This is a genomic window from Caproicibacterium lactatifermentans (assembly GCF_013315815.1).
In the GTDB taxonomy this organism is placed as follows: Bacteria; Bacillota; Clostridia; order Oscillospirales; family Acutalibacteraceae; genus Caproicibacterium; species Caproicibacterium lactatifermentans.
Genome location: NZ_CP046051.1, coordinates 1,544,820 through 1,602,490, shown reverse-complemented (window position 1 = coordinate 1,602,490; position 57,671 = coordinate 1,544,820). Strand labels below are relative to the sequence as shown.

At 50.8% G+C, this 57,671-nt stretch carries 51 protein-coding genes and 4 tRNA genes (2 of these 55 cut by a window edge); 40 read left to right on the top strand and 15 right to left on the bottom strand.

Annotation, left to right across the window (positions count from 1 at the left end):
* On the bottom strand, positions 1–725 hold the 5' portion of the coding sequence (gene coaBC, locus GJQ69_RS07860; protein ID WP_086036807.1) for a bifunctional phosphopantothenoylcysteine decarboxylase/phosphopantothenate--cysteine ligase CoaBC. It extends 475 nt beyond the left edge of the window; the window shows 725 of its 1,200 coding nt (coding positions 1–725); the start codon lies at positions 723–725; the stop codon falls past the left edge of the window.
* Positions 726–963: 238 nt separating this feature from the next.
* Between coaBC and GJQ69_RS07855 the strand changes: the two genes are divergently transcribed.
* On the top strand, positions 964–1,635 hold the full coding sequence (locus GJQ69_RS07855; protein ID WP_086035278.1) for an ECF transporter S component: 672 nt from the start codon (positions 964–966) through the stop codon (positions 1,633–1,635).
* Positions 1,636–1,724: 89 nt separating this feature from the next.
* Positions 1,725–2,546 (top strand): type III pantothenate kinase, encoded by an 822-nt coding sequence (locus tag GJQ69_RS07850; protein ID WP_086036808.1) that lies wholly within the window; start codon positions 1,725–1,727, stop codon positions 2,544–2,546.
* Between the two features lie 71 nt (positions 2,547–2,617).
* Here GJQ69_RS07850 and GJQ69_RS07845 read toward each other — a convergent pair whose 3' ends face one another.
* From GJQ69_RS07845 to GJQ69_RS07830, 4 genes are all read right to left on the bottom strand, one after another.
* Positions 2,618–4,642 carry an FtsX-like permease family protein gene (locus GJQ69_RS07845; RefSeq protein WP_086035279.1) on the bottom strand — a complete coding sequence of 675 codons (2,025 nt, stop codon included), beginning with the start codon at positions 4,640–4,642 and terminating at the stop codon, positions 2,618–2,620.
* Entirely contained in the window at positions 4,635–5,402 is a 768-nt protein-coding gene (locus tag GJQ69_RS07840; RefSeq protein WP_086035280.1) for an ABC transporter ATP-binding protein, read from the bottom strand. Before GJQ69_RS07840 ends, GJQ69_RS07845 begins: the two co-directional genes overlap by 8 nt.
* A 133-nt stretch (positions 5,403–5,535) precedes the next feature.
* A complete protein-coding gene (locus tag GJQ69_RS07835; protein WP_086035281.1) occupies positions 5,536–6,525 on the bottom strand; it encodes a sensor histidine kinase in 990 nt (329 codons plus the stop codon).
* The gene (locus GJQ69_RS07830) at positions 6,522–7,196 is read right to left on the bottom strand and encodes a response regulator transcription factor (protein ID WP_086035282.1); all 675 of its coding nucleotides are present in this window, start codon (positions 7,194–7,196) and stop codon (positions 6,522–6,524) included. Before GJQ69_RS07830 ends, GJQ69_RS07835 begins: the two co-directional genes overlap by 4 nt.
* 176 nt (positions 7,197–7,372) lie before the next feature.
* Between GJQ69_RS07830 and proC the strand changes: the two genes are divergently transcribed.
* Complete coding sequence (gene proC, locus GJQ69_RS07825) at positions 7,373–8,167, top strand: pyrroline-5-carboxylate reductase (protein WP_086035283.1); 795 nt, start codon at positions 7,373–7,375, stop codon at positions 8,165–8,167.
* Between the two features lie 109 nt (positions 8,168–8,276).
* Here proC and GJQ69_RS07820 read toward each other — a convergent pair whose 3' ends face one another.
* The 5 genes from GJQ69_RS07820 to GJQ69_RS07800 form a co-directional block, all read right to left on the bottom strand.
* Positions 8,277–9,242 (bottom strand): ABC transporter ATP-binding protein, encoded by a 966-nt coding sequence (locus GJQ69_RS07820; RefSeq protein WP_086035284.1) that lies wholly within the window; start codon positions 9,240–9,242, stop codon positions 8,277–8,279.
* A complete protein-coding gene (locus tag GJQ69_RS07815; RefSeq protein ID WP_086035285.1) occupies positions 9,242–10,288 on the bottom strand; it encodes an ABC transporter ATP-binding protein in 1,047 nt (348 codons plus the stop codon). Before GJQ69_RS07815 ends, GJQ69_RS07820 begins: the two co-directional genes overlap by 1 nt.
* A gap of 4 nt (positions 10,289–10,292) precedes the next feature.
* Positions 10,293–11,285 (bottom strand): ABC transporter permease, encoded by a 993-nt coding sequence (locus GJQ69_RS07810; RefSeq protein ID WP_086035286.1) that lies wholly within the window; start codon positions 11,283–11,285, stop codon positions 10,293–10,295.
* Positions 11,286–11,295: 10 nt separating this feature from the next.
* Positions 11,296–12,249 (bottom strand): ABC transporter permease, encoded by a 954-nt coding sequence (locus GJQ69_RS07805; RefSeq protein ID WP_236849672.1) that lies wholly within the window; start codon positions 12,247–12,249, stop codon positions 11,296–11,298.
* A 717-nt stretch (positions 12,250–12,966) separates the two neighbouring features.
* Positions 12,967–14,703 (bottom strand): peptide ABC transporter substrate-binding protein, encoded by a 1,737-nt coding sequence (locus GJQ69_RS07800; RefSeq protein WP_174193438.1) that lies wholly within the window; start codon positions 14,701–14,703, stop codon positions 12,967–12,969.
* Positions 14,704–15,234: 531 nt separating this feature from the next.
* On the opposite strand from GJQ69_RS07800, the gene GJQ69_RS07795 reads away from it, so the two are divergent.
* The 13 genes from GJQ69_RS07795 to GJQ69_RS07735 all read left to right on the top strand — a co-directional run bounded on the left by GJQ69_RS07795 (position 15,235) and on the right by GJQ69_RS07735 (position 29,403).
* Positions 15,235–16,401, top strand: coding sequence for a phosphopentomutase (locus GJQ69_RS07795; protein WP_086035290.1), 1,167 nt, complete (start codon positions 15,235–15,237; stop codon positions 16,399–16,401).
* 110 nt (positions 16,402–16,511) lie between these two features.
* Entirely contained in the window at positions 16,512–17,612 is a 1,101-nt protein-coding gene (locus GJQ69_RS07790; protein WP_174193436.1) for a BMP family lipoprotein, read from the top strand.
* A gap of 111 nt (positions 17,613–17,723) precedes the next feature.
* Entirely contained in the window at positions 17,724–19,256 is a 1,533-nt protein-coding gene (locus GJQ69_RS07785; RefSeq protein WP_086035292.1) for an ABC transporter ATP-binding protein, read from the top strand.
* Positions 19,249–20,376, top strand: a complete 1,128-nt coding sequence (locus GJQ69_RS07780; RefSeq protein WP_174193434.1) for an ABC transporter permease — start codon at positions 19,249–19,251, stop codon at positions 20,374–20,376. The genes GJQ69_RS07785 and GJQ69_RS07780 overlap by 8 nt, the downstream gene beginning before the upstream one ends.
* Positions 20,366–21,286: an ABC transporter permease gene (locus GJQ69_RS07775; RefSeq protein ID WP_086035294.1), complete on the top strand. Its 921-nt coding sequence runs from the start codon at positions 20,366–20,368 to the stop codon at positions 21,284–21,286. The genes GJQ69_RS07780 and GJQ69_RS07775 overlap by 11 nt, the downstream gene beginning before the upstream one ends.
* 82 nt (positions 21,287–21,368) lie before the next feature.
* Complete coding sequence (gene deoC, locus GJQ69_RS07770; protein WP_086035295.1) at positions 21,369–22,031, top strand: deoxyribose-phosphate aldolase; 663 nt, start codon at positions 21,369–21,371, stop codon at positions 22,029–22,031.
* 30 nt (positions 22,032–22,061) lie between these two features.
* A complete protein-coding gene (locus GJQ69_RS07765) occupies positions 22,062–23,387 on the top strand; it encodes a pyrimidine-nucleoside phosphorylase (RefSeq protein WP_174193432.1) in 1,326 nt (441 codons plus the stop codon).
* Positions 23,388–23,604: 217 nt separating this feature from the next.
* Positions 23,605–25,122, top strand: a complete 1,518-nt coding sequence (locus tag GJQ69_RS07760) for a DEAD/DEAH box helicase (protein ID WP_086036811.1) — start codon at positions 23,605–23,607, stop codon at positions 25,120–25,122.
* A 46-nt stretch (positions 25,123–25,168) separates the two neighbouring features.
* Entirely contained in the window at positions 25,169–26,143 is a 975-nt protein-coding gene (locus GJQ69_RS07755) for an alpha/beta hydrolase (RefSeq protein WP_086035296.1), read from the top strand.
* A 54-nt stretch (positions 26,144–26,197) separates the two neighbouring features.
* On the top strand, positions 26,198–27,463 hold the full coding sequence (locus tag GJQ69_RS07750; protein WP_086035297.1) for a hypothetical protein: 1,266 nt from the start codon (positions 26,198–26,200) through the stop codon (positions 27,461–27,463).
* Positions 27,464–27,477: 14 nt separating this feature from the next.
* The gene (locus tag GJQ69_RS07745) at positions 27,478–28,137 is read left to right on the top strand and encodes a DUF6320 domain-containing protein (RefSeq protein WP_174193430.1); all 660 of its coding nucleotides are present in this window, start codon (positions 27,478–27,480) and stop codon (positions 28,135–28,137) included.
* A gap of 21 nt (positions 28,138–28,158) precedes the next feature.
* The gene (locus tag GJQ69_RS07740) at positions 28,159–28,923 is read left to right on the top strand and encodes a threonine/serine exporter family protein (RefSeq protein WP_086035299.1); all 765 of its coding nucleotides are present in this window, start codon (positions 28,159–28,161) and stop codon (positions 28,921–28,923) included.
* A 3-nt stretch (positions 28,924–28,926) separates the two neighbouring features.
* Complete coding sequence (locus GJQ69_RS07735; protein WP_086035300.1) at positions 28,927–29,403, top strand: threonine/serine exporter family protein; 477 nt, start codon at positions 28,927–28,929, stop codon at positions 29,401–29,403.
* Positions 29,404–29,485: 82 nt separating this feature from the next.
* On the opposite strand, the gene pap is transcribed toward GJQ69_RS07735, so the two are convergent.
* On the bottom strand, positions 29,486–31,000 hold the full coding sequence (gene pap / locus GJQ69_RS07730) for a polyphosphate:AMP phosphotransferase (protein ID WP_086035301.1): 1,515 nt from the start codon (positions 30,998–31,000) through the stop codon (positions 29,486–29,488).
* 255 nt (positions 31,001–31,255) lie between these two features.
* On the opposite strand from pap, the gene ruvC reads away from it, so the two are divergent.
* From ruvC to GJQ69_RS07665, 13 genes are all read left to right on the top strand, one after another.
* Positions 31,256–31,765: a crossover junction endodeoxyribonuclease RuvC gene (gene ruvC, locus GJQ69_RS07725; protein ID WP_086036812.1), complete on the top strand. Its 510-nt coding sequence runs from the start codon at positions 31,256–31,258 to the stop codon at positions 31,763–31,765.
* Positions 31,766–31,775: 10 nt separating this feature from the next.
* Positions 31,776–32,381: a Holliday junction branch migration protein RuvA gene (gene ruvA, locus GJQ69_RS07720; protein ID WP_086035302.1), complete on the top strand. Its 606-nt coding sequence runs from the start codon at positions 31,776–31,778 to the stop codon at positions 32,379–32,381.
* 85 nt (positions 32,382–32,466) lie between these two features.
* Positions 32,467–33,486, top strand: coding sequence for a Holliday junction branch migration DNA helicase RuvB (ruvB, locus tag GJQ69_RS07715; protein ID WP_174193698.1), 1,020 nt, complete (start codon positions 32,467–32,469; stop codon positions 33,484–33,486).
* A 73-nt stretch (positions 33,487–33,559) separates the two neighbouring features.
* A complete protein-coding gene (gene glmM / locus GJQ69_RS07710; RefSeq protein ID WP_086035304.1) occupies positions 33,560–34,909 on the top strand; it encodes a phosphoglucosamine mutase in 1,350 nt (449 codons plus the stop codon).
* 58 nt (positions 34,910–34,967) lie between these two features.
* The gene (locus tag GJQ69_RS07705; RefSeq protein ID WP_086035305.1) at positions 34,968–35,831 is read left to right on the top strand and encodes a class I SAM-dependent methyltransferase; all 864 of its coding nucleotides are present in this window, start codon (positions 34,968–34,970) and stop codon (positions 35,829–35,831) included.
* A 131-nt stretch (positions 35,832–35,962) separates the two neighbouring features.
* On the top strand, positions 35,963–36,835 hold the full coding sequence (locus GJQ69_RS07700) for an energy-coupling factor transporter ATPase (protein ID WP_174193428.1): 873 nt from the start codon (positions 35,963–35,965) through the stop codon (positions 36,833–36,835).
* Positions 36,832–37,701, top strand: a complete 870-nt coding sequence (locus GJQ69_RS07695; RefSeq protein ID WP_086035307.1) for an energy-coupling factor transporter ATPase — start codon at positions 36,832–36,834, stop codon at positions 37,699–37,701. The genes GJQ69_RS07700 and GJQ69_RS07695 overlap by 4 nt, the downstream gene beginning before the upstream one ends.
* Positions 37,698–38,513 (top strand): energy-coupling factor transporter transmembrane component T family protein, encoded by an 816-nt coding sequence (locus GJQ69_RS07690; protein ID WP_086035308.1) that lies wholly within the window; start codon positions 37,698–37,700, stop codon positions 38,511–38,513. The genes GJQ69_RS07695 and GJQ69_RS07690 overlap by 4 nt, the downstream gene beginning before the upstream one ends.
* A gap of 45 nt (positions 38,514–38,558) precedes the next feature.
* Positions 38,559–39,338 (top strand): tRNA pseudouridine(38-40) synthase TruA, encoded by a 780-nt coding sequence (gene truA / locus GJQ69_RS07685; RefSeq protein WP_174193426.1) that lies wholly within the window; start codon positions 38,559–38,561, stop codon positions 39,336–39,338.
* Positions 39,310–40,542 (top strand): DUF5711 family protein, encoded by a 1,233-nt coding sequence (locus GJQ69_RS07680; RefSeq protein WP_174193424.1) that lies wholly within the window; start codon positions 39,310–39,312, stop codon positions 40,540–40,542. The genes truA and GJQ69_RS07680 overlap by 29 nt, the downstream gene beginning before the upstream one ends.
* A 78-nt stretch (positions 40,543–40,620) precedes the next feature.
* Complete coding sequence (locus GJQ69_RS07675; protein WP_086035311.1) at positions 40,621–41,253, top strand: CvpA family protein; 633 nt, start codon at positions 40,621–40,623, stop codon at positions 41,251–41,253.
* Positions 41,243–41,869, top strand: a complete 627-nt coding sequence (locus tag GJQ69_RS07670) for a CDP-alcohol phosphatidyltransferase family protein (RefSeq protein WP_086035312.1) — start codon at positions 41,243–41,245, stop codon at positions 41,867–41,869. Before GJQ69_RS07675 ends, GJQ69_RS07670 begins: the two co-directional genes overlap by 11 nt.
* Before the next feature lie 171 nt (positions 41,870–42,040).
* Positions 42,041–44,341, top strand: a complete 2,301-nt coding sequence (locus GJQ69_RS07665; RefSeq protein ID WP_086035313.1) for an ATP-dependent Clp protease ATP-binding subunit — start codon at positions 42,041–42,043, stop codon at positions 44,339–44,341.
* 89 nt (positions 44,342–44,430) lie between these two features.
* On the opposite strand, the gene GJQ69_RS07660 is transcribed toward GJQ69_RS07665, so the two are convergent.
* Positions 44,431–45,324 (bottom strand): DegV family protein, encoded by an 894-nt coding sequence (locus tag GJQ69_RS07660; protein WP_086035314.1) that lies wholly within the window; start codon positions 45,322–45,324, stop codon positions 44,431–44,433.
* A 315-nt stretch (positions 45,325–45,639) separates the two neighbouring features.
* Between GJQ69_RS07660 and GJQ69_RS07655 the strand changes: the two genes are divergently transcribed.
* The 5 genes from GJQ69_RS07655 to GJQ69_RS07635 all read left to right on the top strand — a co-directional run bounded on the left by GJQ69_RS07655 (position 45,640) and on the right by GJQ69_RS07635 (position 47,176).
* Positions 45,640–46,695 (top strand): hypothetical protein, encoded by a 1,056-nt coding sequence (locus GJQ69_RS07655; protein ID WP_157658895.1) that lies wholly within the window; start codon positions 45,640–45,642, stop codon positions 46,693–46,695.
* A gap of 98 nt (positions 46,696–46,793) precedes the next feature.
* Positions 46,794–46,867 (top strand) — tRNA-Gly (locus GJQ69_RS07650).
* A 12-nt stretch (positions 46,868–46,879) separates the two neighbouring features.
* Positions 46,880–46,956 (top strand) — tRNA-Arg (locus GJQ69_RS07645).
* A 4-nt stretch (positions 46,957–46,960) separates the two neighbouring features.
* A tRNA-His gene (locus GJQ69_RS07640) sits at positions 46,961–47,037 on the top strand.
* 64 nt (positions 47,038–47,101) lie between these two features.
* Positions 47,102–47,176: transfer RNA gene (locus GJQ69_RS07635), tRNA-Gln, on the top strand.
* A 455-nt stretch (positions 47,177–47,631) separates the two neighbouring features.
* Here GJQ69_RS07635 and GJQ69_RS07630 read toward each other — a convergent pair.
* Together GJQ69_RS07630 and GJQ69_RS07625 are read right to left on the bottom strand one after the other, a co-directional pair.
* Entirely contained in the window at positions 47,632–49,128 is a 1,497-nt protein-coding gene (locus tag GJQ69_RS07630; RefSeq protein ID WP_174193422.1) for a radical SAM/SPASM domain-containing protein, read from the bottom strand.
* A gap of 261 nt (positions 49,129–49,389) precedes the next feature.
* Positions 49,390–50,226, bottom strand: a complete 837-nt coding sequence (locus GJQ69_RS07625) for an AraC family transcriptional regulator (protein WP_086035317.1) — start codon at positions 50,224–50,226, stop codon at positions 49,390–49,392.
* A 327-nt stretch (positions 50,227–50,553) separates the two neighbouring features.
* Here GJQ69_RS07625 and GJQ69_RS07620 point away from each other — a divergent pair, with 327 nt between their 5' ends.
* On the top strand, positions 50,554–52,938 hold the full coding sequence (locus tag GJQ69_RS07620; protein WP_086035319.1) for an ATP-dependent helicase: 2,385 nt from the start codon (positions 50,554–50,556) through the stop codon (positions 52,936–52,938).
* Between the two features lie 42 nt (positions 52,939–52,980).
* Here the strand turns inward: GJQ69_RS07620 and GJQ69_RS07615 are convergent, their stop codons facing one another.
* Entirely contained in the window at positions 52,981–53,787 is an 807-nt protein-coding gene (locus tag GJQ69_RS07615; protein ID WP_236849671.1) for a hypothetical protein, read from the bottom strand.
* A 185-nt stretch (positions 53,788–53,972) separates the two neighbouring features.
* Here GJQ69_RS07615 and thyX point away from each other — a divergent pair, with 185 nt between their 5' ends.
* The 5 genes in view from thyX to mltG are tightly spaced (at most 28 nt apart) and all read left to right on the top strand, a layout consistent with a single transcriptional unit that may run on beyond the window.
* Positions 53,973–54,752 carry an FAD-dependent thymidylate synthase gene (gene thyX / locus GJQ69_RS07610; RefSeq protein WP_086035320.1) on the top strand — a complete coding sequence of 260 codons (780 nt, stop codon included), beginning with the start codon at positions 53,973–53,975 and terminating at the stop codon, positions 54,750–54,752.
* Positions 54,745–55,413 (top strand): dTMP kinase, encoded by a 669-nt coding sequence (locus GJQ69_RS07605; RefSeq protein WP_086035321.1) that lies wholly within the window; start codon positions 54,745–54,747, stop codon positions 55,411–55,413. The genes thyX and GJQ69_RS07605 overlap by 8 nt, the downstream gene beginning before the upstream one ends.
* A gap of 28 nt (positions 55,414–55,441) precedes the next feature.
* Entirely contained in the window at positions 55,442–55,984 is a 543-nt protein-coding gene (locus GJQ69_RS07600) for a DJ-1 family glyoxalase III (protein WP_086035322.1), read from the top strand.
* The gene (locus tag GJQ69_RS07595) at positions 55,975–56,607 is read left to right on the top strand and encodes a 5-formyltetrahydrofolate cyclo-ligase (RefSeq protein WP_086035323.1); all 633 of its coding nucleotides are present in this window, start codon (positions 55,975–55,977) and stop codon (positions 56,605–56,607) included. The genes GJQ69_RS07600 and GJQ69_RS07595 overlap by 10 nt, the downstream gene beginning before the upstream one ends.
* Positions 56,600–57,671, top strand: the 5' portion of a protein-coding gene (gene mltG, locus GJQ69_RS07590) for an endolytic transglycosylase MltG (protein ID WP_086035324.1). The gene runs 209 nt beyond the window's last position; the window shows 1,072 of its 1,281 coding nt (coding positions 1–1,072); its start codon is at positions 56,600–56,602; its stop codon lies off the right edge, out of view. Before GJQ69_RS07595 ends, mltG begins: the two co-directional genes overlap by 8 nt.

Genomic DNA, 57,671 nt, shown 5'->3' with positions numbered 1-57,671 from the left:
GGCGGTGTCAGGTTTGTGGGACCCGTTACCAGTGTTACTTCGGCGCCGCGGCGGGAGGCATTCCGCGCCAGCTCGTATCCCATTTTTCCAGTGGAATGATTTGTCAGAAAACGGACAGGGTCCAGCGGCTCCTGTGTCGGGCCGGCGGTCACCAATACGCGCACACCTGCCATGTCCTTTTCTTCGGCTAGCACCTGCAGAACTTCCTCCAAAATGTCCGCCGGCTCCGGAAATTTCCCGGCGCCAGTGTCACCGCAGGCCAGCCGCCCGCAGGCGGGCTCTATGACAGTCCAGCCATAGTGGCGCAGATTTTGCAGGTTGTCCTGTGTCACAGGATTTTCATACATACCGGTATTCATGGCCGGTGCAATCATTTTAGGACAGCGGCAGGCCAGCACGGTTGTTGTCAGCATATCATCAGCAAGGCCGTTTGCCAGTTTGGCAATACTGTTTGCGGTGGCTGGAGCAATGAGGACCAAATCTGCCTGTTTTGCCAATGCCACGTGCTCTACACTATACTGAAAGGTGCGGTCGAAGGTGTCCACCACGCATTTTTGTCCGGTGACACCCTCAAAGGTGACCGGCGTGACGAACTGCGCGCCGTTTTTCGTCAGCAGTGTGTGTACACAGGCGCCCTGTTGTGTCAGGCGGCTGGCAAGGGCGGCGGCCTTGTAGGCTGCAATGCTGCCGGTTACGCCCAGCAGGATGGTTTTATTCTGTAACAGCATTTTTCAATGACTTCTTTCTTTACACAGAATGCGTTTGCAGCACGAAAAATCTTGTTTTGTCTGCTTCTGTTATTATACAGGAAGACCAGACAGAAATGCAACTGCATATTGTGATTTTTGTAACAAATATGCCGAAAACGCTTGATTTTAGCGGACTTTCTGGTATAATGTAACCTGTCTTAAAATATTGCACTGCATCTGAAAGAAGAGCGGTAGCAGGAGGTTTTTATTCAGAATGAAGAAAAATGCAAAGTACTACAAATTTGTGTTGGCGGCCCTTTTTGCGGCGATTACGCTGGTTATGGGCTTGACGCCGCTGGGATTTATCCCGCTGCCGTTTATTAAACTGACCATTATACACATCCCAGTCATATTGGGTTCTATCCTGTTAGGGCCGCGGTATGGCGCTTTTTTGGGTGCCCTTTTTGGTATGACCAGTTTAATCAATAATACCTTTATGCCAGCGATTACCTCCTTTACATTTTCACCGTTTATTCCGCTGCCGGGCACGACCCACGGCACACCAGTGGCACTGCTCATCTGCTTCTTGCCTCGTATTCTGGTTGGCATTTTCCCGTATTACGTGTACTGCGGCATGGAAAAGATGCTGAAAGGACGGGACAAGCATGTGGCGTCGCTGGCGGTCAGCGGCGTAGTTGGTGCACTGACCAATACCGTATTTGTTATGGGGCTTATTTATTTCCTGTTCCGTGACGCTTATGCGGCGGCAAAGGGCATTGCACCGGAAGCAGTTCCGGGCATTATTATGGGTGTTGTCAGTTTTAACGGCGTCATTGAAGCGATTGCCGCGGGCATTTTGGTAGCGGCACTGGGTAAAGTGCTGCTTCGGTTTACCCAGTCCTCTGGCAGGCACGGCAACACGCCAGCTGCTGGAAAGAATACTTGAATAGAAAAAATATCCAATAAAGGTAAAGAAGCGCACGGCGGGCAGGGTTTCTCGTGTGCGCTTTTTGCAAAAAGAAAGGCTGCATTTTCATGATTATTGCAATCGATGTAGGAAACACCAATATTGTATTAGGGTGTTTGGATAGCAAAAGAACCTATTTTACAGCTAGGCTTTCGACCGACGTAAAAAAGACCAGCGATGAATATGCACTGATGATTCGCAGCCTGTTTTCTCTGCATGGAGTGGACCGGCACGCGATTGAAGGTGCAATCATCTCCTCAGTAGTGCCGCCGCTTTCGCTGCCGCTGCAGCAGGCAATTTGTCTGGTAACCGGCAAAACGGCACTCATTGTTAGCTCCGGGCTGAAAACAGGACTTAATATCCTGATGGAAAATCCAGCCGCACTGGGTGCTGACTTGGTTGTGGACGCGGTGGCCGCAAGTGCAAAGTACCCCAAACCAATTTTTGTGTTTGATATGGGTACCGCCACAACGCTTTCGGTCATTGACAAAAAGGGCAACTACATCGGCGGCATGATTATTCCCGGACCGGTCATTTCCATGAATGCGCTGGCAAACCATGCGAGCCAGCTTTCCCATGTGGACTTGGAGGCACCGTCGAAACTTATCGGCAATAATACAAAGGACTGTATGCGTTCTGGTGCAGTGTATGGCCATGCAGCCATGGTTGACGGTCTGATTGACCGTGCCGAGGAGGAAATCGGCACGAAGGCAACCGTAGTGGCCACCGGCGGTGTGGCACCGATTATTATCGCAGAGTGTAAGCATAAGATTATTTTGGATGATACCCTTATGCTGCAGGGACTATTGCTGCTGTACCAGAAAAACAGCAGAAAACCGGAACCGCGGCGTGGTGCGGCGGAAAAGCGTGTGCCGCAAAAAAAAGGATAAAATGAAAGTCCCCTGCCAGAAATGACAGAGGACTTTTTTATATGGAGCAGTAGGAGAAAAAAGTTATAATCTTATTTTTGCCGCGGCGAAACGATTTTATAGTAAGTACGTGTGGTAATGGCATAGACCATAACATAAACGGCTGCAAAAACCGCAATGGTGCACAGCGTACATGTGGCAAACAGCGGCACGTTTTGCAGCTGCAGGCACGCCAACAGCTTTGTCATGTACTTGAAGGACGCAGCCATGTGAATGCATGCAATGAGAAGCGGCAGGAAGAAAACAATCAGGACCTGGCTGTGAATGGCTTTCTTTACTTCTGCGGTGCTCATTCCAACTTTGCGCATGATGCCGAAGCGTTCCACATCGTCATAGCCTTCGGAAATCTGTTTGTAGTAAATGATGAGAACAGTGGCCATTAGGAACAGCACACTCAGGAAGATACCGAGGAAAAGCAGTCCACCGCACATATCGCGGTAGGATATGGTCATATCCGCTCGGCTGTGTACAGAAATCCGCATGGAGCCGTTGCTGCTCGTCCGGATATTGCTTGGGATGCTGCCCGTCAGCTCATGGAGCAGCGCCAGTTGTTGCGCCTGTGTGCCGCCGGTGTCGAAGTTCAGCAGATACTGATATTCATAGGCATTGGGGCTGCCGCTCGGTTTTTTCTGTATATAGGCTTTGTACGCCTGATAAATCGTGTTCAGCACCTTTTCATCTTTTACAATGACAGTATGAGAATTCGCTATAAAAGCGGACATATCTTGGCCGAGGGAAGCGGTCTGCAGGCGGGTTTTTACACGGTACGTTTTCCCGTTCAGCTGGAAAGTGTCCGGTAGATTGCCGTAAAAGGTATGCACAGCCACTTCATCATCGGCAAGGTTCAGCTTTTTGCCGGATGAGGCGTCATAATCGGTTTCGGTTAGGAAAGTGAAGAAAGTGCTGGAGGATATATTGGTATCGTTAATTCTGGTAAAGCTAAAAATTCCGTTTGCGGTGCCCTTTGCCATGACGTTCAAACTGCGGCCGCTGCTTTGGTTTTTCACGGACAGCCCTTTTTCGGTGGCTATCTTTTTTACAAAGGCCGGCAGAGTATCTGCTGCGGTGTTGTTTGCATCTGATATGGAAAGACAGAAGTCCTGCGGGCACTGTGTTGCAATGCAGTTGTCAGCGCCGATATTCAGGGAAATGGTTGTGGAAACCATGACCATGACCATGGTCGCCAATACACAGATGCTGGCAAGGCCGGCTGCGTTCTGCTTCATCCGGTAAATTAGTCCAGAAACGGAAACAAAATGATTGGGCTTATAGTAAAAGTTTTTATTTTTCTTCAGCAGCTTCAGCAGGGCAACAATACCGGAAGTGAACAGGAAATAGGTGCCGATAATGACAAGAACGACCGCAACGAAGAACAAGCTAATCGCCGCAATCGGGCTTTCCGTTGTCAGGGCAATATAATAGCCGATGCCGGTTAAGACGAGACCGATAATTGCCAGCACCCAGTTTGCCTTTGGCTCTTTTTCGCCGACATTGCCGCCGCGCAGCAGTTCCACCGGATGCAGAATATGAATACGCAGACGATTGACAATTAAAATCACAAGGAAAACAGCACCGAAAAGCAGGGCAGTCAGCAGCATACTGTTTGGGTCAACATAAAACTCAATGGAACTGCTTAGGCTGGTCACTTTGCAGAGGATAAGCAGGAACAACTTACTTAACAGAATGCCGCCGCCGATGCCGCCGCCCATGGTGATCAGATACGCATATATGGTTTCCCAGCCAAGGATGCGGCCAATATGGCGCTTTTCCATACCCAGCACATTGTAAAGGCCCAGTTCTTTCTGCCGGCGCTTCATTAGGAAACTGTTGATATAAAATAGGATAATCACCGAAAAAATGCCGATGATGACGGTGCCAAACTGCAGCATCATAGTACATGTGCTATGAATTGTTGCAACGCCGCGGTTGTTAGCAAGGAAAGACATAATGTAGAACATCGCCGCGGTAAATGAACTGGCAACTAAGTACGGAATGTAGAATTTACTGTTTAGACGCAGATTCTGCGCACCGAGCTTCATGTAGAAATTCTTACCCATTTTTCTCACCGCCTGTTGCAATCAGCGTTGCAGTGTTGGAGATCAGGGAAAACATTTCCTCCGTGGTATGTTCACCACGGTACAGTTGGTGGAACACTTCGCCGTCACGGATGAAGAGAACACGCTGGGCATGGCTTGCGGCACGCACGCTGTGTGTTACCATCACAATCGTCTGGCCACTGGCGTTTAGGTGGTCAAAAATCTGCATCAGTGAATCGGCGGAGCGGGAGTCCAGTGCACCGGTCGGCTCGTCAGCTAGCAGCAGTTTTGGGTTGGTGATGATTGCGCGGGCTACTGCGGCACGCTGTTTCTGACCGCCGGAAACTTCATAGGGGAACTTCTGCAGCAGGTCAGAAATGCCCAGTTTCTTTGCAATGGGGTCCAGCCGCTTTTTCATTTCCGGATATTTTTTCCCTGCTAGGACGAGCGGCAGAAAAATATTGTCCTGCAGATTGAAGTTGTCCAGCAGGTTAAAGTCCTGGAACACAAAGCCGAGATTGTCACGGCGATAGGCGGAAAGTTCCCTTTCCCGCAGCTCGGCTGTGTTTTTGCCGTCCAGCACAACCTTGCCAGAAGTGGGTGTGTCCAGTGCTGCAAGGATATTCAGCAGCGTGGTTTTACCACTGCCGCTTTCACCCATTACTGCAACATACTCACCGCGTTCCACCGAAAAAGTGACGTCGCGTAGTGCCTGTACATGGGTGCCACCCAGGCGGGTTGTATATATTTTTTTCAGGTTGCTGACTTCTAAGAATGACATAATCAAAATTCCTCCTGCTCTGTTGATATACCAAGTATAACAGAACAGGAGGAACTGCTGCCATAGAAATAGCTTACACTTTGTGCCGCAACCTTACATTCCTGTAAGATTGCCTGTCATATCAGCGCAAGATTTATTCAATAGGAAGGTTTTTGCTTGCAAGGCCGATTTTTACGGTTGTGCCTTTCCCAACGGTTGATGTAATGGCAAACGTATGAGAGAGCTTTTTTAGGACACAGCGGCATAGGTACAGCCCAATGCCGGTCGATTTTTTATCCATGCGGCCGTTGCAGCCGGTAAAGCCTTTCTGCCCGATACGCGGCAGGTCTTCCGGTGCAATGCCGATGCCGGTGTCGGCGATGACCAGGGTAGCGGGCTGTTCCAGATAAATGCTGACCGAGCCTGCGTGTGTGTATTTCAGAGAATTGGACAAGACCTGTTCAATGACAAAGGAAAGCCATTTTTCATCGGTCAGTATCTGGCAGGAGATGGGCTGATAATGCAGGGCAATTTTCTGACGGATAAACAGCGGGGCGTATTTGTGCACAGCACTGCGGACAATGCGGTCCAAAGAACAGAATTTGATAACAAAGTCCGTACTGTCACTGCCCAAACGAATGTAGGATAGAATCATATTAACGTATTCTTCCATGTGAAACAGGCTGTCACACAGGGCGTCATGGTCTTCACTTTGGTCGGACTGCAGCAGAATGTGCATGGCAGAAATCGGTGTTTTAATCTGGTGTGCCCACAGCGTGCAGTAGTCCAGCATATCCCGGTGCTTCTGGTCATATGTGGTTGTCTGCATGGACATATAGGCAAACAGGGATTTCAGAAGGTCTTGATAATCTTTTTCCATCAAAGTGCGCGGTTCCGGCAGAATGTCCAGACCGAACATAACCTGTTTCTGTAACTTTTGCAGCCAAAAGTGCTTCTGGCGGAAATGCAGAAAATCAACCAGTGCAATCAGCGCACCAGCCACAGCGGACAGCAGACAAGCATAACCGACCGCCTGCAGCGGCAGGTTATACAAAAAGAACACAGCGATAAAAATAAGTGCCGCGGTTTCTACCAACAGCAGAGATTTGTGGTGCATTTGCAGATACGAAAAAAACAGTTTCATACGGTCACCATATACCCAAGGCCTTTCTTCGTCAGAATAAAGTTTTTAAGGCCTATTTTTTCCAGTTGCTTACGCAGACGGTTGATGTTGACCGTCAGCGTATTTTCGTCTACATAGCTGTCCGTTTCCCATAGGCGTGTCATCAGGTCATCACGGCGGACGACACGGCCTTTCTTTTCCATCAGTGCCTGCAGGATTTTCAGCTCATTTTTGGTTAGGGAAAGTTTTTGGTCCTGATAGGACAGCGTGCTGTCTGACAGATTCAGGATAGCGCCACCGTTTTCAATCAGGTCTGCCGGTGCACCAAAATCATATGTGCGACGCAGTACAGCCTGTATTTTGGCCGTCAGCACATTCAAGTCAAAAGGCTTTGCAATAAAATCATCTCCGCCCATATTCATGGCCATGACAATATTCATATTGTCAGAAGCGGAAGAGAGAAAGATAATCGGCACTTTGGAAATGCGCCGAATTTCCTGGCACCAGTGATAGCCGTTGTAAAAGGGCAGAGAAATATCCATCAGCACTAGCTGCGGAGCGGTCTTGACAAATGCCTCAGTCACGTGCTGAAAATCTTGTACAGTGGCGCACTGCAGATCCCATGTTTCCAGGTGCTTTGCAATAGCGGACGCAATAATTGCGTCGTCTTCTACAATGAAAATGCGATACAAATCAATTTTCCCTCCTGCGGTTTAATCATTTTTATTATAGCATACCGAAGGGAAAAATGCAGCCGGACACTTTTGGCGGAACTTGCTCTTTTTTCGCAATCCGTTTACAATAGAAACAGAATAGAATTGAGAAAATGCGGACGCGTTTACGCGGCGCGGGAAAAGGAGCAAGACATATGAAAATCGGGTTTATCGGCTGCGGCAATATGGCAAAGGCAATGATTGCCGGCATTCTGAAAAACGGCCTATGTGCACCGGCAGACATTACTGTCTCGGCAAAGACGGACGCCACACTGGAAAAAGCCAAAGCACAGTACGGCGTTTGCACACAGCAGAAAAATGCAGCAGTGGCACAGGTGGCGGACATTTTGGTACTGGCGGTTAAGCCGCAGTACTACGAGAAAATTATCCGGGAGATTCGCGGCTGTGTCGATTCCAGCAAGCTGATTATCACCATTGCGCCGGGCAAAACACTTTCATGGCTTGCGGAGCAGTTCAGCGGCCCAATCCCGATTGTCCGGACTATGCCGAATACACCTGCCATGGTGGGGGAGGGCATTACGGCAGCCAGCCCCAACGAATATGTGACACCGGAGCTTTTGGATACTGCACTGCAGGTTTTGCGCAGCTTTGGCAAGGCAGAAGTCATTCCGGAAAATCTGATGGATGCTGTGGTGGCTGTCAGTGGCAGTTCTCCCGCTTATGTGTTTCTGTTTATTGAGGCGATGGCGGACGCCGCGGTGGCGGACGGAATGCCGCGCAGTCAGGCGTATACATTTGCGGCACAGTCCGTTTTGGGCAGCGCAAAAATGGTGCTGGAAACCGGCAAGCATCCGGGCGAATTGAAGGACATGGTGTGCTCGCCGGCCGGAACGACCATAGCGGCCGTGCGTGTACTGGAGGAAAAAGGCCTGCGTGGCTGCGTTATGGACGCCATGAAGGCCTGCTCCGATAAAGCAAAGTCCGTATAAAAGTAGGCCAAGACAGCCGACCAATTTATATAAAAAGAGCAGCGAAAACCATTTTCATACGGCTTTCGCTGCTCTTTTTAATATTGGAACAGAAGATAAAAGAAATGACTTATTCAGGCTGTACCTTATGGCACGCGACAAAATGATTCGGGCGTATTTCCTGCAGCTTTGGAGATTTGCTGCGGCAGACATCATCTGCATAAGGACAGCGGCTTGCAAACGGGCAGCCCGGTTTTGGATTGATGGGGCTTGGGACTTCACCGCGCAGAATCTGTGTCTTTTTCTGCGCTTCCTTGTCCGGGTCCGGAATTGGAACAGCTGCCAGCAGAGCCTGGCTGTACGGATGCAGCGTATGCGCATAAATTTCATCACTGTCGGCCAGTTCCAGCAGATTGCCAAGATACATAACGGCGATTCGGTCGGAAATGTATTTGACAATGTTCAGGTCATGGGCGATGAACATATAAGTTAGGCCAAGCTTTTTCTGCAGGTCCTTCAGCAGGTTAATAATCTGGCTTTGAATAGAAACATCCAGTGCGGAAATCGGTTCGTCACAGACGATGAACTCCGGTTCAATGGCCAGCGCACGGGCAATGCCAATACGCTGCCGCTGGCCACCGCTGAATTCATGCGGAAAACGGTTGGCGTGTTCACGGTTCAGACCAACCGTTTCCAGAAGCTCATAGACACGCTCCTGGCGTTTTTGAGCGTCATACATATTGTGAATTTCCATGCCTTCGGAAATAATCGTGCCGACGGTCATACGGGGGTCCAGCGAAGCATACGGGTCCTGGAAAATAATCTGCGCTTTTTCCGAGTAGGCAAAGCGGTCCTTGGTACGCTTTAGGTCAACCGGCTTTCCACGATATTTGATGGTGCCTTTTGTTGGGTGATAAATGCCCATGACAACGCGGCCCAGAGTGGACTTGCCGCAGCCGGATTCACCGACGACACCCAGTGTTTCACCTTTGTAGATATCCATGGTGATGTCGTTGACAGCAACCAGTGTTTCTTTTTTGCTTATCTGGAAGTGTTTGGAGATATGGTCAAGCTCAATCAGCTTTTCTTTTGCCATTACTTGTCAGCCCCCTTCTTTGCGGCGGTATCCGCTGCCGGAGCAGCAGACGGTTCCGCTTTGTCGCCCGGGAAATCTGGGTGTAGACGCCAGCAGGAAGCGGTATGGTTTTCACCAACGGTAAATTCCGGCGGCTGCTGTTCACGGCAAATGTGCATACAATATTTGCAGCGGCTGGCAAATGCACAGCCCTTTGGCGGTGCAAACAAGTCCGGCGGTGTGCCGGGAATGCTGACCAATGCCTTGCTGCGGTCGGTGTCAACAGTTGGCAGACTGCGCAGCAGGGCAGAAGTGTAAGGGTGCTTATGATTGTAAAAGATATCCTTCGAAGAGCCGTTTTCTACAATCTTGCCGGCATACATAACGGAAACGCGGTCAGCCAAATTGGCAACAACGCCAAGGTCATGCGTAATCAAAATAATGGCGGTTCCGAGTTCCTCCCGGATTTTACCCATCAGCTGCATAATCTGTGCCTGAATGGTTACGTCCAAAGCCGTAGTGGGTTCGTCGGCAATCAGCAGTTTTGGATTGCAGGAGAGCGCCATAGCAATCATGGCACGCTGACGCATACCACCGGAGAATTCATGCGGATACTGCATAGCGCGTTCTTCTGCGTTTGGAATCTGCACCATTTTCAGAAGCTTAATAGCTTCTTCTTTACACTCCGCTTTAGAAAGATGCTTGTGTTTGCGCAGTGTTTCTGTCAGCTGCTTGCCCACACGCATGGTCGGGTTCATGCAGGTCATCGGGTCCTGGAAAATCATGCTGACCAGTGCGCCGCGGATATTCTGCATTTCCTTTTCGCTTGCTGCGACAATATCTTTGCCGCACAGGCTGATGCTGCCTTCCTTAATACGGGCCGGCGGCATAGGGTTCAGTTTCATAATGGTCTGTGCCGTTACACTTTTGCCGCAGCCGGATTCACCGACGATGGCAAGAATTTCACCGGCGTTGACGTGCAGGGTAACACCGCGCACGGCATGGACTTCACCAGCATAAGTATCAAAAGAAACATGTAAATTTTTAACATCCAGTATTTGTTCCATTTCCTTACCTCCTCAGCTTCGGGTCGAAGGCGTCACGCAGCTGGTCACCCAGCAGGTTGAACGAAAGCATTGTGACGCAGATGAAGAGGGCGGGAACGACCAGCTCAAACGGATACTGCTGGAATACAGCAATGCCGTCGTTGGCCAAAATGCCCCAGGAAGAGTTTGGCGGTGCAATGCCCAGACCCAGCATGGACAGGAACGCTTCTGTAAAGATGATGTTCGGGATATCCAGTGTAACGTTGACAATAATCACGCTTAAAATGTTTGGAACCAGGTGTTTGCCGATAATGCGGTTTGGCTTTGCGCCCATTGCCTTTGCGGCAATTAGAAATTCCTGTTCATTCAGGCTGATAACTTGTCCTCGTACCAGACGTGCCATACCGGTCCACCCGGTAATGGAGTAGGCAATGATAATGCTGCCAAGGCCACGGTCCATAACAATCATCAGAAGCATAACGATAATCAAATAAGGAATGCCGCTGATGATTTCGACAATACGCATCATCACGTTGTCGACAGCACCGCCAAAATATCCGGAAATGCCGCCGTATACGACACCTACCGCACAATCAATCAAAGCAACGGCGAAGGCAACAGTCAGCGAAACACGGGCACCAGCCCAGGTACGCACCCAAATATCACGGCCCAGTGCATCTGTGCCGAAGATATGCAGGTTATGGGTAACTGTATCAATTGACATGGGATGCTGGTTCGCAAAGGCCACATTCTGCTGAGATACACTAAAGGCGCTAAATACGGGCAGGAAAATAGCACCCAAAATCAATAATATCAAAATAATCATGCAAACCACGGCGGTTGGGCTGCGGCGCAGACGGTTAAAAGCATCTTTGCCAAAGCTGATAGAAGGCCGCGCGATTGCTTCCATATTAGTGGAATCCGTTCCAACCAGTTCAAATGCCTGCTCATCAATATGACCGGAAAGGTCATACTTTAAAGCGGCCGCAGGCTGTGGTGCAGTTTGTTTTTTAGCCATCGTGTCCTTCTCACTCCTTTCCGCCAGTCAGTTTGACGCGTGGGTCAATCAGGCAGTAAATAATATCAACAATTAGGTTTGCAAACACAAGGAATGCACCGTAGAACATGGTTGTGCCGGAAATCATGGTGTAGTCGTTAGTCTGTACGCAGGAAACAAAATATTTGCCCAGGCCGGGAATGGTGAAGATGTTTTCCACCACGAAGGCACCGGTCAGTACAGCAGCGACCAGCGGGCCCATAACGGTGACCACCGGCATAATCGCGTTGCGTACGGAATGCCGCCAAATAATCTGGCTGCGGGAAAGGCCTTTTGCTTTTGCTGTCTTAATGTAGTCCTGCCCAAGTACGTCCAGCATACTGGTACGCATCAATCGGCTGATGGTAGCCATAGAGCCAAACGCAAGGGCAAGAGCGGGTAGAATTTTAGCATTGACGGAGTCCCAGCCCATAATGGCGAATACACACATTCCAGTTGCCTCAAAGAGCTTAAGGCCGAGGAAATACTGCAAAAGAGCACCGATGATAAAGGACGGGACCGAAACACCAATCAGCGCCACCAGCATGGCAATGGTATCTCCGGCTTTGCCGCGGTGAACTGCCGCGACAATGCCCAGCAGCAGGCCGATAACAAAGGCAAAAATCAGGGAACGAATGCCAAGGTCCAGTGAAACAGGGAACGCCTGCCCAATAACATCGGCAACCGGGCGTTTGTCTGCCAGGGAAATGCCGAAATCACCGTGGAAAATGTTGGCAACGTATAAAATGAACTGTGTGAATAGCGGCTTGTCCAGGCCATATTTTGCGTTCATGGCCGCTTTGGTTTCGGGGGGGATGGCCTTAGCACCGACGAATGGGTCGCCGGGGATTAGATGCATCAGAATAAAAGTGACAGCGATGAGCACGAAAATCGTGATCAGGGAGTATACCACTCGTTTCAGTATGTACGAAACCTGTTTTGGCAAGCGAAATCAACTCCTTTGAATTAGCAGCATTCCTTTTCCGTCTGGGCACAAGGGGGGGGCCAAGAGCGTCCCGCTTCCCGTGGCAGCCATTTGCCCGTGCGGTACAGCGCTGCAATAGTATAGTGTTTGCAGATTTTCGTGAACCCAGTGGTCATGAGGCGTCTGCAGCCTGAAAATATCCGCAGGGGAAAAGGTTTCCCCTGCTTATGAAAGGTGCAAAAGGCGGTTTGTCTTTTGCACCTTTCATAAGCAAATAGAGCCACGGTGACCATGGCTCTATTTGCAGATAGACACAATAGAGTGAAATACCGAAACTGTTTGCAGGAAACTGCTTCAGCATTGTCCCTTTTCATAAAGCGTGGCGGAAAACCGCAGCGGCCGCTTTCAGAAAGCTCCGGTACCGCTGCAGCTGGGCAGGGAGAGGACACTGTCCGGTTTGTATAAAAACCATTTTCCGCTCCTTATACCCATAAAACAAGATATGAATTTTAGAAAAAGACTACTTGCATATAATACTGCAAAAAGCGGCATATTGCAAGCCAAAATCCACATTAGCAACATTTTCCCGACACACTTTGTTCTCTTTTGAAGGTATACTTTTGCGTGACGACAAAGAAAAACAGACAGACAGCTGCACTGAAACAAGCGCAGTTGCCTGTCTGTTATCGTTCGTTCTTTTACTGGGAATCTTAAATACGCAGCGTGTGTATACAGAAATTAGCCAACGATTTTTGCGCCGTCCGTAAAGTCGAATTCCTGGAAGCCGGAACGGGTCATGCCGGTAAGCTTCGAGGAAACGACATACGGAACGGTTTCAAAGTACAGCGGGTAGATAGCGCAGTCGGTGGAACAGACCAGCTTTTCTGCCTGGCGCAGGTAATCCTGACGCTTTGCTTCGTCAGCTTCTTTGGTAGCTTTTGTAATCAGGCTGTCGTATTCTTTGCTGGAATATTGGCCGTTATTGTTGCCGTTGCCGGTTGTCCACATATCCAGATAAGTCATAGCATCGTTGTAGTCCGGGGACCAGCCAGCAAAGACCATATCGAAGTTGTGGTTGTTCATAGCGGAAAGACGGGATTTAAAAGCCATCGGCTTCAGTTCCACGTTGATGCCCAATACAGACTTCCACTGCTCCTGATAGAAAGCAGCCTGCTTTTGTGCGCCGGAAGTATCGTCTGTAATCAGGGACAGCTTAAAGGTATCCTTTGTCAGGCCGGCTTCTTTCAGGCCCTCTTCAAAGAGCTTTTTTGCATCTGCAGCGTTAAAGCCGACCAGCTTTTCGCGGCCATTTGCATAGTTTTTGCCGTTGGCACCACTGATGTTGGTCGGTACCAGACCGTCAGCAGCGACGGAGTTGTCGCGCAGAACGTTCTTTACAAGGCTGTTGACGTCGATTGCTTCGCCCAGAGCCTTGCGAATCTTGGCGTTGTCGAGGCCCTTCTTCTTGGTGTTGTACTGGAAATACCAGTTCGCACCAGAAACATAGCTTTCAATCGGCTGGCCCTGAGTCTTCAGGGCGTCCAGCTGGTCACCGTTGACGTTGATGCAGTCAACCTGGCCAGCCTTGAAGGAGTTGATGTTGGAGTTAGCGTCCTTAATCATAACATACTTTACTTTGTTAATCTGGTTGTTCTTCGCATCCCAGAAATCAGGGTTCTTGGTTACGATGATGTGGTCGTCATGTGTCCACTCGGTCAGCTTATATGCACCGTTGGTGACGATTTTCGTTGCGTCCTTGGCGTACTTGTCAGCGCCGATGGACTCATAAGCCTTCTGGTTCAAAGGCATATAAGCGGTAAAGGCCATCATCTGCAGGGCGTAAGGCAGCGGGTTTTCAAAGGTCAGCTCAATGGTGTAGTCGTCCTTTGCTTTGCAGCCGAGGTTCTTCTCAGCAGCTGCGACCTTTGCCTTTTCGGCAGCGGTGCGCTTTGTGGCCGGTGTCTTGGTGGCATCAAAGTAAGCCCGGCCGTTTTTGATGTTTGTGTACACGATGAAAGCATAGGGTGCGGCGTTGGACTGGTCCATGCACTGTTCCCATGCGTAGATGAAGTTTTTTGCGGTGACCTTGTCGCCATTGCTCCATTTTGCGTCCTGCCGCAGGTGGAAGGTGTAGGTCTTTTTGTCCGCGCTGACTTCCCACTGGGTAGCCATATCCGGCTCCGGCTTGTTGTTTTTGTCCAGCCGTGTCAGGCCGGACATAACCATACGCAGAATATCGGAAGAGGCAACATCCTGTGTCTGAACAGTGTTCAGCTCTGGGGGCTCGGCACGAAGGTTTACGGTGACCATGTCCTTGTCAGGAGTGCCAGGGTATAAATTTTTGGTAGATGCAGCAGAGGTTCCGGAAGCAGCCCCGGAAGCAGCAGTGCCGCCTGCGCTGCTGCCGCAGGCAGCCATGGAAACGGCCAGGGTACCCGCAAGAAGCAGAGCAACGACTTTTTGCGCATTCTTCATAACATTTCCTCCATTCGATTGTTCATTCTCACTCTTTCGTACTCAACACGCTACATCGCATATTATACTTCTGAGGTAGGGGAATTGCAAGCATACGGCACTTGATAAGAATTCCCAGATGCACAAACATGTGAGTTCAGCCTGCAAAATATTTGTGCAGAAGAGATATTTATTTGCTGAAAAAGGGATTTTCGTTAGCCGGAATTTAGAAAGGCAGCTTGATAAACTGATATCAGAATGGCGTCGCTTAACAAGGAAACGGAGACCTTTTGCCTAACAAAAAAGCTTTCCCGCATTTTCAAAATTCATTGCTGCAGTATTTTCCCATACCAATATATAAAGAGAGAGAAACCAAAGAAGCGGAAAAAACACGTCTTTGTGACAGGAAAAGAACGTTTTCACATACTTTTGCTAAAAAGGGGTAGAAAAAACATACAAAAAGTATTATAATATTGTCGTTGCAGAGAAAGGCAGAGACTCACTCACCCGGGGAGTTCTGCATATCCATTGACAGGGAGGTACTATGCAGATTTGAAACGCATTTTTTTAATTGTACTGGATAGTGTTGGCATCGGCGAAATGCCGGACGCCAACGTGTACGGAGATGAGGGCAGCAATACGTTGGCAGCAGCTGCCACCAGCCCTTCTTTCTCCATGCCTAATATGCAGAAACTGGGCCTTTTTAACATCGATGGTGTTTCCTGCCGCCCCGCGGCGGAAAATCCCACCGGTGCGTTCGCACGCATGACAGAGGTTTCAAAAGGCAAAGACACAACGATTGGTCACTGGGAAATAGCAGGCATTAACTCTACAAAGCCGATGCCAACCTACCCCAATGGTTTTCCGCTGGACCTGCTGGAAGAGTTCAGCCGCCGGACCGGACGCGGCGTGCTGTGCAACCGGCCGTATTCCGGTACAGAAGTGATTAAGGACTACGGACAGGAGCAGCAGCGCACGGGTGCCCTCATTGTATATACCTCAGCGGACAGTGTGTTTCAGGTGGCTGCCCATGAGGATATTGTTCCGGTGGAAGAGCTTTATAAAGACTGTGAAATTGCCCGTAAGATTTTAACAGGAGAGAACAGCGTTGGCCGCGTCATTGCAAGGCCGTATATCGGCACATGGCCGAATTACACCCGCACAACCCGCCGCCACGATTTTTCCCTCCGGCCGCCGGAAGTTACCATGCTGGACCAGCTTTCGGACGCAGGCAAAGACGTCATAGCGGTCGGCAAGATTAATGACATTTTTGCGGGCTGCGGCATTACGGAATTTACCCGCACAACCGGAAATGATGACGGCTTGGAGAAAACGCTTGCTTTGACAAAGCGTGACTTTAACGGCCTCTGCTTTGTCAATCTGGTGGACTTTGATATGCTGTATGGTCACCGCAACGACGTGGAGGGCTATGCCAAAGGCTTGACTGCTGTGGATAAAGCGATTCCGGGACTGCTGGAGAATATGGGACCGGACGACCTTTTGATGTTCACCGCTGACCACGGCTGTGACCCCAGCACGCCCAGCACCGACCATTCCCGCGAATATACGCCGTGGATGATTGCTGGACCAAAAGTGAAGGCGGGCGCAAATTTGGGTACCCTGCCGACTTTTGCGGATATTGGCGCAACCATTCTGGACGCTTTTGATGTGCCGCAGAAGATTACCGGCACTTCCCGCTTAACACAGATTTTAGGCTGACTTGGAACTTTTATTTTGCTGTACAGCCTGCAGTACGGCAGTGTGCCGTGTATCCGTGCGGGTTTGCATAAAATCTTTTATCTCATCTGTTTTTACAGGAGGAAGAAAAAATGAAAAAAATGAACAAACTGCTGGCCGCTGTTCTAGCCGGCGCCGTAGCTGTTTCGGCAGCAGGCTGCGGTGGTGCCGCAAGTTCCGGTTCTTCTGCAGCAGCGGGCGGTGCCGCATCTGCAGCCAGCACTTCCGGCGCAGCAGGCAGCGCAAAGGGCTATAAGATTCGCATGGTTACCGATACCGGCGGAGTCAACGACCAGTCCTTCAACCAATCTTCTTGGGAGGGCCTGCAGAACCTGAAGAAAGAAGCCAGTGCGGATATCAACTACATGGAATCCAAGCAGGAAAGCGACTATGCCACCAACCTGGACAAGGCTGCTGACGATGACGCAAAGCTTATCTGGGGCATCGGTTTCGCTATGGCAAAGGCTATTAGCACAGCAGCTAAGGCAAATCCGGATATCAATTATGCCATCGCTGATAACGGCTATGATGCTTCCAGCATGCCGAAAAATGTGACGGGCGTTATGTTCCGTGCACAGGAGCCTTCTTTCATTGTCGGTTACATTGCAGGCAAGACTACAAAGACCGGTAAGGTCGGTTTTGTCGGCGGTATCAACAGCAACATCATCGACCAGTTCGAGTATGGCTATAAGGCCGGTGTTGCCTATGCGGCAAAAGAACTGAATAAGAAGATTACGGTCAATGCACAGTATGCAGAGAGCTTCTCCGATTCTTCCAAGGGCAAGGCAATCGCAAACAGCATGTACTCCAGCGGCTGCGACATTGTGTTCCATGCAGCCGGTGGTGTTGGCGTTGGTGTTATCAATGCTGCAAAAGACAGTGGCAAATACGCTATCGGCGTTGACCGTGACCAGGCTTACCTGGCACCGAACAATGTCCTGACCTCTGCACTGAAGCTGGTTCATTCCGCGGTTGAGGACGTTTCCAAAAAGTCCATGAAGGGCGAGGCAATCGGCGGCAAGACCTACACCTACGGCCTGACCGAAGATGCTGTTGGCATTCCGACCGAGCATAAGTTGATGGGCGACGCTACTTATAATGCTGCTATGAAGGTCGAATCCGACATTAAGAGCGGCAAAATCGTGCCTCCGGCAAACAAGGCAGAGTACGAGAAGTTCCAGAAAACACTGTAAGAACGAATAAAATCGGGATACTCTCATTGAGTTCCCTGTAAGGGCGGAACGCTCTCCTTGGGCGCTCCGCCTTTTTCGGAATTCAGTCATCCTACGCGGAGGTAAGACGAAATGGAGGTCAGCAGCGAGTATGCTGTGCAAATGCGCGGCATAACGAAATATTTTGGTACTTTTTGTGCGCTGGACCATGTGGACCTGAATGTAAAGAAAGGCACGATTCACTCTTTACTGGGCGAAAACGGTGCGGGCAAAAGTACGCTGATGAATGTGCTGTACGGGCTTTACCAGGCAGATGAGGGTGAGATTTACCTGAACGGGAAAAAGGCAGATATCACCAGCCCTAATGTGGCCATTGCCCACGGCATCGGCATGGTGCATCAACACTTCATGCTGGTGGATAATTTTACGGTTACACAGAACATTATCCTCGGCAACGAAACGACCAGCCACTTTGGTGTGCTGAACATGAAAAAAGCACGGAAAGACGTTAAAAATCTGGTAAAAAAATATGGACTGGAAGTGGACCCCGACGCAAAAGTAGAGGACATTTCTGTTGGTATGCAGCAGCGTGTGGAAATTTTGAAGGCGCTGTACCGCGGTGCCGATTTGCTGATTTTGGACGAACCGACAGCTGTCCTGACACCACAGGAAATTGATGACCTGATTAAAATCCTGCACAATCTGATTGCCGACGGCAAAACCATTATCATTATTACACATAAGCTGAAAGAGATTAAGGCAAGTTCCAGCACCTGCACCATCATTCGCCGCGGCAAGTATATCGATACCGTGAATGTGGCGGATTGTGATGAGGAGGACTTAGCGTCCAAAATGGTTGGCCATGCGGTACAGTTGGTGGTACAGAAGACGCCGGCAAAACCGGGCAAGACAGTTTTTGAAATTGACAATCTGCACGTTAAGGACGAACGCGGTCTGCCAGCGGTCAATGATTTGTCGCTAAAGGTGCACGCAGGCGAAATTGTCGGTTTGGCAGGCATTGACGGCAACGGCCAAAAAGAGCTGGTAGAGGCCATTACCAACCTGTGCAAAACGGAAAGCGGAACCATTCGGATAAACGGTACGGAAATTCAGAATACCACACCGTACAATACAGTGCACCACAAGGTCGCAACGATTCATGAGGACCGCCAGCGCCGCGGTTTGGTTATGGACTTTTCAGTAAAAGAAAATATGGTACTGGAAAAGTACAATCAGGAACCGTTCTGTCACCGGGGGCTGCTCAACCGCGGTGAAATTGCGTCCTACACAAAGGACCTCATTAAGGACTATGATATTCGTCCGGCGGACTGTGTGGACGAACCGGCCCGCGGTCTTTCCGGTGGCAACCAACAAAAGGTTATCATCGCTCGTGAAGTGGCGAACGAGCCGGATTTGCTGATTGCCGTGCAGCCGACACGCGGACTGGACGTCGGCGCAATCGAGTATGTACATAAGACACTGATTCGGGAACGGGACCACGGCTGTGCCATTCTTTTGGTGTCGTTGGAACTGGACGAGATTATGAGCGTTTCTGATACGATTTCTGTTCTGTACAAGGGACAGATTGCAGGCAGTTTTAAGCAGGGCGAAGTGGACGAGAAAACAATAGGCCTGCTGATGGCAGGAGGCAAACTGAATGGATAGAACAGTAAAAATCCTGAAAAAGCCGATTACCTCTACGATTATCGCTATTTTGTGCGGTTTCCTCGTGGCAGCCATCGTGCTGGCCGTAACCGGCTACAACCCGGGGGCGTCCTTCGGTGCCCTGTTCAACGGCATTTTGGGGCGGCCAAAGTACATTTCCAACGTGATTATCAAGGCAACCCCCATTACGCTGACTGCCCTGAGTGTGGCGTTTGCCTATAAAGTGGGGCTGTTCAATATCGGCTCAGAAGGGCAGTACATAGTGGGTGCGATGACCGCAAATATTGTAGGCTATCTGTGCAATTTTCCACCGGTCATTCAAATTCCGCTGGTTGTGATTTCCGGCATGGTTGCCGGCGCGCTTTGGGGCGGCATTGTGGGATTCCTGAAGGCAAAGTTCGGCATTCATGAGGTGCTGACCAGCATTATGCTGAACTGGATTGCGCTGTACCTTTCCAATCTGGCGGTGCAGTCCTCTGTCTTCCACCAGCCGAACACAATGGCTGCTTATCCGGTGAATCCCAGCAGCTATACCATGCTGCTGCCGAACTGGAAAACCAGCGACGCGGGCATCGCTTTTCTCAGTCAGCATAAGCTGCTGAAGGAAGTGCTGCTGAAAACGGACGTCAACTTTGGCTTCCTGGTGGCGATTGCCGCTGCCATTCTGGTATGGCTGCTGCTGTACCGTTCTTCCCGCGGCTATGAACTGCGTGCTGTGGGTCTTAACCGGGACGCGGCGGAATTTGCCGGCATTTCCGTCACTAAAAATATCGTGCTTACCATGCTGATTGCCGGTGCCCTTTCCGGTCTGGCAGCATCCATGGCCATTACCGGCACAAATCCGCACCGCATTTCTATCCTTTCCGCCTTTGAAAACAACGGATTTAATGGTTTGTCAGTTGCCTTCATTGCGGGCAGCTCACCAATCGGCTGTATTTTTGCGGGCCTGCTTTTCGGCGGTCTACTGTACGGCGGCCAGTCCATTCAGGCCAACATTGGTGCCCCCAGTGAAATTATCAACATTATGATTGGCACGATTGTGTTCTTTGTTGCCCTGACAAAAGTAGTTCCGGCGCTGGCTGTGCGGCTGGAGAAAAGGGGGATGCGCAATGCTAAATAACATTTCCTTATTGGTAGGAATTACCCTGATGTATTCGGCACCGCTGATTTTTGGTGCTTTGGCGGGTGTCATTTCCGAACGCTCCGGCGTGGTCAACCTCGGTATTGAGGGCATGATGACCGTTGGTGCCTTTGTGGGTGCGGCAGTTGGCTATTTTTCTGGAAACGCGTGGATTGGGTTTCTGGCGGCTGGGATTGCGGGCGCGGCTTTTGCGCTGCTTCATGCCATTGCAGCAGTTACGTTTAAAGCGGACCAGACCATTTCTGGCATTGCGCTGAATTTGATTGGACCCGGGCTGGCGCTGTTCCTGTGCCGCCTGTGTTTCTCCGGTGCGACTATGAGCCAGCCAGTTCCGCACAAGCTGCCGAAAATTTTGGGCGACGCACAGGAAAATACCGTCGCACAGAACCTGAACCTTGACATTACGGTTGTGCTGGCGCTGGCAACTATGCTGATTATGTGGTTTGTGCTGTACCGCACAAAGTGGGGTCTGCGTATTCGTTCTGTCGGTGAGCATCCGGCGGCGGCGGATACGCTGGGTATCAGCGTAGACCGTACACGCTACATTTGTGTCCTTGTTTCCGGTATGCTGGCCGGTTTGGGCGGCGCTTCTATGACACTGGCCGTTATCCAGCAGTTTACACCAACCGCTATCAGCGGCCATGGCTTTATTGCACTGGCCGCAGTGATTTTCGGCAAATGGACACCGCAGGGTGCCTATGGTGCCTGCCTGCTGTTCGGCTTTGCCGAAGCGCTGTCGGTGTTCCTTGGTTTAAAGAATGTGCCGATTCCAACCGAAGTGCTGGCAATGCTGCCTTATATTTTAAGCATTGTGGTACTGGTCCTGTTTGTCGGCCGTTCCGTAGCACCGAAGGCAGACGGCCTGCCCTACGAAAAGGGTACACGCTGAACAATGTAAAAACCGGGACGACTCCCTTGTGTGGTCGCCCCGCTTTTGCTTTTTTGGAAAATTGAGAAAGAAGGATTTTATAATGGATACACAAAAAATATGCAGTATGGTGGACCATACCCTGCTGAAACAGGATGCCACTTGGGCACAGATTCAGAAAATCTGTGACGACGCTATGCATTACCACACGGCTTCCGTGTGTATACCGGCAAGCTATGTGAAACAAGCAAAAGATTATGTCGGGGACCGCATGGCGGTTTGTACGGTAATTGGATTTCCAAACGGATACACGACCACAGCAGCCAAAGTTTTTGAGGCGAAGGACGCACTGGCAAACGGCGCGGACGAAATCGATATGGTTATCAACATCGGTTGGGTAAAGGACGGCTTGTATGACAAAGTGCTGGACGAGATTCAGCAGCTTCGCAAAGCCTGCGGCAACCATATCCTGAAAGTGATTATTGAAACCTGCCTTTTGACGGAAGAAGAAAAAATCCATATGTGCAAAGTCGTGACTGAATCCGGCGCTGACTTTATTAAGACCTCTACCGGATTTTCAGAGGGCGGCGCAACCTTTGCAGATGTGGCGCTGTTCCGGAAATATGTTGGCCCACAGGTGCGTATTAAAGCCGCGGGCGGTATTGCATCCCTTGCAGATGCACAGAAATTCATTGAGCTGGGTGCCAGCAGACTTGGCACCAGCCGCATCATTAAAATTCTGAAAAAGCAGGAAGCGCAGGGCTAATAGGTTTGCGTGGAAAGGGAGAAATTTGATATGCGCATGTATGATATTATCGCAAAAAAACGCGACGGCGGCACACTGACACAAGAAGAAATTCAGTATTTTATTACAGGTTATGTAAACGGAGACATTCCGGATTATCAGGCCAGCGCGTTTCTAATGGCGATTTATCTGCGCGGCATGTCAGCAGCGGAAACCGCACAACTGACACTGGCCATGGCACATTCCGGTGATATGGTGGACCTGTCTGCTATTTCGGGCATTAAGGTAGATAAACATTCCACCGGCGGTGTAGGGGATAAAACTACCCTGATTGTTGCACCGGTGGCTGCCTCTTTGGGTGTGCGGGTTGCTAAGATGAGCGGACGCGGTTTGGGGCATACAGGCGGCACCATTGATAAACTGGAGTCCATTCCCGGCCTGTCCACGGCGCTGAGTCAGAAACGCTTTTTTGAGATTGTACAGGAAGTGGGCTGCTGTGTTGTCGGACAGACCGGAAACCTGGTGCCGGCGGACAAAAAGATGTATGCCCTGCGGGACGTAACTGCTACCGTCAGTTCTATTCCGCTGATTGCCTCCAGTATTATGAGTAAAAAGATAGCGGCGGGCGCGGACCGGATTCTGCTGGACGTCAAAACCGGCAGCGGTGCCTTTATGAAAACCAAGGAGGACTCCATTCGTCTTGCGGAGGCAATGGTGCAGATTGGTGAACACGTTGGCCGCAGGACAGTTGCGCTCATTACCGATATGGACCGTCCGCTTGGCAGATGTATTGGCAATGCACTGGAAATAAAAGAAGTCTGTCAGACACTGCACGGCGAGGGCCCGGATGACCTGACGACTGTTTGTCAGGAGCTGGCGGCCAATATGCTGTATCTTGCCGGAAAAGGCGAACCGGACGTCTGCCGCAAAATGGCACGGGAACAAATGAGCAACGGCGCAGGCTTTCGTAAATTTGAGGAAATGGCTGCCGCGCAGGGCGGAGATATTTCTGTGTTGGAAAACCCGGACCGTTTCCCCAAGGCTGGAGCATCGTATACCGTTGCAGCGGAACAGGATGGCTGGATGACCGCCATGGATACAGAAAAGTGCGGCATTACGGCGGTTGAGCTGGGTGCCGGACGTGAAAAGAAAGGGGAAGCCATTGACCACAGCGCCGGTATTGTGCTGCAGAAAAAAACCGGCGACCGTGTGCAGCGCGGGGAGCCGATTGCTGTCCTATATGCCGCGACGGACGAAAAGTGCCGTGCAGCTGCGGAGCTTTTCCGCAGCGCGGTTGTAATTAGCAGCCAGAAGCCGACCGCGGTTCCGTTGATTCATGCGAGAGTAACAGCGGATGGTGTAGAAAAATTTGCCTAAAAAATATATTTAATTTCCGGCCGCGGGGGAAAATCCTGCGGCTTTTTCATGTCGTCTTTTTGCCGCTTGTATGTCCGCACGGCGAATTCCGTTTGTCTTGCAGGCAAAAGCATGGTATAATCTATTCAATTAAACAGGATACTGTAAAAATGCGGAAAAAGAGAAAAATTTGTTTTTCCCGTGTTATCAGCAGAAAAAAGAACGAAAAGAGAATACTATGGATTTTCAATCACTGCAAATTATGCCCGAAATTCTCAAAAATTTAAAGCGTACCGGTTATACTGAACCTACACCGATTCAGCAGAAAGCCATTCCGCAGGTGCTGCAAAAGCGCGACCTGTTTGGCTGTGCCCAGACAGGCACCGGAAAAACAGCTGCTTTTGCCGTGCCCATTCTGCAAAGATTGGCACAGGCGCCGGTTTCCGGTCACCCTATCCGCGCATTGGTATTAACGCCTACCCGTGAACTGGCCATTCAAAACTACGACAATTTTCGCTTGTACGGAAAGGGACTTCCTTTAAACTGCTGTGTCATTTACGGCGGTGTCAGCCAGAATGCCCAGGTTCAGCAGCTGAAGAAAGGCGCCGAAATTTTGCTGGCCACGCCTGGTCGGCTGAACGACCTGATTGGGCAGGGCTATATCGACCTGTCACACCTGGAGATTTTTGTATTGGATGAGGCGGACCGCATGTTGGATATGGGCTTTATCCGTGACGTGAAGCGGGTGATTGCACAGCTGCCCGCGCAGCGGCAGAACCTGATGTTCAGCGCTACCTTGCCGAAAGAGATTCGTTCACTGGTGGACAGCATCCTGCAGGACCCGATAGAAATCAGTGTAACGCCGCCCTCTACTACAGTAGACGCCATTGCGCAGGAAGTTTGTTATGTCGATAAAAACAACAAGGGCAAGCTGCTGATTTGGGCGTTGAAAGACCCGCGTATTTCTTCGGCACTGGTCTTTACCCGCACCAAACACGGCGCGGACCGTGTGGTGCGTGACCTTACCCGTGCCGGCATTACAGCGGCAGCCATTCACGGAAACAAAAGCCAGAATGCCCGTCAGGCAGCGCTGACCAAGTTCCGCTGCCATCAGGTGCGTGTGCTGGTGGCAACGGATATTGCCGCCCGCGGCATTGATATTCCGGATATTTCGCACGTCTTTAATTTTGATATTCCGGAAGTACCGGAAACGTACGTCCACCGTATTGGCCGTACAGCCCGTGCCGGCAGCAGCGGCACTGCGATTTCTTTTTGCAGCATCGATGAAAAAGCGGATTTCAAACAGATTGAAAAGCTGATTCGGAAAAAAGTGCCGGAGATTAAAGAGCACCCGTATCCCATGCAGAATCTGGTGCCCATGAGTAAAGAGGAGCGCCAAAAGAAGCAGGTGAAACGCCGTGCTGCAGCACAGGCGGCACGCAATCGCCGCATGGAGAAAGCACCTGCACAGAAACACAGTGCGCCCAAAAAGCCGGAGAAACATACAGCACATCAGAACGTCCACAAAAATGGGGCCAAAGGTAAAGCATCTGCTGGCATTGACGCAGCGAAAAAGCAGAACTTTCCGAAGGCATCTGTTCCCGCCGCAAAAAAGCACAGTCGTCCGGTGGAGAAATCACGTGTGCCTGTGCCAAAGGAATCAGCACATCGGCAGGTACGCCGTGACCTGATGAAATATCTGCCGAAACCGCTGCGCAGCCGTCCGGCTGACCAGCCGCTGAAGCATCATCTGTAAAAAAGCATCCCAAACGAAATGACACCCCTTGCAGAAGGAGGATACTATGGCATTCTCAAAGCCAATGCGCTTTGCCATTTCGGCACTGACAAGGAATACCAGTAAAATCAACATTAAAAAAAGTTATAAACTGGCGCGGCGGTTTGACCGTGCCGCACATCCGTCTTTGCTGCAGCCACTGTACCGCCCCTGGAATCAAGTGGTTTTTTGCCAAGGACATGAGGTCCCTGTACGCATTTTTACACCGGACGGCAGCAAACGCCGCCCGGGGGACCTACTCCTGTTTTTCCATGGCGGCGGTTGGGTGCTGGGGGATATTGACTCCTATAATGATGTGTGTATTTTGATGGCTCGTCTGACGGGCTGCCAGGTCATCAGCGTAGATTATCGTCTGGCACCGGAACACCCCTTTCCGGCAGGACTGCAGGACTGTTTGGCTGCGGTCAGCAGTGTCTTTCTGCACGCGGATACTTTTTCTGTAGATGCTTCCCGCATTACCTTGATTGGCGATTCCGCTGGGGGAAATTTGGCGGCGGCGGTGTCTTTGGTTCTGCGCGACCAAGGAAAAACGGTCCCCGCACGCCAAATTTTGCTTTATCCCAGCACCCATTATGACCACAATCCGAAAACTTCCCCGTATGTGTCTATCCGTACCAATGGGTGGAACAATATGCTCACTTCCCAGCGGGTAGAAGACTATGTCGATTTGTATAAAAGCAGCGATGAGGATTTGCACAATCCGTATTTTGCACCGCTGAATGAAACGGACTGTTCTCGTCAGCCGAAAACATTGGTTTTAACAGCGGAGTTCGATCCGCTGCGGGACGAGGGGGAAGCGTACGGCCAAAAACTGAAAAATGCCGGCAATGTGGTGGAAATGCACCGCATTCCGGACTGTCTGCACGGCTTTTTGTCTTTGCCGGGGTATCCGGTGCCTGTGCGGACGGCCTATCAATATATCAATGCGTTTCTGGATGTTACAGAACATTCCGTACAGCAATGGGAGGAGAAACGCAGCTGAAAGTTTCACACAAGAATTGTGAAAACCTGTTCGGCGGGCGAAGGAGGGAGAATCTTGAGCCATTCGAAGTTTCGGTGGGCACGGCTGGATACAGCAGCGAAAATTTTTCCATGTACCAGCAGCCGCCGCGACCCCAAGGTGTTTTGTTTTGTCTGCGAACTGAAGGAACTGGTACAGCCGGGTCCGCTGCAGCAGGCGCTGGAGCAGACACTGGAGCTGTTCCCAGGCTTTCAAGTCATTTTGAAACGTGGCATGTTTTGGTATTACTTGGAGGAATCAGATATTCGCCCCGTGGCACGAAAAGAGTATCGGCCGCCGTGTTCGCCGCTTTATGACCGTGACGTACACACGCTGCTGTTTGAAGTAACTTACTATGAATGCCATGTTAATCTGGAAGTGTTTCACGCTGTTTCGGACGGAACCGGTGCTATGCACTTTCTGCGGGTTCTTATTTTTCGGTATTTGCAGATTGTACACCCCAAAGAACTGGGGGGACTGCCGGACCTTGACTATGATGCCAGTGAAACACAAAGCATGGATGACAGTTTTGAGCGGTATGCGAATCATCAAAAAAAGCCGAAAACACGCCATGTGCACCGTGCTCTGCACCTGCATGGAACGAAAGAGCCGGACGGAAATTTGAATGTTGTCATTGGAACGGCGCCGGTCAAAGCCCTGTTGGACTACAGTCACCGCTGCAAAACAAGCCTGACGATGGTGCTGTGCGCGCTGGTGATTCGTGCCATTCGCAGCGAAATGCCGGTGCGGGACCTGAAGCGGCCGGTTGTATTGGCTGTTCCAGTCAATCTGCGCAACCATTTCCGTTCCGCTTCAGCGCGCAACTTTTTCAGTGTTATGGACGTTGGCTACAACTTTTCCAAAGGAGACGGCAGTATGCAGGATATCCTGCATACGTTGGAACAGCAGTTTCAGAAGGGCCTTTCTCCGGCGGAGCTGCAGTACCGTGTTAACCAGTATATAGGGCTTATCCGAAACCCGTTTGCGCGGATTTCACCGCTGTCTTGTAAGGATTTTGCCATGCGTGTGGGCTACCGTTCCACCAGCCGAAAAGAGACCAGCGCGGTTTCTAATGTTGGCATTATCCATATGCCGCCGCAGGTTGCGCCCTATCTGCGCCAGTTTGCGGTCTTTGTCAGTACAGAAAAGATGCAGCTATGCAGTTTGACCTATGAGGACAAAATTACATTCAGCTTTTCTTCCGCTTTTGCGGATACAGATATTCAGCGCTGCTTTTTCCGCTTTCTGACAGCGGAGGGAATTCCAGTGGAGGTTGACACAAACCTTTCAGAAAACAGGTAAGGGGGCGCATGATATTGAAATACTGTGATAAGTGTAAAGTTAGTGTTCGGGGAAATCGGGAGCACTGCCCGCTCTGCAATGCAGTTCTGCACGGTGAAGCGGAGCCGAGCGGCTTCCCAAGACTGCCCAATGAACATAAAAAACATAAGCTGTGGATTTCCATTCTGGCGCTTTCCAGTGTGTCGGCGTGTATTATCTGTCTGCTGCTGAATTTTTTGTTTCGCAAACATGGGCAGTGGAGTCTTTTTGTGCTGGGCGGTGTTGTCTGTATGTGGATGACGCTGGGGCTGGCACTTTATAAACAGCGGAATATCCCAAAGACCATGGTATGGGAAGTCTTTTTAGTCGGTCTGCTGAGTGTCCTGTGGGATTATTTTACCGGTTGGTGGGGATGGAGCATCAATTATGTACTGCCAATCGTCAGCATGGGTGTTATGGTTGTACTTGTGTTTCTCAGCCGCCTGTTCCATGTGGCGGCTGGCAGCTTGATTGTGTATTTGCTGGTGGATGCCCTGATGGGTGTTATTCAGCTGGTTCTGCTTTTAACAGGCTGCATTACGGTGCCGCTGCCCAGCCTGCTGTGTGTAGGTGTAAGCACGGTTATGCTGGCGGCTATGCTGATTTTTCGCGGCAGGAAAGTCAGAGAGGAACTACGCAGAAGGCTTCATTTATAATCTGGCCGGGGGAATACGAGGATGGACTATAATGAACTGGTTTCAGTATGCATGGAAATAGGTTGTCTGCTGATAAAATATGGTGCAGAAATTTACCGTGCAGAGGAATCTATGCATCGTTTTTTTGCGGCCTATCACGTTGCGGACAGCAATATTTTTGCCCTGACGACCTGCATCAATGTGACCATTTCGCGGCCAGACGGCGTGCCTATTACGCGTATTTGCCAAATAGAAGACCGCTGCATGGACTTGGAAAAAGTTGACCGTTTGAATGACCTGTGCCGGCATGCCTGTCATGTGCGGCCACCGCTGGATAAGCTGAAAGAACAGGTGCTGGAGATAGAAAAATCTTCGGGGAGTCCCCGCTGGCTGCGCACACTCGGATTTGCGGGTGTGGCCTTTGGCTTTACACTCTTCTATGGCGGCAGTGCAGCGGATGCGGCAGTCAGTGCTCTGACCGGTCTGCTGGTCTGTTGGATGCAGGGTGTCTTTTTAAAATACCATGCCAATTCTTTCTTTTCTACCATTTTGGAAAGTGCGGGCATCGGCATTATCTGTTTGAGCGCGGCACATTTTTTCCCGAGTTTAAGCATTGACCACATGATTATCGGCGGTGTTATGAATTTGGTTCCTGGAATCGCGATTACCAGCTTTATGCGGGATATCCTTTCTGCTGATTACCTTTCCGGTATGCTGCGTTTTGTGGAAAGTATGCTGGTTGCCATGGCGATTGCACTGGGAGTTGGCGTTGTCATGGTCATTTCCAGAATTCTGTGGGGGGTGTGACAAATGCAGTTCCTGCTTCCGTGCTGTTATGGCTTTGTTGCTTGTGTGGCATACTGTATGTGTGTGCACCTGAAAGGCTGGCGAATGGTCTGGGCATCACTTGGCGGTGCGATTGGCTGGTGCATTTATCTTTTATTTGGCTTTTCCCATAATGATTTGTTTCAATACCTAATGGCCTCCATCGCCGTTTCGGCTTATTCGGAAGTGATGGCGCGGCTGAATAAAACACCGGTCACAGGTTTCCTACTGGTTTCCATGCTGCCCATGGTGCCAGGCGGCGGCATTTACAACACTATGCAGTACGCGGTTTCCGGTGACAACAGCAGGTTTTTAAGTACAGGTCTGCATACCTTTGGCATTGCAGGTGCAATTGCACTGGGTGTTTTGCTGGTTTCCTCCACAGTACGCTTGTTCACGACGGTAAAACATCAAAAAGAAGAGGAACGCCTCAGAAGACAGAGTGACGCCTCTTCCAAATAGATTTGACACATCGAAAATCAAGAAGGTCCTGCCTACAGATGGTGAAATCTGTGGGCAGGGCCCTCTTTTGTTGTCGGAAAAATCAGAGATGATGTTTTTTATCCTTTTCCAGCCGATTTACAATTGACTGATTGATGAGTTCCAGCGTTTTTACACGCACAAATTTTTTATCGTCTGCTTCAATAATGTGCCATGGGGCAAAGTCGGTGGAAGTGTACTGCAACATATCATTGGCAGCTGTTTCATACTGCGGCCATTTTTTGCGGTTGCGCCAGTCTTCATCTGTAATTTTCCACTGTTTTGTGGGGTCATTCTTCCGGGCTTCAAACCGGCGCAGCTGTTCGTCTGGGTCTATCTGCAGCCAGAATTTGATGATGACGGCGCCCCAGTCGTGCAGCTGCCGCTCGAATTCATTGATTTCGCGGTAAGCACGCTGCCAATCCTCCGGCGTGCAGAATCCCTCAATGCGTTCCACCATGACACGGCCGTACCATGAACGGTCAAAGATAACAATATGGCCGTCCTTTGGCAGGTGCCGCCAGAAACGCCATAGAAAATGTCGGCCTTTTTCTTCCCAGCTTGGTGCAGCAATCGGCACAACTTCGTAGCCGCACGGGTCCAGCGCTTCGGAAACACGCTTGATATTGCCGCCTTTTCCGGCGGCGTCCCAGCCCTCATATACAATTATGACGGGCACTTTTCTGCGGTAGATGATATTGTGCAGTTCCGAAAGGCGCGCCTGCTCTTTTTTCAGATGTTTTTTATACTTGTCCTTTTTCAAGGTTGGAGAAAGGTCAACATTCTGTATTTTTGGCATGGTCAGCAAGTGATACAGCCCGGGGTCAATGGCGCCGGAAGCGGTCTGCGGTACAGCGGCCTTTTCCGCATGAAGTTTCAGCGCTTTGTGTACAGCGTCGTTTACTGTGCGAAACACCGCAAGCGTGCGCACTTCATCGTTCATGCCGGAGATGACGTGCCACGGCGCATAGGGGGTGTTGGTATACTCCAGCATTTCATCAAAGACACTATAGTATTTGTCGTACTGACGGCAGCGGCGCCAGTCATCCGGCGTGACGCGCCATTCGGTGTTTTTGTCGCTGTCCAGTTTTTCCAGCCGTGCCTTTTGCTCTTTCTGTGTAATATGGAGAAAGAACTTAATAATTAAATATCCGTTGTCGGTCAGGTTACGCTCGAAATTGTTGATTTCGTTCATATGGCGCAGGTTTGTCAGGTCATCCACCGCTTCCTCCAGTCGGAGAATGCTGACTTCCTGGTACCAGGAGCGGTCCATAATGGACATTTGTCCGGCCTCCGGCAGTGTCAGCCAGTGACGCCACATGACCGGTTCACGGCGTTCCAGCGGGGTGGGCGGCTGTGTGTTGACGACTGTAAACCAGCGCGGGTCAAAATTGAGAATCAGGCGGGAAATCACACGGCCCTTTCCGGAACTGCCCCAGCCTTCAAACAGAATGATAACGGGCAGACCGGCGGCTTTCATCGGGCCGTCCAGTGCGGACAGCGATGCCTGCAGCGGCTTGATTCGCTTTTTGTAGTCTTCTTTGAAAACGGTTTCTTTCATATTTACTTTTTCCAGCATAAGAGGGGCCTCCTGTTCATAGAAACGGCGGTATGTCCTAGCACCACTGCAGATATTTGACAGAAAGGAGAGGTACCTTCCAAAAATCGGTATTAAGTATACACGGATTTTTTATTTTCAGCAATCATTTTATTAAAAATCACGAAGAAATTCTAAGTGAAAACCGCCGCGTTTCCGTTTTGCTTTTGCATAAAAATGTGTTATAATGACGTGTAACTGATGTCTGCAGAATTTGGCAGAAAAGGGGGCGCCGGCGTGATTGTTTTGGGGATAGACCCGGGCTATGCCATTGTTGGCTGGGGCGTTCTGCGCACGCGGGCAGGGCGCTATGTTCCGCTGGCATCCGGTGCTATCACTACGCCGGCAGGTGCACCGTTCGGTCTGCGTCTGCAGCAAATTTATGATGAATTAAATGCTGTGCTGGAACGCTGGAAGCCGCAGGCCGCCGCGATTGAAAAACTGTATTTTACGAACAATAAAACAACCGGCATCGGTGTGGCAGAAGCCAGAGGCGTTATTCTGCTGGCCTGTCAGCAGGCCGTGTGCCCCGTGTACGAATACACGCCCATGCAGGTGAAGCAGGCGGTAACCGGCTATGGCAATGCCAAAAAGCCGCAGGTCATGGAAATGACACGCCGCCTGCTGTGCCTGAAAGAGGTTCCTCGGCCGGACGATACAGCGGATGCATTGGCTATGGCCATTACCCACGGGCAGGCAAGTGCCAGCGCCATGCGCCGCCAGACTTTGGAACAGTTCCGTCAGTAGGAGGCACAGAATGTTTTACAGCTTAAAAGGTACTTTAACACACATAGAGCCTAACATTGCAGTGATAGAATGCGCGGGTGTTGGCTTTTTATGCCGTACGACTATGAACACGCAAAAGGCACTGCCGCAGCTTGGACAGGAAGCAAAACTTTATACACACCTGAATGTGCGGGAAGATGCGCTGGAGCTGTTTGGTTTTGCAACCAAGGCAGAACTGAACTGCTTTAAAATGCTGACAACTATCAGTGGTGTGGGACCAAAGGCAGGGCTGTCCATTCTTTCTGTACTGACGCCGGAGCAGGTCGCTGCCGCGGCCGCTACGGGTGACAGCAAGGCCTTTACTCGTGCGAACGGGGTAGGACCAAAACTTGGCCAGCGCATTGTGCTGGAAATGAAAGATAAAGTAAAATCTATGCAGGCCGCCGACCCGTCCCTATTGCAGCAGCCGACTGGCGTTCTTTCGGCGGCGGGCAATGCGGAAGCGGCAGTCAATGCCCTGACGGTATTGGGATACTCTGTCAGTGAGGCAAACAGCGCGGTCGCCAAACTGGACAGCAGCCTGCCGGTGGAAGAACTGATTCGTCTGGCACTGAAAAGCTTTGGCAGTGCCAGATAAGCGGAAAGGGTGCCGGTGAAAACGCCGGGGAAAGGAGGCTGCCAGCTTGGAGTACAAGGAAGACGACTTTGATTTGGAGAACCGAATGGTCGCACCGGAATATTCACCGGACGATGAAGAAACGGAAAATCCGCTGCGGCCGCGCCACCTGGCGGATTATATCGGGCAGGAAAAGGTGAAGTCCAACCTCGCTGTCTTTATAGAAGCGGCCCTCCAGCGGCAGGAAACGCTGGATCATGTACTGCTTTACGGGCCACCGGGACTGGGCAAAACAACGCTTGCAGGTATTATTGCAAACGAGCTGGGAGTAAACCTGCGGGTCACTTCCGGTCCAGCCATTGAACGGCCCGGCGATTTGGCGGCGATTCTGACAAACCTGAACCAGGGGGATGTACTGTTTATTGATGAGGTGCACCGCCTGCCGCGTACCGTAGAGGAAATTTTGTATCCGGCAATGGAGGATTACTCCATTGATATTATTACCGGCAAAGGACAGATGGCGGCAAGCTACCACCTGCCGCTGCCGAAGTTTACACTAGTGGGTGCCACTACCCGGGCAGGTCAGCTTTCCGCACCGCTGCGGGACCGCTTTGGTGTGGTGCTGCGTCTGGAAATGTATTCTCCGCAGGAGTTAGCACAAATAGTCACACGGTCTGCGAAAATTCTGGGCATTGCTATCGATGCCGATGGTGCGCTGGAGATTGCCTCGCGCAGCCGCGGTACCCCGCGCATTGCCAACCGAATGCTCAAACGGGTACGGGATTTTGCGCAGGTTTCCAGTGACGACGGTGTTATCAATTACAATACCGCTAAGCTGGGATTGGACCGCATGGAAGTCGATGAATTGGGATTGGATGCCAATGACCGGCGGCTGCTAACCACGATGATTCGTTACTACAACGGCGGACCGGTCGGCCTGGAAACGCTGGCCGCTGCCATTGGGGAGGAGGCGGTCACCCTGGAGGATGTATATGAGCCATATCTCATGCAGATTGGTTTTCTGGCACGCACGCCGCGCGGCCGTGTTGCGACCAAGGCGGCGTATTGCCATTTGGGCCTGAAGCCGCCGGGAGAGGACGTCCCGCAGCAGCAGAAGATTTACTAAGGTTTCTTTCCCTATATAGGGATTTTATAGATAGAAAATATAGACAGACAGATTGATATAGGAGTGAAAAACAATGGGCAGACTATTTGGTACGGACGGTGTCCGGGGAATTGCAAACAAAGAACTTACTTGTGAGCTGGCATTGCAGATTGGCCGTGCGGCGGCAACGGTTCTTACGGACGCTGAAAATCGTCACCCGCGTATTCTGATTGGCAAGGATACCCGTATTTCTTCTGATATGCTGGAGGCTGCTATTACGGCCGGTCTTTGCAGCGTAGGTGCCGATGTCGTACAGCTGGGGGTTATCCCCACGCCGGCCGTTGCTTTTTTGGTCGGCAAGTATGAGGCAGATGCTGGTGTTATGCTGACCGCCAGCCATAACCCCTGCCAGTTTAACGGTATTAAGATTTTTTCCGGCGACGGCTATAAGCTGCCGGACGAACTGGAGGATAAAATCGAAACGATTGTCCTCTCCGGCGGCAAAGGTGTACCGGTTCCGGTCGGCGGCAATATCGGTACCGTGACCGTTGAACCGGATGCTGTGGAGGACTATATCAATCATATTGCGGAAACGGTTCTGGATTCTTTGGATGGCCTGCATATTGGCATTGACTGTGCCAACGGCGCCGCTTCCCGCACAGCGGAAAAGCTTTTCACCAAGCTCGGCGCGGAGTGCCACATGATTTCAGACCAGCCAAACGGCGTAAATGTCAACGACCGCTGCGGTTCCACCCATATGGAAAGCTTAATGGCTTTTGTACGGGAAGCAGGACTGGACGCCGGTGTGGCTTTTGACGGTGACGCGGACCGCTGCCTTGCGGTGGACGACAAGGGCAAGCTGGTGGACGGCGACTTTGTTATGGCCATTTGTGCGGCAGATATGAAATCCCGCGGCGTGTTGGCAAAGGATACCACGGTCGGTACCATTATGACCAATATGGGTTTCAGCCGTTTTTGTGAGGACAACGGCATGCACTTTGAGGCAACCAAGGTCGGTGACCGCTATGTGCTGGAAAAAATGCAGCAGGAAGGCTACAACTTTGGCGGTGAACAGAGCGGCCATGTCATTTTCTTGGATTATGCCACAACCGGTGACGGTGAACTGACCGCCGCCCAGCTGCTGGCAATCATGAAGCGCCGTCAGGCAAAGCTTAGCTCCCTTGCTACACTGATGACACGTTACCCGCAGGTGCTGATTAACGTGGAAGTGGAGCCGGACGGCAAAAAACGTTTTGCCACCGATGAGAAAGTTGCTGCCGCAGTTGAAAAGGCACGCAAACAGCTGGGCAGCGACGGACGCATTATTGTGCGCCCCTCCGGCACCGAGCCGCTTTTGCGCGTTATGGTGGAAGGGCTGGACAAAAAGCTGATTCATACTGTTGCGGAATCCGTTGCGGCGGTTGTAAAAGAGCAGCTTGCCTGACCGCTGTCTGCCGTATTTTTATATTTTATATATCTGCAAAGATTAAAGGAGTAACAGAATGCGCACCGCAGAATGGCAGGACTATGAACTTTTGGATACTTCCCGCGGAGAGAGACTGGAACGGTGGGGCAGTGTACTGCTTACCCGGCCGGACCCGCAGATTATTTGGGATACACCGCGCAGGGACCCCCGCTGGAAACAGGCGGATGCACATTATATCCGTTCCAGTTCAGGTGGCGGACATTGGCAGATGCTGCACAAAGTTCTGCCGGTGTGGGACATTCACTGGGAAGGACTGACGTTTCGGTTAAAGACCATGGGCTTTAAGCATACCGGCCTTTTCCCGGAACAGGCAGTCAACTGGAAGTATGCCATGCAGCGTATCCGGTCCGCCGGCCGTCCCATTCAGGTGCTCAACCTGTTCGGGTATACCGGCGCGGCTACGCTGGCCTGTTTGGCGGCGGGTGCCTCTGTCTGCCATGTGGACGCCAGCAAAGGCATGGTACAGTGGGCAAAAGAAAATGCCGCTGCCAGCGGTTTGGCGGACCGGCCGGTCCGGTGGCTGGTGGACGACTGCACCAAATTTGTGCAGCGTGAACACCGCCGCGGTCATCACTATGATGCCATTATCATGGACCCGCCGTCTTATGGGCGCGGACCCGGCGGGGAGGTTTGGAAACTGGAAGAGCAGCTGTATGGGCTGGTCAGTCAATGTATTCCTATCCTCAGTGCAAAGCCGTTGTTCTTTTTGCTTAATTCTTATACGACAGGGCTTTCTCCGGCCGTTATGCAGTACTTGCTGGGCGTTATGCTGCAGCCGCAGTTCGGCGGCACAGTGGAGTCGGGAGAGATTGGTCTGCGTGTCAGCAGTACGGGCTTCACGCTACCCTGCGGAAGCACCGCGATTGCATATTTCGGCTGAATACAAAAATTCACAGAGGGACTGCCGGTTTGTCAGTCTTATTTCTCTTATATTTATCTTGATTTCTGCCCGTGAAAGGGGAGGTGCGTGCAGGCCGCCGCCCGGCCACACGACACATGAAGGAGCCAGCAATGGAATTTATCAGAACAGAAGATGTGCACTTTACGTATGATGAGACGCATCCGGAGGAACCTGAAAAGCCGCTGCATGATGTGTTGAAGGGAGTTACCCTCTCGATAGACCGCGGCGAATTTGTGGCGCTGCTGGGACACAATGGTTCTGGCAAGTCCACCATGGCCAAAATGTTCAACGCCATGTTAATCCCTGCCGCCGGAAAAGTATATGTGGATGGTATGGATACTGCAGATGAATCCAGAACCTATGATATTCGCCGCCAGGTCGGTATGGTACAGCAGAATCCGGACAATCAGCTGGTTGCTTCCATTGTGGAGGAAGATGTTGCTTTTGGGCCGGAAAATCTGGGTGTGGAACCGGTGGAAATCCGCCGCCGTGTCGATGAGGCTCTGAAGGCAGTGGATATGTATGAATATCGAACCTGCGCACCGTATAAGCTTTCCGGCGGGCAGAAACAGCGCATAGCCATTGCAGGCATTTTGGCAATGCAGACAGCCTGCATCGTGCTGGACGAACCGACCGCCATGCTGGACCCACGCGGCCGGGCGGAAGTTATGCACACCATTCAGCAGCTGAACCGTGAAAAGGGCATTACAATTATTTTAATTACACATTATATGGACGAGGCTGTCCAGGCTGGCCGTGTTGTCGTACTGGACAGCGGCCGTATTTTAACACAGGGAACACCGCGGGAGGTCTTTTCGCAGGTGGGACTGCTGAAAACGCATAAACTGGATGTCCCACAGGCTACAGACCTGGCTTTTCGACTGCGCGGGGCGGGATGTCCCATGCCGCACTGCGTTTTGTCTATCGATGAGTGTGTCTCTGCACTGGAACCGCTGCTTGCGCAGAAGGGGGCAGAAGCATGACGCCGATTCTGGAAGCACAGAATTTATGCTATACCTACGGAACAGGCACGCCCTTTGAAAAAAAGGCCGTGCAGAATGTCAACTTCAAAATTCAGCAGGGTGAGTTTATCGGTGTCATTGGTCACACCGGTTCCGGCAAAAGTACCATGATACAAATGATGAACGGCCTTATCCGCCCGACCTCCGGCCGCGTGCTGCTGGCAGGAAAAGATATTTGGGAAGAACCGAAGAAGATACGCGCGGTGCGCTTTCGGGTGGGTATGGTGTTTCAGTATCCGGAGGACCAGCTGTTTGAGGAAACGGTTATGCAGGATATTTCATTTGGTCCGCGCAATATGGGCCTAACAGATGCGGAAATAGAAAAGCGTGCGCGTGATGCCGCAAAATTTGTCGGACTGCAGGACGAGCTGTTAGACAAAAGCCCATTTGAGCTTTCCGGCGGTGAAAAGCGCCGTGTTGCCATCGCGGGCGTGATTGCCATGGACCCGGATGTGCTGGTTTTGGACGAACCAACAGCGGGCTTGGACCCCGCCGGACGGGATGTCCTTTTAAGTGAAATTGTCAGCTACCATGAGGAGCGCGGCAATACCATTATGCTGGTATCACACAGCATGGAAGATGTGGCACGTGTGGCAGACAGGGTGATGGTTATGAATTCCTCACATCTGCAGATGTTTGACACCACACAGGCAGTTTTTTCCCAAGATAAGGAATTGGAGTCCATTGGTCTGCAGGTACCGCAGATTACCAAAATTATGTCTATTCTGAAAGCGGATGGTTATCCAGTTCATACCTGCCTGACATTGGAGGAAGCAATGGAACAGCTACTGCCGCTGCTGCCGCGGAAAGGGGGCACATCCGAATGACCAGAGATATTGCATTGGGTCAGTTTATTCCCGGCAAGTCCCTGCTGCATCGGCTGGATCCGCGGATTAAGCTTGTGCTGACCGTCGCATTTATTGTTTATATTTTTGTAGCACAGAATTTCGCGGGACTGGTGCTGTTGGTGGTGGCCACGTTTGCACTGATGGCGGTTTCCGGCGTACCGATAAAGCTGTACTTTAAAAGCATGAAGGGAATTCTGTTCATTGTACTGTTCACCGCTGTTCTGAATCTCTTTTATGGAACCGGACCGGTGCTGGTTCAGCTGGGATTTATGCAGATTACAGCAAATGGCATCCGCAACGCTATTTTCATTGCAGTGCGGATTGTCAGCTTGATTCTCTTTAGCTCTATTCTCACGTTTACGACGTCGCCGACAGAGCTGACCGATGCGATGGAGCGCCTTTTGTCCCCGTTGAAGGTCTTTCATGTCAAAGTCCACGAGATTTCCATGATGATGACAATCGCACTGCGGTTTGTGCCTACGCTGTTGGACGAGACGGACCGCATTATGTCTGCGCAAAAAGCCCGCGGCGCGGATATGGAATCCGGTGGACTGATGCAGCGCATTAAGGCACTGATTCCAGTGCTGATTCCGCTGTTTGTTTCCTCTTTCCGCCGGGCGTATGATTTGGCCATGGCAATGGAATGCCGCTGCTACCACGGCGGTGAGGGCCGTACCAAAATGAAAGTCCTGCATTTGCAGACGATTGACCTTGTCGCGGTTGTTTTTGCAATTTTGATGTTGGCGGCGATTATCCTTTTGAATATTCTGCTGCCAGCTTCTCTTACTTGAAAACAGCCGTGTCCGCAGCAATCTTTTCCGGAAAGGAGCAGTCCCTTGCGCAATCTTCTTTTTACACTTTGCTTTGATGGCGCGGGCTATCATGGCTGGCAGATACAGCCGAATGCTGTGACCGTCCAACAGGTCTTTCAGACCGCCCTGCAGAATGTGCTGCAGGAAACGCCGAACCTGAAGGGCTGCTCCCGCACAGATGCCGGTGTGCACGCGCGTATGTTCTGCGTTTCCCTGCATACTGAGCGGCAGATTCCTTGCGGACGGCTTGTGCAGGCAGTCAATCATTTTCTGCCGCCGGATGTGGCGGTGACAGCCTGTCGTGAAGTGCCGCCAGCGTTTCATGCACGTTATTCCTGTCGGGGCAAACAGTATGTGTATCAGATATGGAACGCACCGGTGCGTGACCCGTTTCTGTACAGACGTGCGCTGCACTATTGGTATCCGCTGGACGAGGAACTGCTGAACCGGACGGCTGAGCAGTATATCGGCCGGCACAATTTCACATCTTTTTGTACCCAAGACAAACGGGAAAAAGGCGATTTTACCCGCACCATTACACAGGCGGAAGTGCAGCGCAGCGGCAGCATGATTACCTTTTCTGTTACGGCCGATGGCTTTCTGTACAATATGGTGCGCATCCTGACCGGCACGCTTCTATATGCGGCACAAGGCAAGCTAATGCCGCGGGACATTCCGCGCATCTTTGCCGCGAAAGACCGTAGCCAAGCCGGCCCGACTGCCCCGCCGCAGGGGCTTTACCTGAACCACGTTTATTATGAGGAGGCAGATCTCAATGCAGGACAAACCAAACAACTCCTGTGACGGACAGGAGCCTTTGCCGGGGGAGCTGCCGCCATTGAGAACCTCTTCCCGTAAAAAAAGGGGCAGAAAGCGCGGCCGCGGCATTTATACGGCAATCGCTATTTTGCTGGCCTGTGCGCTGGTGCTGGCGGTGTGGGTGAACCGTGACAACCTAAAACCTGCCAACATTTCGGAATGGGTGCAGACGCAAATGCTGGGAATCGGCACAGGTAAGGGATATCCGGTGCATTTTAATACGGAAAATGTTATGACGCGGAATTTTGTGTCGTCCGGAAAAGATATTTTCTTTACCAGCGATACGGCAGTCCGTGCCTACAACAGTTCCGCAAAGGAGCTGTTCAACCGCAAGCATAGTTTTTCTGAACCAGTTATGAAAGTGAACGGAAACCGCATTTTGGTGTATAATCTGGGCGGGACGGGCTATCAGCTGGGCAACCAGCTAAACACATTGCTGGCAGGGAACGCGGACAATAAAATTCTAGGCGGTGCGGTATGCGCCAACGGACGTTTTGCTTTGCTGACGCAGGCTGACGGTTACTGCGGAAAGCTGACTGTTTACCTGCCGAACGGGCAGGTCGCCTTCTCATACTCATTCTCGGAGTATTCGCCGACTGCTGTAGCGATGAATGCTTCTGGTACACATGCCGCGGTCACAGCGGTCAGCGCCAGCAACGGTGTGCTGACCAGTGTTATTTATGAGCTGGACTTTAATTCCAATAAGACAGTAAAGCCGATCGCTTCTTACAGTGATACTACGTTTCTGGACATTTGCTATACAGACAGCAACGGTGTACTGGCGGTTGGGGATACACAGACAGCGGCACTGAGTGCAGGCGGCAAAAAGCTTTCTGCCTATTCTTATGGTGACGGTGAGCTTTGCTCCTGGAACCTGCAGAGAGGCGGTGCTGTTCTGGGCATTTCCAAGTTTCATAATGCCGTGGCGGGCACGCTGGCGGCGGTCGGTACGGACGGCAAACAGACAGCCGTTGTGCAGGTGGACCGTGCGCCATCCAGCGTGTCACGCATGGGGCAGGTAATGGCGGCGCTGTGCGGCAGCAAAATACAGGCTTATTCCATTGCCGGAGGCGGTGCCGCGGGTACCTGCAGTGTGGGAACCAATGCCCGCGCGGTGGCACTGCGCACAGAAAAGCAGGCGTACATATTGGACGTTTCGGAAGTACGGCTGGAGGGCCTAAAAGCATAGGTCTGGTTCGGTTGCGGGATTTTGTAAACTGTAGTATAATCAATAAATATTGCGGAAAAACAGGGAGGTGCAGCCGAAATGGGCGTTATATTGGATGTTATTCTATTGGTAGTGTTCATTGCCTGCATTATTTCCGGTGCCTGCAGAGGAGCTGTCCGCACGCTGGCCGGTTTGGCTGGTTTGGCAGCGGCAGTGTTCCTTTCACCACAACTTGGGAAGTGGCTTTCCGGCGTTCTGCCGGCTTTTAAAGGGCAGAGTCAGGCGATGCGTGAAGTGCTGTGTACAGTTCTTGCGTTTGTTTTGATTCTGGTTGCAGTGGGCCTGCTGTGCCGTCTGCTGGATGCCCTGTGCCGTCTGCCGGGGTTACATGCCATTAACCGCGTTTTTGGCGGCATTTTTGGCGGAGTGAAAGGTGTTTTGCTGGTCATGCTGGTGTGTGCAGTGCTGCGGCTGCTGTTGCCGGTGCTTGCGGTTAAGTATCCGGATAAAGTACAGCTGAAGGATTTTAGCAGCTCTGTTGTGCTGCAAATGCCGGAAAATTCTTCTTCGGCTGCGTCCTCCCATTCATCGGGAACTTCTTCACCAACGAAGAGTGAGGCGGAACAGAAAGTACGTGCATTCGTTGACAAGCTGCCTGCAGATGTGCGCAACCCGGTGTACACGTTTTATCAAAAGGTGTTGAGAGAGGGCGTGCAAACGAATGTCAAATAAGGACAAAAACAAAAACTTCAATGTACCGAATACCCTGACCGTTCTGCGCATCATACTGGTCATTCCCTTTATGTATTTCTACTTAAATGGAGCGGTTGTGCCGGCTATCATTATGCTGCTGTTTGCAGGACTGACCGATGTGCTGGACGGCCTTATTGCGCGCCGTTTTCATCAGTATACGGAGCTGGGCCAGCTGCTGGACCCGATTTCTGACAAAATTATTCAGGGGTCCGTTGCTATCAGTTTGGCCATTCGCCACCCCATGCTGCTTCCGCTGTTTTTGATTTTTATTATCAAAGAGGGCATCATGCTGGTTGGTGGTGCAGTGCTGCTGAGAAAGAGGAAGCGCCCCTGTGCGGCGCAGTGGTACGGCAAGTTTGCTACGGTATTGTTTTACATTACATTTGCAGTTATTCTGATGGTGGATATGTTCCGTGTGTGGCAGTGGGCAATAACGGCGGTTGTTGTGTTGCTGATTGTAACGGCTTTCTTTATGATTTATGCGCTGGTTATGTACGGACGTGCGTTTTTTCGCATCTTGAACAGCACTGCGCCGGAAGACCAGCTGGACCTGGACAAAATGATGGACAAGAAAAAGTACAGGGAGAAAAAATGACAGAACCCGGCGGATTTTTCTGCCGGGGTTTTTATATTTTCTGTAATATTTATAATTTATTTACCTTTATCGTTTCAGGATAAGCTATAATAAAAATGAGACCGTGTCCAAACAGTATAGGCACGGCACATAAAATGGATTACCAATTCAAAAAGAGAAGTGATTTTTAATATGTTGTGTTCCAGATGTCACAAACGCCCTGCTGTAGTATTTTTATCCTCTACAGCGGACAGCGGCGAACCCCAAGGTTACTGCCTGACCTGTGCCCGGGAACTGGGAATTAAGTCGGTAAACGACCTGATGGACAAAATGGGCCTGACCAGTGACCAGATGGAAGCCATGGAAAATGAACTGAACGCTTTTATGGATGAAGCCAATGAGGACAGCGACGATGGCGACAGCGACGGCTTTCAGCCGGGCGGTGCGGCACTGTTCCCCGCTGGATTATTAAAAAATCTGTATGACACAAACAGCGAAAACGGCACTGCGGCAGCCGGGGAGGACAGCAAAGACCGACAGGCTCCGTCGGGGCGGAGACCAGCCGAAAAAAAGAAAACGAAACACCGTCATTTGGATACCTATTGTACGAACCTGACTGCCCGTGCCAGAAAGGGCGAAATTGACCGTATCATAGGCCGGGACAGGGAAATCAACCGTGTGGTGCAGATACTGTCCCGCCGCACAAAAAACAACCCCTGCCTGATAGGTGAGCCGGGTGTCGGCAAGACAGCGGTGGCGGAGGGCCTTGCCCTACGCATTGCGGAAGGCAAAGTACCAGCCCGCTTGCAGGACAAGGAAATTATGCTGCTGGACCTGACCGCACTGGTTGCAGGCACACAGTTCCGCGGTCAGTTTGAAAGCCGCATTAAGGGCCTGCTGCAGGAGGTACGGGACGCCGGAAATATCATTTTGTTTATTGATGAAGTGCATAATCTGGTGGGGACGGGCGATGCCGAGGGCAGTATGAATGCGGCGAATATTATGAAGCCTGCCCTTTCCCGCGGCGAAATTCAGGTGATTGGTGCAACTACTTTCAGTGAATACCGCAAGTATATTGAAAAGGATGCCGCTTTGGAGCGCCGTTTTCAGCCGGTTACCATTGAGGAACCGTCCATTGCGGAAGCAACACAGATTATTCTGGGAATAAAAGAATACTATGAGAAGTTCCACCATGTAACTGTTTCTGACCAGATTGCCCGCCGCACGGTTGTCCTTTCTGAGCGGTATATCAATGACCGCTTTCTGCCGGATAAGGCGATTGACCTGCTGGATGAGGCCTGTGCTTGTGCGGCTCTGCGCAACAAATCCATGACTGAATATGATACGCTGAACCAGCAGCTTCAGAAACTGCGCCGACAGGAAGATGAGCTGACGGCCGGGGATGAAACCAACTATGAAAAGCTGGCGGAGGTCCGTACGGAGATTTCCCGTTCCGAGCAGCGTGCAGCGGAACTGGCACCGAAGGCGCTGGGCGCACCGGTGGAGGAACAGGACCTTGCACACGTCATTGAGATGTGGACAGGAATCCCCGCCAGCCGTGTGCAGGAAAGCGAACTGAAAAAACTGTCACATATCGAGGACATTCTGAAGCAAAAGATTATTGGCCAAAAAGAAGCTGTCTCCGCAGTGGCAGCGGCTGTTCGCCGCAGCCGGGTGCAAATCAGCCCGCGCCGCCGTCCGGCATCGTTTATCTTTGTTGGACCGACCGGTGTCGGCAAAACCGAGCTTGCCAAAGTGCTTTCCAAAGAGCTGTTTGATAAGCCGGAAACACTGATTCGTTTGGATATGAGCGAATATATGGACAAGTACAGTGTTTCACGTATCATCGGTTCCCCGCCCGGCTATGTTGGCTATGACGAGGCGGGACAGGTGACCGAAAAGGTACGCCGTCAGCCGTACAGTGTGCTGTTGTTTGATGAGATTGAAAAGGCGCACCCGGATGTCATGAATATCCTTTTGCAGATTCTGGACGAAGGACATATCACGGACGCACAAGGCCGCAATGTCAACTTTGAAAACACAGTTATCATTATGACCAGCAATGCGGGTAGCAATGTCCATGAGTCGGCGTTGGGCTTTAACCGCAGTGAAGAGAATGTCAGCAGGGAACATGCCATGAAGGCACTTTCCGAGTTCCTGCGTCCGGAGTTTTTAAGCCGTGTGGATGAAATTATCGTATTCCGCCAGCTTTCCAAACAGGACTTCGGCGAAATTGCAAAGCTGATGCTCAATGAATATGTGGGCACGCTGAAGGAGCGCGGAGTTACCTTTACCTATGATGACGCGGCTGCCGCATGGCTTGCGGAGCACGCCCACGGCGGAAAGAGTGGTGCACGTGACCTGCGCAACCTGATTCGCCGCAAGGTGGAGGACCGTTTGGCGGAGATTCTCATTGAGACGTCGGATACCGGTTTGAGCGGTGTCAGCCTGACGGTACAGAACGATGAACTCTCTCTGTGCACATTGGTGTAACAGCGGATAAAATAAAGAAAGGCGGACAACCTGCATTTTATGTGCGGGCTGTCTGCCTTTTCTTATAAAATAAAAGCAAAAGCGGAAATTTACCTTAAACGGCACATTCTGTCTGTTCCGTAGAAAAGCAGGTCCATCATGCCGGGGCCGACGTGTGTGCCAACGATAGGACCAATCGGCACAATAATGGTGCGCTTAATCTGCGGCAGGTTTTTCTGAATATCCGCCGCCAAAGACTGCGCCTCTTCCAGCGTATCGCCGTGACCAATAAAAATAGTATCGTTTTCCGGCGTGTTCAGCAGATGTTTTTCGATAATCTGCAGAAGATAGTCACGGGCACGCTTGCGGCCGCGCGCTTTTGCCACAACCTCCAGCTTTCCCTCATGGTTCACAACAAGGATTGGCTTTATCTGCAGGGCAGAACCGATAACGGCCGTGGTTGTGGAAATACGTCCACCGCGGCGCAGATGTTCCAGCTCGTCCACTTTGAAGCATTGGCAAACCGTATCACGGTGGTCGTAGGCCCACTGCTTTACTTCCTCCAGCGGCGTGCCGGATTTGCGCATATTGGCACAGGTATATACCAGCAGTCCCTCGCCGGCGGAAGCACACAGCGTATCTACACATTCCAGTGTACGTTCCGGGTATTTTCTCCGCAGTTCTTCCGCGCAGCGGCAGGCCGCGCAATAGGTGTTGCTAAGGCCGGAAGAAAAGCACAGATACAAAATATCGATGCCCTGTTGCAAATATTTCTCAAAGTATTCCATATAGGTAGCTTCATTGATTTGGGACGTATGTGCAGATTTTCCTGCACGCAGATGGTCGTAAAAATCATGGGCGCTCAACTTGTCGTCAAAAGAAGTGAACTGATAGGCTTTCCCATCAAGGTCGAGCGGCATGGGCAGTACAACCACGTCCAGTTCCTGTGCCAGTTCTGGGGTCAGCTCAGCTGTAGCATCAGTCATCAGACAATAATTTTTCATAAAATATATCTCCTTCTTTGTTCTGCCGAAAAGGAAACGGCATAGCTTTCGCTGTGCAAAACGATACTTTAATAAGAATAGCAGAAAAAAATTGTTTTGACAAATATTCTTTTTACCGCACTGTAAAAAAGAATCGGCATTAAAGGATTTTTCTACAAAAAGTGATACGACAACTGAAAAAAAGCGTCTGCTTTTATGACATATGCGAAAGTTTGTCTATTTAGACTGCTGTAGAAAACGGTTATAGTAATAAATGATATTGTAAATAGAAAACCTGTATGAACAGGGAAGTTAAGAAAGAAAGCGGGTGGCAAGATGAGGTCAGATGCAATGCTGCGGTCCTTCATCAGTGCTGCTGTAGAGAAGGGCTTTAAAGATATTGAACGGGACCCGAAACGCAGTGTGCGGCAGTTGGTGGATTTGGGTACTTATTTTGCAAAAGGCAGATTTCAGCGCTATTTTTTTGATATTTTTGGTGAAATGCTGCACAATGAAAACAGTTCTTATTATAAATGGATTCATGACCTGGTCGTAAACGCTGACCAAAAGCAACTGAAAACGTTCGGAATGAATCTTGCCTACAACGGCTGGACGGTCGGTGCCCGCACGGTGCGTACATTGGAAAAGGCAGCCGGCTACAATGTCCCGTGGACGCTTATCTTTCATTTCTCAAAAAGTGGCTTATTTACCCCACAGATGTTGGACCGTGCCATTCAGCAGGGGGAAGAACTTGGCATTTATAGTTATATGATTTTCAGCAATGGGGAAGAGGCCCCCATGGAGCTGGTCCCTGTGCTGGAAAATCATCCTGACTGTGCTTTTGTCTTGTTTTGCGAAAACCGGCAGGTGTCCGATGAACTGATTACTGTAATATTGCAGGTGAAAAATACGCTTCTATGCCTGCACTGTGACGACGGCTTCTTACAGACAGCCAAACAGATGAACAGCCGACACTGCTTTTTTGCCGCATGGTATCCGTACGATGATACCTTCCAAAAGGCGTTTTATCAGCGGGAACTGCTGCCGCAAGTTCTGCAGGCCAGAACGCCTTTCTTTTTCTTTATAGCGCTCAGGACATGCTCTTCTCAGAAACGCAGGGAAGTACGCAGTGAGATTCTAAAATGCCGTCAGACGCAAAGTGAGCCGGTCTTCTGCATCGATTTTTATGCGGATCTTGCCTTTATTGATGGTGTCATTTCTTCGGACCCTTGTGTGTTGACTTTTAATGCAGATGGCATTTCCGAGGCGGCACCGGGCTGCTATCCGATGAAAGCCCGCAGCTTGCGGGACCATACACTGCAGGAACTGCTGACGGAAGTGCTTCCCCATCCGCCGGAAGCATCTGCGCCCCGAACGGGTGCTGTACAGTAAAAAACAGCGTTGGCAGCGACGAAATGAGAATGCAGAAATTTGTAGATTTTTCTTGACAAATATGTTCCCACATGCTATACTACTAATCGTTGCTAATTGCGAGTGTAGTTCAATGGTAGAACTCCAGCCTTCCAAGCTGGTAGTGTGGGTTCGATTCCCATCACTCGCTCCATAAAAGGGATACGCGCCAATAGCTCAGCTGGATAGAGCAACTGCCTTCTAAGCAGTGGGCCAGGGGTTCGAGTCCCTTTTGGCGCGCCAAATGGTGGATGTAGCTTAGCTGGTTAAAGCGCCAGATTGTGGCTCTGGAGACCGTGGGTTCGAATCCCATCTTCCACCCCACAGCACACGATTACGGGGCGTGGAATTTTCCACGCTCCGTATTTTTATAATATCAATATTTTATTGGGCTGTAGCCAAGCGGTAAGGCAATGGACTTTGACTCCATCACGCGTGGGTCCGAATCCCGCCAGCCCAGCCAAACAAAAGAATCCCCAAAAGCCGGTGTTCTTAAGGCTTTTGGGGATTCTTCTTTATCAAAATTGAAATAAACTGTCACCATCGATGTACCCCATTAGTTTTATTGTGAAAACAATACTTTCTAATATGTTTTGCGTGTCTTGCGGTGTTCGACAGGCCGTGAGGAAACTTGACAAGAGCAACAGAGTGTGTTATACTAAATAAGTTGAAAATATTCAACAAGCCTATCTTTTCATGCCAAACCGGAGGCTTCGAATTCGGTGTTGAAGTCATTTATGAACTGTTCCAAAGGCCAATCAACAAAAGCAGGTATAGCAGTCGATAACCCGGGCGTTACACGGGACCAAATATTATGAGACATCCGCTGTTTGCGGGTGCCTTTTTTCTGTTTATATACATATATAAAAAACGGAAGCCTTTTCAATGGCTTCCGTTTTGAAAACGACAGTTTCTTTATTATTCTAAATTCTTTTTCCCAGCAGAAATTCTTTCCTCTTTCTTTGCATTCGCAAAGTCTACAGATTCCTGCATGGTTGCCAGTTCATCTTCACTCAGACGGTTCTCAGGGAGAATTGTGTCTTCGCACTGCATATGATGACGGCCATCCGGACCGCTTTCTTTCCACAGACGGTCCGCAAATCCTTTCCAGCGTTCTGCAATCGGTGCACACTTTGCGCACAGGTCATGTGCGGACTCCTGCTTCAAAAGGTCAGTACAGTGCGCATCGGTTTTTTCAACCATTTTTTCCAGATGATACGGGTTATCCAGAACAGGGCAGGGACGCAGCATATTGTGGTTGAAAGGCTGATTCTTGTGGTACTGCATGAACATTGGGCTGCAGTATGCTTCCAGAAGGCTCTTCTGGCGAACGTTGGAATCACTGTAGTGAATAAAGACACAGGGTTCCACGTCACCGTTTGCGTTGATGTGCAGGTAAGACCGACCGCCGGCAATGCAGCCATAGACGTATTCTGCATCGTTCCAGAAGTCCATGGTAAAGATTGCTTTGTTTTCACGGTAAGCGCGGATTTTATGATACATATATTCACGCTGCTCCGCAGTTGCCATCAGGTCGGTTGGTGCATCTACGCCGATAGGCATATATGTAAAGAACCAAGCGTAGAAAGCACCCTTTGCAATCATCCAGTCAAAGAATTCCTCGCTGCCGATGGAGGCAACGTTCTGGCTGGTATAGCAGCAGGAAACACCAAACGGCACATGGTGCGCGGTCAGGATATCCATTGCCTTGCTGACCTTCTGGAAAGTACCTTTGCCGCGGCGGCTGTCCGTTGCTTCTTCAAAGCCTTCTACGGAGATAACCGGACTGAAATTGCCTACGCGCTGAATTTCGGAAGCAAACTTGTCGTCAACCAGGGTAGAGTTGGTAAAGCACTGGAAGACACAGTCGTTGTGCTTTTCACACAGTTTAATCAGGTCATCTTTACGCACAAGCGGTTCACCGCCGGTGTAAATGTACATATAAGTACCCATTGCGGTACCCTGGTTGATAATGTCATCGATTTCATCGAAAGTCAGGTTCAGTTTGTTGCCATATTCAGCAGCCCAGCAGCCGGTGCAGTGCAGGTTGCAGGCGCTTGTGGGATCCAGCAGGATTGCCCACGGGACGTTGCAGCCGTACTTTTTGCGGTATTCCATCTGCTTTTTGCCGCCGATAAGGGTAGCGTTCATAAAGAAGTTTGTAAAGAATGTTTCCAGAATGTGCCGGTCAGTTTCCTTCAGGACTTTCATAATGAGTTTATACCAGTTGGAGTCCGGGTTATCCATTGCCCAGCGGAAATTGTAGAGCGCTTCGGAAAAGGCATGGGTTGTATCTACCTTTTCAATCATATCTAAAAGTTTAGGAACATTCTTTTCCGGATCCTTGCGCAGGTACCCGAGAGCGGTTTTAATGCCAAATTTCTCGAGGCTTTCTTTTATACTGCTATTTGCCATATATAATTCCTCCTACAAAGATAGATACTCTCAATACGCAGAAGGGCGTAAGAATTTGCAGCGCTGTATTCTGTGTATATAAGAAATTTTAATTCAAATTTTGGTTTTGTCCTTAGACAAGAAAGTTTTTTTGTAAAAAAAAGTGACAAAACAGTAAAATTGTAACACGATTTTTCTTTTTGGGTTAAATAACGGCGTTTTTAAGAAGAAAAAAAGGAAATGTGTGATAGGGATGTAGATGAATCTCAATAAAGATATGCATTATTTCCTTTTAAAATTCCTTGGACACAGCTGACTGGGCGGTATGCCCATATACTTTTTAAAGACACGGGAAAAATACAGCTGGTCCGAAAAGCCGGCAGAATAGGCAGCTTCCCCAACGGTCAGCCCGCCTTCCCGTAGAAAGGAAGCAGCTTTGTTAATACGGTAGCGTGTCAGGTACTCATTGGGCGGCATATTGATGTAGGTCATAAACAGCCGGTACAGGTGACTGCGGGAAACGCCGGCACTTTGTGCGATGTGGGCAATATCAATATCACTGGAATAATTGCGGTCGATAAACTGAATGGCTTTTTGTACATAACTGTAGCCAACGTCACTGCGGGGCATTTGGCCGCCAAAAGTATCCATCAAGTTTGCCAAAAACAGCAGCAGGCCGCTTTCCATACGCGCTTCCGCACTGGAGGAGGAGCCGGAAACGGAGGTGATATTGGTCAGAAGCTCGTGAAAGTGGTTGTCCGGCGGGCAGTGAAAAACCGGTGCCATATCCAGCAGGCCAGTTTGGCACAGCAAATGGCTGGCATCGCTGCCATTAAAGCCAACCCAGTCGTATTCCCACGGCTGCTCCTGGTCTGCCTGGTAGCTGGCAATAATCTTTGGCCGCACCAAAAACGCATCACCTGCCCGCAGCTGCCAGGTCCTGCCGCCGGTCGAGAAGCGGCCTTTGCCGCGGACAATATAATGGATAAGGTAATGGTCGCGGATGCCCGGCCCCCAAGAGTGTGAGGGAGGACAGCGCTGAATGCCGCAGCTGTATACAGCCAGACCGAGGTTATAGCTTTCTCCTTTGTAAGAACGCCGAAAAGCATCTTTTTTCATTCCATTCTGCCGCCTTTCCCATTTTCATCAGTATATGACTTTTCGAAAGATTGCGCAATTCCGTGTCGAAACATATAAAAAAATGAATTTGAAATCGCCCACAGAATAAGCTATAATAAGAAAGTAACGTTTTTTGAGTGCCGGCCTTTGGTCGGCACAGGAAAGCAGACAGGAGCGCTTTGCGGGGACAGCCTGCAGGTTGGGAAATTCCCAAATGCAGTGCCGGTGTACATTCCCGCTAAAAAGCACCGCAGCACCCCGTACGCCCGCACAACAGGATGGCACGGGGCCTTTTTGTACAGGCCAGTCCTGAAAAATGAAAGTTAGATGGTGAGTTTATTGAGTGAAGCTTCACTGCAGTTAAGACGACAGGTTTTGGAAAAAGAATTTTCCCGCATAAATGACAGGCAGCGGGAGGCTGTTTTTACCGTGAATGGACCGCTGCTGGTGCTGGCCGGTGCCGGCAGCGGCAAGACCACTGTGCTGGTCAATCGAATTGCCAATTTAATTCGTTATGGCAGCGCCTATCAGGATACTGCGTCTCAGTTGAGCGAACAGGACATAGCGGATATGCAGGAATACCTGCATCATGATACGCCGCTGTCGGAAATCACACGCAGCCATTTGGCGGTGTCCCCAGTGGCGCCGTGGCATATTTTGGCAATAACCTTTACCAACAAGGCTGCCGGGGAATTGAAACAGCGTCTGGCAAATATGCTGGGGGAAGCCGGCAGCCAGGTATGGGCCAGTACGTTCCATTCTTCCTGTGCGCGGATTCTCCGCCAGTTTGGTGACCGGCTGGATTACAGCACCCATTTTACCATTTATGATTCCGATGACTCCAAACGGCTGATGAAAAACTGCCTGAAGGAGCTGGGTGTTGACGAAAAAATCCTCTCCTGCAAGGTTGTGCTGAACGAGATTTCCAGAGCAAAGGACACGCTGACCACACCGAAGGCTTATCAGCAGGCAGCCGGTGACGACAATCGCACCGCAACGATTGCCCGCGCCTATCAGATGTACCAGCAGCACCTGAAGGAAGCGGACGCCATGGATTTTGATGACCTTATCAGCTGTACGGTCCAGCTGCTGCAGGAGAATCCGGATGTTCTGGAACATTTCCAGAAGAAGTTCCGCTATATTATGGTAGATGAGTATCAGGATACAGACCATGCGCAGTACGTTTTGATTAAGCTGCTGGCCGGAACAGATGGTAACCTGTGTGTTGTCGGTGATGACGACCAAAGTATTTATAAGTTCCGCGGGGCCACCATTGAAAATATTCTCAGCTTTGAAAAGACATTTCCCACCGCGAAAACCATTCGTCTGGAGCAGAATTACCGTTCCACACAGACCATTCTGAACGCGGCCAATGCCGTTATTTCCAACAATAAAGAACGCAAGGGGAAAACCCTGTGGACAAAGAACCCCGTTGGCAGCAAGATACAGACCCATACGGCCATCAATGAACAGGACGAGGCCGACTATATCGGCAAGCAGATTTTGGAAGGCGTTGCGGATGGCAGAAAGTTCAGCGATTATGCCATTCTGTACCGCATGAATACACAGTCCAGCGCACTGGAGAAGAATTTTGTAAAATCCGGTATTCCGTACCGCATTATCGGCGGCCTGCGCTTTTATGAGCGCAAGGAAATTCGGGACATGATTGCTTACCTGAGCGTTATCAACAACGCCAGCGACGAAATGCGCCTGCGCCGTATCATCAACCAGCCAAAGCGCAGTATCGGCGACAAAACGCTGGCGGCTGCCTCCCAAATTGCGGACCAGCTCGGTGAGAGTGTGTTCTATGTAATTGACCATGCGAACGAGTTTGAGCCGCTGAAGCGCACCGCACCCAAACTGCTGCAGTTTGCGCACATTATGCGCGGCTTTATGGATATGAACGAAAGCGGCAGCCATACGCTGAAAGAACTTTACGATAAAGTTTTGGAAGATACCAATTACATAGCAAGCCTTGGCAATCCCGCGAACCTGGAGGTACAGGACCGTATTTCCAACCTGCGCCAGCTGGAGAGCAATATTCAGCAGTACGAGGAGGAAAACGGTGAGCTGGCCAGCTTGGACGGCTTCCTGCAGGAAGTTTCATTGATGACGGATATAGACAACTATGACGATAAAGCCGATACTGTTGTGATGATGACCATGCACTCAGCCAAAGGGCTGGAGTTTCCGGTCGTGTTTCTGCCTGGCTTTGAGGACGGCATTTTTCCAGGTGTACAGGCTATTTACAGTCCGGAACAGCTGGAAGAGGAACGCCGGCTGGCCTATGTGGCGATTACCCGCGCACGCGAACAGCTGTATATCCTCAACGCACAGAGCCGCATGATTTTCGGTTCCACAAATCGGAACCGCCCCAGCCGCTTCTTACAGGAAATCCCAGAGGAGCTGATGGAGCACACAGCGGCCCGCAGCTGGAAGCAGCCCAAACCGGGCACGGCGCTTCCGGTGTCCTCCAAAGAGGTGCGGGAGGCGGCCATGGAGTCGGCACTGCACTTTGGCGCGCCGCAGTCAGCACAGGCACACAAGGCCCTGCAGTTCCGCCCCGGCGACCAGGTGGAGCACAGGGCATTTGGCAAGGGCATGGTTCTGTCCGTCACCCCGATGGGCAACGACCACCTGCTGGAGATTGCCTTTGAAAGCAAAGGCACCAAAAGAATTATGGCAAACTTCGCCCACCTGAAGCGCGCATAAGCATATAAAAAAGGCAGATGCTTTTCGGCATCTGCCTTTTTGTCAGCCATTTTCTGGTTGTGGCTTCCCGCAGCTGCCGCAGCCGGAGTCACTCACCCGCGGCGGGAAAAAGGAATCGGTGGGGAAGTCGATGCGTTTGAACATTTCGCAGGGGTTATCGCTGGCGGGCGAGCATTCTTTGCTGGGAACGCAGAAATCGCAAGTGGGAATCAGCATCTGTACATTGCGCACAATCTGCACAATGGAGAACAGGCCGATGGTCACGAATACACTGCGTCCGCACTCAAAGTCGAAATCGCCGCCGAAATGTTCGCACAATTCATCCGGAATTTTATAGCCAGGGCAGCAGCCGGGACGAGCATCCGCAACCCGTGCGGACAGGCCGACCGGCTGGGCCACCTGGCATACGGCTTTTGGCAGGGCACGGCTGCCGACATTGTGCCCTGGTCTGCAGGGACCGTCACTGCTGGTAAAAACTTTTACGTCGCCATCGCTGCCATACAAAATCGCCTTTTTGGTGAACAGCGCAACGCCGTTTACAGCGATGGGGCAGGTAGCCGGTGCTGTGTACACATCCAGGCCGACATCAAAGGCAAAGGTCATGTCAACGGAGTAGAAGCCTTTGTTAAAGGGCACCGGCTCCATATTCATGTACACAGTCAGTACATTGACACTGTGCAGGCGTACACTGACGCTCCGTTCGATAATGGGACGTTTTTCTTTGGTAAAGTATACCTGCAGGTCCTCCAGGCAATCCTTTGCGCTGCAGGAGTCGTAAACCCGCTGGGCATCGATACATACAGCATTCTTCATACTTTCTGTACGCGTACTGTCATTTGTTTCACTCATATTGCAATCCCCCTATCAGGCAAAATGGTTCTCGTTCAGTACTATCTTATGGAGGATGGAGAAAAACGTTCCCAGCGGCAGGCTATTCTGCCGCTGCAGCGGTTGAAAGCGAGGAGAAAGTTTGCTATAATAGAGTGACAAAAAACGACAGGGCGTACCCTGCCTTGCAGGAGGTTTCATTGGTCATGCCACACGTAGAGCTGCTTACCTACACTAAGTTTCCCGAAAAAACGGTCGCTTCGGCGGCAAAGCTGTGCTATTCACCGTCCGATATAGACGCGATTCAGAAGGATATGACAGAGGAAAAAATCAATCATTTTATGGACATCCTGGTGGAAAACCATCATGAAAGCCCGATTGAGCATGCTTCCTTCACGTTTGGCATTGAGGGCGTGTCACGTTCGCTGCTGGCACAGATTACCCGCCACCGCATTGCCAGCTACAGCGTGCAGAGCCAGCGCTATGTGGCTGCCAGCCACTTTTCTTATGTGGTGCCACCGGAGATTGCCGCGATTCCGGCCGCCAAGGAAGAGTATCTGCGTGCCATGGAAGAGGATCAGCAGCACTACGACCATTTATCGGCGCTATTACAGGAAAAGCATAAAGCGGAACTAATGCAGGAGGGCCTTTCTGAAAAAGCCGCGGCCTGCAAGGCACAGAAGATGTCCAATGAGGATGCCCGCTTTGTTCTGCCCAACGCCTGCACAACAAAAATTGTCTGCACTATGGACGCACGCAGCCTGCTACATTTCTTTTCTCTGCGCTGCTGCAGCCGTGCACAGTGGGAAATCCGCGAGGTTGCAGAACAGATGCTTTGGCTGGTGAAGGGGGTTGCACCCCATTTGTTTGCAAAGGCTGGCCCGCCCTGTCTGTATGGCACTTGCCCGGAAGGAAAAATGAGCTGCGGCAAGCAGGCGGAGATGAAAGCGCATTATGCGGCGAAAGAAAAGGCACAGAATGGGTAAACTCCTGGTATTGGAAGGCCTTGACGGCAGCGGCAAGCAAACACAGACAGCGCTGCTGGATCGTGCATTTTCTGAAGCCGGTGCTCCCAGCCGACGCGTGTCTTTTCCGGATTACAACCAGCCCTCTTCTGCACTGGTGAAAATGTACCTGCACGGTGAATTCGGCACACAGCCGCAGGATGTCAACCCGTATGCCGCTTCTTCTTTTTACGCGGTGGATCGTTTCGCTTCTTACCGAAAATTTTGGAAGCAGGACTATGACAACGGCAAGTGCATTTTGGCGGACCGCTATACAACCTCCAACCTGGTTTATCAGCTGCCGAAGCTGCCGCGAAACGAGTGGGACGCTTTCACCCAATGGCTGCTGGATTATGAATATCATCGCCTGGAACTGCCAATACCTGATTTGACCTTGTTTTTGGATATGCCGGAGACGGTTTCCGAGGAGCTGCTGGAAAAGCGCTACCACGGGGACGAGGGGCAAAAAGATATTCATGAAAAAGATACCGCCTTTCAGCATGACTGCCGTGCGGCAGCTCTGTATGCGGCCAATGTGCTGCACTGGAAAGTGATTCCCTGCAGCAGCGGTGGAGCTGTACGAACACCGGAGCAAATTGCAGAACAAATTCGGCAGACGGTGCAGAAAGCCGGTCTGCTGTAAAAAAGCCCATCGAAAGGAAGCCTTTTGTATGGTATATGTATTTTTAGCAAATGGTTTTGAAGAAGTAGAAGCACTGTCCACGGTCGATATTCTCCGCCGTGCCGGCCAGGAAGTTTTGACGGTCGGTGTGGGCGGCAGGGAAATTGTCGGTGCACATCATATTCCGGTAACAGCTGATGTATCGGAAGCGGATTTGAATATGGCACAGCGTCCGGCAGACATGGTGGTTTTGCCCGGTGGAATGCCCGGTACCCTTCATTTGGAGCGGTCCGCAACCGTTCGTGCGGCAGTAAATGACTGCGTGCGGCGCGGAAAATATCTGGCTGCTATCTGTGCGGCACCCTCTGTTTTGGGACATTGGGGCCTGCTTAACGGCCATACAGCCACCTGCTTCCCGGGCTTTGAAAAAGACTTGCACTGTACGGTCAGCAAAGAATCTGTGGTGCAAAGTGGAAATGTGATTACCGCCCGTGGTGCCGGTGTGGCGGTAGACTTCGCACTGAAGCTCACGGCGGTTTTGTGCGGACCGGAAAAAGCAAAGGAAGTTAAAGAATCAATTCAATGCGTATAAAGGGAAATATTAAAGAAGTAAAACAGGGGCTGCGCCAAAAATGCCGGGCGTACCGGGAATCGCTTTCTCCGCAGCAGAAACAGCAGATGGATGCGGCAATCCGCACCCGTCTGTTTCGTCTGTCTGTTTATCGACAGAGCCGAATCCTTTTCACATATGTCAGCAAACCAATTGAAGTGGACACCATTGCGATTATTCGCCATGCACTGACGCATGGCAGGCAGGTAGCTGTGCCGCGCTGTATCCCGGGCACGCATCGGATGCAGTTTTACTTCATTCATTCCCTGGACGACCTTACGCCGGGGACCTTTGGAGTATTGGAGCCGGATATCGAACGCTGTCAGCCCGTAACGGACCTTAGTCAAGGACTGTGCATTGTGCCGGGGCTAAGCTTTGACTCACAGGGATATCGGCTGGGGTACGGAAAAGGATATTATGACCGTTTCTTGGCCGCTTTTGGCGGCAGCACAATCGGTATTTGTTACCGGAACTGTGCCCCGTGGAAGCTCCCGCACGGCTACTATGATCGTCCAGTTGACCTTTTAATTACAGAAAAATATATCCGAAATATCCACAGGGCAGGGAAGCACGCTTCCAGCCGTCAGGAGGTACGTCATGGCTGAAAATGAACATCAGCAGTCCCTTAGCAGCTTCAGCGGAGATGCGGCAATGCGTGCGGAAGCTGCAAGGGAAGCTGCCGATGAAAAGAGGGCAATCCGCAACCATAAGCGGCGCAACCGGGAGAAGCGAAAAAAGAATCGTCATTTTTTTCTCGCTGTATGGTGGTGCATGGTTATTTTGGTGGGGCTGGTGCTGGGGCAGTTCCTCATTACGGGACTGAATGATATTTTGGCGGTAAACCGTACCAGTTCCAATGTAACCGTGCAGATACCCATCAGCACAACGGAGGATTCGATAAAACCATCTGCCCTAAAAAAACTGAACGGGCAGAAACTACAGAGCGCAAAATCTTCTAACCGTGAAATTACCCGCAAAGTGGCAAATATTCTGCACCAAGCAGGATTGGTGGACGACCCGGATGTTTTTTGTATGTATGTACGTCTGCGCAAAGCGGACGGCTGTTTTCACAACGGCACTTGGCAAATTAACGCCAAAACCGATTATGAAGAACTTATCAATACGCTGGAGTCCAACGAAGGCCGCAAAGACACTATTAAGGTAACCATTCCGGAAGGACAGAATGCGGTGGAGATTGCCCGCCTTCTGCAAAAAAACGGTGTGATTTCTTCTTCCCAGAAGTTCTTGGACGTGCTGAATACCAATGCCTTTGACAGCACCTATACGATGGTTTCCGATTTAAAGAACCTAAAGGGACGGTATTATAAATTTGAAGGATATCTGTTCCCGGATACCTATGAATTCTACCAAAATGAGGACCCGCAGAATGTGCTGCAGAAGATGCTGAATGATTCCAACGAACGCTATACCAAAGAAATCCGTGAAAAGGCAAAGGCAAAGAACATGACGCTGGACCAGCTGATTACCTTGGCTTCCATTATCCAGGCGGAATCAGCGGATTCAGCGGATATGCTGAATGTTTCTTCGGTACTGCAAAACCGGCTGAAGTATGGCAGCCAGTACAATATTTATACGCTGGACTGTGATTCTACCATGTACTATCCTTACCGCTCCAAATCGGATGTTCCGTCCAGTTTGGGCAGCAGCT

Bases quoted from the DNA above. Each gene is read 5' to 3' on its own strand.
- GJQ69_RS07855 (WP_086035278.1), top strand. From the start codon at position 964: ATGAAGAAAAATGCAAAGTACTACAAATTTGTGTTGGCGGCCCTTTTT.
- GJQ69_RS07850 (WP_086036808.1), top strand. From the start codon at position 1,725: ATGATTATTGCAATCGATGTAGGAAACACCAATATTGTATTAGGGTGT.
- GJQ69_RS07845 (WP_086035279.1), bottom strand. From the start codon at position 4,642: ATGGGTAAGAATTTCTACATGAAGCTCGGTGCGCAGAATCTGCGTCTA.
- GJQ69_RS07840 (WP_086035280.1), bottom strand. From the start codon at position 5,402: ATGTCATTCTTAGAAGTCAGCAACCTGAAAAAAATATATACAACCCGC.
- GJQ69_RS07835 (WP_086035281.1), bottom strand. From the start codon at position 6,525: ATGAAACTGTTTTTTTCGTATCTGCAAATGCACCACAAATCTCTGCTG.
- proC (WP_086035283.1), top strand. From the start codon at position 7,373: ATGAAAATCGGGTTTATCGGCTGCGGCAATATGGCAAAGGCAATGATT.
- GJQ69_RS07820 (WP_086035284.1), bottom strand. From the start codon at position 9,242: ATGGCAAAAGAAAAGCTGATTGAGCTTGACCATATCTCCAAACACTTC.
- GJQ69_RS07815 (WP_086035285.1), bottom strand. From the start codon at position 10,288: ATGGAACAAATACTGGATGTTAAAAATTTACATGTTTCTTTTGATACT.
- GJQ69_RS07810 (WP_086035286.1), bottom strand. From the start codon at position 11,285: ATGGCTAAAAAACAAACTGCACCACAGCCTGCGGCCGCTTTAAAGTAT.
- GJQ69_RS07800 (WP_174193438.1), bottom strand. From the start codon at position 14,703: ATGAAGAATGCGCAAAAAGTCGTTGCTCTGCTTCTTGCGGGTACCCTG.
- GJQ69_RS07790 (WP_174193436.1), top strand. From the start codon at position 16,512: ATGAAAAAAATGAACAAACTGCTGGCCGCTGTTCTAGCCGGCGCCGTA.
- GJQ69_RS07785 (WP_086035292.1), top strand. From the start codon at position 17,724: ATGGAGGTCAGCAGCGAGTATGCTGTGCAAATGCGCGGCATAACGAAA.
- GJQ69_RS07780 (WP_174193434.1), top strand. From the start codon at position 19,249: ATGGATAGAACAGTAAAAATCCTGAAAAAGCCGATTACCTCTACGATT.
- GJQ69_RS07775 (WP_086035294.1), top strand. From the start codon at position 20,366: ATGCTAAATAACATTTCCTTATTGGTAGGAATTACCCTGATGTATTCG.
- deoC (WP_086035295.1), top strand. From the start codon at position 21,369: ATGGATACACAAAAAATATGCAGTATGGTGGACCATACCCTGCTGAAA.
- GJQ69_RS07765 (WP_174193432.1), top strand. From the start codon at position 22,062: ATGCGCATGTATGATATTATCGCAAAAAAACGCGACGGCGGCACACTG.
- GJQ69_RS07760 (WP_086036811.1), top strand. From the start codon at position 23,605: ATGGATTTTCAATCACTGCAAATTATGCCCGAAATTCTCAAAAATTTA.
- GJQ69_RS07755 (WP_086035296.1), top strand. From the start codon at position 25,169: ATGGCATTCTCAAAGCCAATGCGCTTTGCCATTTCGGCACTGACAAGG.
- GJQ69_RS07740 (WP_086035299.1), top strand. From the start codon at position 28,159: ATGGACTATAATGAACTGGTTTCAGTATGCATGGAAATAGGTTGTCTG.
- GJQ69_RS07735 (WP_086035300.1), top strand. From the start codon at position 28,927: ATGCAGTTCCTGCTTCCGTGCTGTTATGGCTTTGTTGCTTGTGTGGCA.
- pap (WP_086035301.1), bottom strand. From the start codon at position 31,000: ATGCTGGAAAAAGTAAATATGAAAGAAACCGTTTTCAAAGAAGACTAC.
- ruvA (WP_086035302.1), top strand. From the start codon at position 31,776: ATGTTTTACAGCTTAAAAGGTACTTTAACACACATAGAGCCTAACATT.
- ruvB (WP_174193698.1), top strand. From the start codon at position 32,467: ATGGTCGCACCGGAATATTCACCGGACGATGAAGAAACGGAAAATCCG.
- glmM (WP_086035304.1), top strand. From the start codon at position 33,560: ATGGGCAGACTATTTGGTACGGACGGTGTCCGGGGAATTGCAAACAAA.
- GJQ69_RS07705 (WP_086035305.1), top strand. From the start codon at position 34,968: ATGCGCACCGCAGAATGGCAGGACTATGAACTTTTGGATACTTCCCGC.
- GJQ69_RS07700 (WP_174193428.1), top strand. From the start codon at position 35,963: ATGGAATTTATCAGAACAGAAGATGTGCACTTTACGTATGATGAGACG.
- GJQ69_RS07695 (WP_086035307.1), top strand. From the start codon at position 36,832: ATGACGCCGATTCTGGAAGCACAGAATTTATGCTATACCTACGGAACA.
- GJQ69_RS07690 (WP_086035308.1), top strand. From the start codon at position 37,698: ATGACCAGAGATATTGCATTGGGTCAGTTTATTCCCGGCAAGTCCCTG.
- GJQ69_RS07680 (WP_174193424.1), top strand. From the start codon at position 39,310: ATGCAGGACAAACCAAACAACTCCTGTGACGGACAGGAGCCTTTGCCG.
- GJQ69_RS07675 (WP_086035311.1), top strand. From the start codon at position 40,621: ATGGGCGTTATATTGGATGTTATTCTATTGGTAGTGTTCATTGCCTGC.
- GJQ69_RS07670 (WP_086035312.1), top strand. From the start codon at position 41,243: ATGTCAAATAAGGACAAAAACAAAAACTTCAATGTACCGAATACCCTG.
- GJQ69_RS07665 (WP_086035313.1), top strand. From the start codon at position 42,041: ATGTTGTGTTCCAGATGTCACAAACGCCCTGCTGTAGTATTTTTATCC.
- GJQ69_RS07660 (WP_086035314.1), bottom strand. From the start codon at position 45,324: ATGAAAAATTATTGTCTGATGACTGATGCTACAGCTGAGCTGACCCCA.
- GJQ69_RS07655 (WP_157658895.1), top strand. From the start codon at position 45,640: ATGAGGTCAGATGCAATGCTGCGGTCCTTCATCAGTGCTGCTGTAGAG.
- GJQ69_RS07630 (WP_174193422.1), bottom strand. From the start codon at position 49,128: ATGGCAAATAGCAGTATAAAAGAAAGCCTCGAGAAATTTGGCATTAAA.
- GJQ69_RS07625 (WP_086035317.1), bottom strand. From the start codon at position 50,226: ATGAAAAAAGATGCTTTTCGGCGTTCTTACAAAGGAGAAAGCTATAAC.
- GJQ69_RS07620 (WP_086035319.1), top strand. From the start codon at position 50,554: ATGGTGAGTTTATTGAGTGAAGCTTCACTGCAGTTAAGACGACAGGTT.
- GJQ69_RS07615 (WP_236849671.1), bottom strand. From the start codon at position 53,787: ATGAGTGAAACAAATGACAGTACGCGTACAGAAAGTATGAAGAATGCT.
- thyX (WP_086035320.1), top strand. From the start codon at position 53,973: ATGCCACACGTAGAGCTGCTTACCTACACTAAGTTTCCCGAAAAAACG.
- GJQ69_RS07605 (WP_086035321.1), top strand. From the start codon at position 54,745: ATGGGTAAACTCCTGGTATTGGAAGGCCTTGACGGCAGCGGCAAGCAA.
- GJQ69_RS07600 (WP_086035322.1), top strand. From the start codon at position 55,442: ATGGTATATGTATTTTTAGCAAATGGTTTTGAAGAAGTAGAAGCACTG.
- GJQ69_RS07595 (WP_086035323.1), top strand. From the start codon at position 55,975: ATGCGTATAAAGGGAAATATTAAAGAAGTAAAACAGGGGCTGCGCCAA.